Raw genomic sequence first — 57,671 nt, 5'->3', positions numbered from 1 at the left:
AGCATTGGTGATCGTTATCGCCTTGGGCATTTTTTACGCCTTAGGCAACATTTATTATCAACGCGATCGCCAAATTGATCGCATTATTGCCAGCTTGCAGCAACCAAGTCGAAATATTACTTCTTATGTTCAGGCATCAAATCCTGATATGGAAGTTACGGATGCTAAGTTGAAGCCATTGCAGCGATATTTTAGAGAAAATAAAAATGCAGCTAAAACTTTAGGGCGCAATTTGCGTAATGGCAAAGACAGCAGTCAAATTCAATTAATTGAAGATGGGCGCTATTTTTTGCTTTTTCCGAAATATCGGATTCGCGTAAGAGTTTATATTCCGCAAGTTGAGACTAATAATCCCAAGTCGACTTTATATGTGAACGGCAGAAACTTTGGACAAATGGAAGGTGCCGACCAAAACTTCTATCAAGATTTAGGTATGGTTTTCCCTGGTCGTTATCATTTAGCTGTTAACACTGAGGTTCAAGGTCGTAAGCTAAAGGCTAGCTCAGTTACCAACATTTGGTCGAATCGAACGGTCAATATGACGATTAAGACGGGAACTTTTCAGATTCGTAGCGTTCCTGATGGCATGGTTTATATTAATGATCGCCGGGTTAAGCGACTTGATAAAAATGGCCAGGCTGTCTTCAAGAATTATCCATTGTCAAAAGACATGGAATTATATATTGAAACTAAGTATAACGGCATCAAGATTCGTTCTTACAAAGTAAAAGATTTGTCGAGTTCGATTGAAACAGAATTTAGTAAGAGTGATGATGACGTTAGTGATTATGCCAACGCGCCAAGCTATAACGGCAATGAAGCCGATGATGTCTATCAAGATGTTGAAGGCGATTATATTGTTAATCCTTTGTGGCCGGGCTTGATCGATCAAGCTGAAGCAGAAAAGATCTTGACGCAATCTTATACGAAGACTGTTGATGATGCTTTTGAAAAAGGCAAGGATAATGCGGAGTACAAGGCATTGCAAAAGACGGTTAAAGAGTTTGCGAAGAGTAAGGCTCATCTGAAAATCCAAGCTGTGGTTACTAAGATTTTGCCAGCCGGTAAAAATTATAGTGAAGTAAGCTATCAGCTTGTGTATAAGTATCATCACAAGGGCAAAAAATATCGTAAAACGATTAATTATCAAAATGCGATTTTCCACAAAGTTGGAGATAAGCAGTTGATTCAAAAATTAGGTACAAAAGTAAGTTAAAGAAAAAGGGCTTAGAGTTTCTAAGCCCTTTTTTAGTGTTTGAAAAAATGTTTGAGACGGCTCTTGAAGCCGTATTTCTTTTTATGATTTAACACTTTGCGGGCGAGTTCCGCATTTTGATTAGTACCTTCTTGTTTAATAGTTTGTACTTTTTTATTGCGTTTGTGGAAACGATTATTTTTATTTTCAACGGCATCCATTGCCGTATCAGGTCGCATGTAATGCAGATTCTGATTTTCATAAGAATTGATAAGAAAGGCCAAAATATCGTTTATATCGCAAAGACAACGCCAAGCTTGATTTTTCGTAAAGTGATAATGCGGATCGTGTACGGCATCGTTACCCATGCGGCGAACTTCGTCCATTAAATCATAAATTGATAAAGGTAAATCTAAGTGTGATCGCAAATATTGCGTATCGTTGCGTAAATTGCGATATTCACCGGCTTTGATGGAATAGTATTTATCCAAATTTTCTAAATCAAAAATCCTTTTTACGCTTGTTTCTAAGAATAATCGGCAATTGGCTATAACATCCCGATAATCATCGATGGAATACAGCTTAACAAGGCGATTTGCGGCCTCATATTGGTCTTTAAAATATGTTGAATTTTTTAAATAGTCAAAGTTAATTTCTACCATAGTTTGATTCCTTTATTTTAATTTTATCAGATTTTTTTGTTGACAAAGTTTTAATATCATATTAGTGTATTATTTAAATAATACACCATGACAAAGAGAATAATGAATAGATGTTTGAATAGAGGAGAGATTATTATGACTGAGGTTTTAAAAGTAGAAGCTCTTACCAAAACTTATGGCAAGAAAAATGAAAAACAATATCAAGCTTTAAAAGGAATTGATTTTACTGTTGAACAAGGTGAATTTGTTGGCATTATGGGTGCTTCAGGTTCAGGTAAAACCACGCTTTTGAATATTTTATCTACGTTAGATAAACCGACAACAGGTAATGTCTTTGTAAATCATCAAGATATTACGCAATTGAAGAAGAATCAAATGGCAGATTTCCGTGGCAAGGAAATTGGATTTATTTTCCAAGATTTTAACTTGCTTGAAAATTTAACCAATCGTGAAAATATCGCCTTGCCTTTGTCACTTCAAAATGTGAAAGCGAGAGAAATTAACGATAAGGTAGAAGCAATTGCGGATAGATTAGGAATCATGCAAATTTTGGATAAATATCCAGCAGAAATTTCTGGTGGTCAAAAACAACGTGTGGCTTCAGCGCGTGCACTTGTTCATAATCCTGCGATTCTTTACGGGGATGAACCAACTGGAGCTTTGGATTCAAAGTCTGCGACTGAACTTCTTGAAACTATGGCTGAATTGAATAAAAATGATAAAGTTTCAATTTTAATGGTTACGCACGATCCTTATTCTGCTTCCTATGCGCAAAGAATCTTATTCATCAAAGACGGTAAGATCGGTAAGGAAATTAGAAAAGGTACTAAGACTAGCGAAGAATTTTACCAAGATATTATTACGGAACTTGGTCGCCGTTAATTAAGTGAAAGGAGGAAGAATTATGCTTTGGAAGCTTTCATTTACTGGATTAAAAAGCCGGTTTAAAGATTACGCGGTTTTGTTTTCAGGTTTAACTTTAGCAAGCGCAATTTTCTACATGTTTATGACAATTGCAATTAATCCGCAATTTTTAAAAGGTTCATTGACGATTGCCTTTTCAATTACGCAATTTGTTTTTGGCTTCGGAATTGCCCTTTTGGGTATTATCACCTTAGTTTATATAACTTATGCCAACAGCTTTTTATTAAGTATGCGGAAAAAAGATTACGGCACCTACATGATGCTAGGAGCCAGAAATAGCAAAATTGGTAAATTGATTTTCGCAGAGACAATTGTAGTTGGTTTGTTATCAACCCTTTTGGGAATTGGAATCGGAATCGGTTTGACCCAAGTTGTATCTAAGATGTTGATCAGCCAGTTAGGTCTGCATATCAATAAATTCTTTGGTTTCTATATGCCTGCAATTCTTTGGACTTTAATTTTCTTTATTGTCTTGTTTGTACTTGCAGCATTTTGGAACCGTCATAAGTTAGTTAAAACTAATGTGATTAACTTGCTTCATGAAGATCAAAAGCCCGTAAAAGTGCGTCAACATAAGATCTGGAAATTTATTGAAGCAATTTTAGGACTTTGCCTTTTGGCAACCGGTTATTGGGCAATGTCTGCTTATCAAACTTTGATGACAAATTCGATTACGATTGGTTTCTTCACTATTGTGATCGGTTCATACCTTATTTTTGACTCATTCTTTACCAGCGTAATTAACTTGCTCAGAAAGAATCGTAATTTTAAATATCGTAAGTTGCATTCTTTCACTTTGGGACAACTCAAATTTAGACTTGGTGATTACAACCGTATTTTATCAATTATTTCCTTATTGTTTGCCTTAGCATTAGGCGCAATTACTGTTGGATTAAACTTCAACAGCATGACCGATACTTCTATGGAAGCAACTTACTATGATGTTGTTTTGTACAAAAATAATGCAAAGGTTCAAAAGCAATTAAAGAAAGTTTCGGTTAGAAAAACTGATTCATTGAATTATAAGACCGTGCTTGTCGGCAAAGGCAAGAAGCAAAGCCACATTCTTTACGTAACTGATCAAGAACTTAATAAGAAGAAATTGAAATATCAACATTTTTATCAAAAAGACGGCCAACAGGCTTGGTCGACAAAAACTATTACAGCTAAAGGCGTGAAGGATAATCATTCAGAAGAAAATTATCAATTGGCAAGCTTGACGCCATACCAAAATGCTTTAGTGAAGGTTGTTTCTAAAAAGGAATTTAACAAGATCAACGCGCAGATTAATCATGTTGAATTCTTGCTTGTAAATAATTTTAGAAGCAACTTCAACAATATTGAAAAATTGCAGAAACTTGCTGTTAAATCAATGATGAGTAACGTTGAGGAATCAAGCCAGGGCGTATATGTTGATTTAAATAATTCAAAATCAGGACAATATCGTTTAGTTTCAAGCGTAGCTTCAGGATTTGAATTTATGGGCTTCTTCTTGGGATTGGCCTTCCTTGCAATGCTTGCTTCAACTTTAATGTTTAAAGTTTTAAGTGGCGCAAATAGTGATAAGCCAAGATACAACATGCTTTGGAAGATCGGCGCGCAGAAGAATTTGCTTAAGGCTTCAATTAGAAGTGAAATTGGTGTTCTATTCGCTTTGCCTGCTGTGCTTGGTGTCATTGATGTATTGTTTGGATTGCAGTTCTTCAAGAGCTTGTTAAAAGATCCATATGATAAAATTTGGATTCCATTTACAATTTTCTTGGTACTTTACCTTATTTACTACTTAGTTACGGTGAAGTTGTATGAAGGAATTGTTTTGAAAAATAAAGATTAATAATAACAAAAAAAGTTCTCCACATGTGGAGAACTTTTTTTGTTTCTATAAATGCATTTTATTCCAGGAAGGAATCTTAATTTCACCCTTATCACTCATTGTCATAATTGTGATTGAAGCATTCTTTGGACCTGGAACAAGCGGAATGTTATCGCCATAATGAGCCCAAATGCTGCGGATAGTGAAGCCGTGGGTAACAAGCAAAATGTTTTCGGCACCATCCATTTCACTAATCATCTTAAAGCCATTGTTAAGACGTGCCCAATATTCTTTGGCGTTTTCAGCTTCATGATAAGGATCGGCTTCTTTAATCCAATCCTTAATGGTATCAATACTTTCGTGCTTAAACATTTCTTGTCTTGTTTCGTAGCCATGGCTTCCGCCAATCATGCGCCAAGCCATTTCAGAATCTAAACCTTCGAAGTAGCCATAGAATTGTTCACGGAAAAATGGACTAGCAATATGTTGCAATTCGTCTTTGTTAATATTGTGTTTAATGATGATATCACAAGTATCGCTGGCTCTCTTTAAATCGCTGGAAAGAGCAATATCAAATGGAACATCGTGTAAAGCTTTTCCGGCTTCTACTGCGCCTTCAACGCCAGCCGTTGTTAATGGCGTGTCGCACCAACCTTGCATTTTGTTGTAACGGTTAATATAAGTTTGACCGTGACGAACGATATAAATTCTCTTCATAATTTTCTCCTAAATAAAAACAATCACTTTCATTCTAAACGAAAAAAGGTGATTGTTTAAAGAAAAATATTTAGCTTTCGTGATAAAGTCTCTTTACGTCAGTAATGTCGCGAGGCTGAATCGTATAAATTGATCCGGCCGGATACATAACGGAAACGCTATGAGTATGACTTAAGCCGATTGCATGACCTAATTCATGCTCAGCAGTATTTATAATTCTGTTTTGGCTATAGCATACCATGTATTTTGCAAATAATAGCGATTAAGCTGCACCTTTGCTCTAAGCAAATGTCCCGTAACAGGATTATAAGTTGTGGACGTTTGTCCTGCCGCGCTTGTATCGCTTCGATCCATTACACTAACGACAATGTTGGCTTTATTTTTGTTATTTGTTTGTTTAAATAAAAAAGCTCCCGTTCTATTCCAAGCGTTCATAGCGTCGATTGTTGCGCTGCGCAAAACTGGATTATTATCAATATCGATATAAACCGTTGCACTATTTTTAGACCAAATTTGTTTGTCAGTCTTTTTGCCGGAATCATCATTTTTTCCTTCAGAATCGGTTTGCTCAGTTGGTTCATTATCACCAATTTTTGGAGCCTTAAGCGATCCTGTTGAAATTAGCTGATTAATTCTCTGGCTGAGTGTGGCAAGCGAATCGTTGGTCGCCGTTTGAAAATTAGGATTTGTTTTATATGTCCAAATACCGAAAGCAATTATCCCTAAGAAAATTAAATTACGCAAGAAGTGAAAAAATCCTCGCATAATTGCATCAACTCCGATTTTTTTGAATATTCTTTCAAATTGTAAACTTTTTAATTGTTTTTGTGTATTAATATGGCCTGTAAGCTAAAAGTATTACCATTTCTTAATTCATGGTAGAATTAATAGACTAGGTTTTAAAAGTAGGTGAAATTATTTGTCTAAAGAAATTGACGATAAAAAATACGAACAAGAACATCTTGACCATGTCATGGGCATGATCAAAGATCGTGAAAAGAAATTAAGAAAATCAATTAAAACTGTTGAAGCGAAGCAGAGATCTTAATTCTCATTTCTTTGATGACGTTAAGCTTGACTATGATGGCTATTCAACATCAATGGAAACGGCTTTGTCCATTCACCAGCAACAACAACTTTTAACTGAACGTGAACATGATTGGCAACATTCTGCTAAGCAATTAGCCACAGTTGAAAGATTGGAAAAGAGTCCATATTTTGCCCGTGTTGATTTTAAAGAAAATGATGCTTCAGAACCAGAAACAATCTATATTGGTTTAGGTTCATTTGCGGATGAAAATGATCATTTCTTGATCTATGATTGGCGTGCACCAATTTCTTCTATTTACTACGATGGCAAGTTAGGCAAGGTTTCCTACAATTCGCCTGAAGGTGAAATTACCGTTGATATGACTAAGAAGCGTCAATTCATGATTAAAGACGGCAAGATCGTCAACATGTTTGACACTAACGAGTCAATCGGTGACCAGATGCTTCTGGAAGTTTTGTCAGAAAAATCCAGCACCCAAATGAAGTCAATTGTTACGACGATTCAACAAGAACAAAACAAGATCATTCGTAACACAAGCGCTGATCTTTTATTCGTTCAAGGGGCGGCCGGCTCAGGTAAGACAAGCGCGATTTTACAAAGAATTGCCTTTCTTTTGTACCGTTACCGCGGTAATTTGACTTCCAGCGACGTTATCATGTTTAGTCCTAACCAATTGTTCAATGACTACATTAAAAATGTTTTGCCTGAAATGGGTGAACAGAACATGGTTCAAATGACTTATTGGCAATTTGTTTCTCGCCGGCTTCCAGGGATGAACGTTGAAAACTTATTTAAACAATTTGAAGATAAAACTGCCAACAGCGATATCGGTGCTTTTAAGGATTCTGTAAACTTCTTCAATTTGGTAACGCGTTATGCTAAGCACCTTAACAAACGTGGCGTTGTCTTTAAGAACATTATGTTCCGTGATAAAAAGAAGCCATATTTTGATAAGGAAAAGATTCGTGAAATCTATTATTCATACAATCAAAATTACAAATTGGCCAACCGTATCGATGCTACGCGTGAAGAATTGATTAAGATGCTCAATCGCAAGATTGCGCCGGAAGTTCGCAAGAAGTGGGTTAGTCAAACTATCGAAAGCTTGAGCAAGGAACAGCTTAATGCTTTGTACGATCGTCCTGATCAAGAATTCGATTCCGAAGCCGATGAAGAAAAATTCTTAGGCAGAAAGATTGTTATAAAGGCGCTTCAACCTGTTTTCCAAAAGATTCGTCACAATCACTTTATCAACATGCGTGCGCAATACTTAAGCTTTTTGCGTGCTGTTCCTAAGATGACTGATTTATCTAAATGGAATATTTCTGAAGATGACTGGATGAAGCATGTCGAAGAAGTTAAAGATTCATTCAGAAAGCACGACATTCATATGAATGACGTTTCCGCATATCTTTACCTTTATGACTTGATCACTGGCCGTCGCACTGATTTTGAAATGCGTTACACTTTCATCGATGAGATCCAAGATTATACGCCATTCCAACTTGCGTATCTTAAGTACAACTTCCCAAGAGCTAAGTTCACAATGCTTGGTGATTTAAATCAAGCTATCTTTACCAAAGATGAAAGCAGAAGTTTGCTTAAACAAATTTCAGGCTTATTTGATCCTGAAAAGACCGATGTTGTTCAACTTACTAAGTCATATCGTTCAACTAAGCAAATTACTGACTTTACTAAGCAGATTTTGCGCCAAGGTGAAAAGATTGAATCCTTCAACCGTCAAGGTCCAAAGCCTGTTATTTGGGGAAGAAAGACTGATGAAGAAGCAATCGTTGCCTTGCAAGAAATTTTAAAGGCTAATGATGCTAAGCATTTTACAACGGCAATTATTACTAAGGATTTAGCGGGCGCGAAGTTTGTTCATGAACAATTAGCTAAGCATGGCCAAAAGGCAACATTGATCGCAACTGCCAACCAACGTCTTGTTCCTGGCGACTTAGTTGTTCCTTCATACTTAGCTAAAGGTTTGGAATTTGATGCAGTTGTAATGTGGGATGCATCTAAAGAAAATTATCACGCTCTTGATGAAACCCAATTAGTTTACACAATTACTTCAAGAGCAATGTATAAGCTCGATATTGTATATATTGGCGAGAAGTCCCCGCTTCTTGATATTGATCCTAAAACTTACGATGAAAAATAATTAAAAGCAAAATCGTTGACAAAAAATTAGCGATCGTATAATATTTAAGCAACATGTGATTAACAACTTGGAACAGAAATAGTAGTTCAAGAATAATTTATAGAGAGCCTTTGATGGTGGAAATAAGGCAATTGCTTGGATGAATCACATCTGTGAGTTGGCTCCTTGAAATGGTAGTAGAGAGGTCTGGGTTAGCCATTATAGCTAAAGGTTTATTAACGAACTTATTGAGACAGTTAATGCGAGTTAGCTGTGAATATGAGGTGGAACCGCGGATCGAGAAATTCGCCCTCTTAGGTCAATTGACCTAGAAGGGCGTTTTTTATTTATCGTGATAATTCTTTGTTAGTAAACCTAGTGAGGCAGTATGCGTGAGCATGTTGTGAAGCTGAGGTGGAATCACGATAATTCGTCCTCTTGAGATTTTTCTCAAGAGGACTTTTTGTTAGAAAAAAGCAGGTGGAAAAATGGAATATGTAATGCAAATTATGCCGGCTCTTATTGCTGGAACTTTAATGACGTTGAAGATCTTTTTCTGGACAATAATTTTGGCTTTGCCATTAGGAATATTGGTTGCTTTAGGTGAAATGAGCAAGATTAAACCAATCAAATGGTTAGTTGAATTTTATGTTTGGATTATGCGGGGAACGCCACTATTATTACAGTTAATTTTTGTGTTTTATGGTTTGCCGATTTTACATATTGTTTTTCCCCGTTATGAGGCCGCTCTTTTCGCTTTCGTCTTAAACTATGCGGCATATTTTGCGGAAATTTTCCGTGGAGGCTTGCAATCAATTCATAAAGGACAATTTGAAGCGGCTCAAGTTTTACGTCTTAACCGTTGGCAGACAATGACTAAAATTATAATTCCCCAGGTAATGAAAATTGTTTTGCCATCTATTTTCAACGAAGTTATCAATCTGGTGAAGGATTCATCTTTGGTTTATGTAATTGGCTTAGGCGATTTGCTTAGAGCTGGTAATGTGGCAATGGCGCGTGACGTAACTTTAGTTCCGCTAGTTTTGGTAGCTGCAATTTACCTAATTTTGATTAGTGTCTGTGCCTTTGCACAAAAGAGAATCGAAAAACACTTTAGTTATTACAAGTAATTAGGCAGGTGAAAAAGAATGTTAGAAGTTAAAAACTTATCTAAGGCATATAATGACCGTCAAATTTTAAAGGATATTTCTTTTACTTTGAATGATGGCGATATTTTAACCATTGTCGGTCCTTCTGGAGCTGGAAAAACGACCTTATTGCGCATTATTGCTGGACTTGAAACCAATGATGATGGTCAAATTCTAATTGATGGCAAAAAATATGATTCAGGAAAAGTAGGCGTGGTCTTTCAGGATTTTAATCTTTTCCCTAATTTAAATGTTTTAGAAAATATTACTTTAGCGCCTAAGCTTGTTTTAAAGAAGGAAAAACAAGAAGCTGAAGATGATGCAATGAGATTGTTGACGCAGCTGCAAATGGCAGGGCATGAAAAGCAGTATCCTTATCAATTATCTGGTGGTCAGAAGCAGCGGGTTGCCATTGCTAGAGCTTTGGCAATGCAGCCTAAAATTTTGTGTTATGACGAGCCGACCAGTGCGCTTGATCCTAATTTGCGGCAAGAAGTTGAAAAGATGATTTTAGGTTTAAAGAAAACTGGCTTAACCCAACTGATTATTACTCATGATTTGCAATTTGCAAAGAACGTTGCCGATCAAGTTTTGAAAGTTAAACCATTAAACGAGGGTTAGCTTATGAAGAAAAAAATATTATTGCTTCTTTCCTTGTTATTTGTTTTAGTAGGTTTAACGGGGTGTAAAAGTATCACGAAAAGTGCGAATAGCGAAGATACTTGGAATAAAATTTCCCGCAAAAAAGAAGTCGTGGTTGGCCTAGATGATTCCTTCGTGCCAATGGGATTTTCAAAGAAAAATGGGCAGCTCGCTGGTTACGATATTGATTTGGCGCGTGAAGTATTTAAACGTTATGGTATCAAAGTTAGCTTTCAAACAATCGATTGGTCGATGAACGCGACAGAATTGCGCAATGGTACAATTGATTTGATTTGGAATGGCTACAGTATTACGGATCAACGTAAGAAGAAAGTGGCTTTTAGTCGGCCATATTTGCGTAACGGTCAAGTTTTAGTCGTAAAAAAGAATAGCGGTATTCATGATTTTGCCCAGATGAAAGATAAGACTTTGGGGATGCAAACAGGATCGACTGCTGAACAATGGTATGAAAGCAAGCAAAAAGTTTTAAAGGCTAAGAGTACAGTTTTGTATGATCAAATTCCTAATTCATTTTTAGATTTAAATGCGGGCCGGATTCAGGGAATCTTGCTTGATGAGGTTTATGCTAACTATTATATTGCGCATATGGCTAAAAGCAGCGATTATCGCGTGATTGAAAATAAGGCGGTTCCTGCGGACTTGTTTGCTGTAGGGATACGTAAAGGTGATAAGACTTTACGTAAAAAGATTAATGCAAGTTTGTTGGCACTCCAAAAAGATGGTAAGCTTGAGCAATTAAATGAAAAATGGTTTAATCGGAAAAGCAATTATTTAGGGAAGTAATACACAAGTGGATGAAAAATTTTCTTTTAAAAAAGTTGATGAAATGAGCGGTCGAGAATTATTTTGCGTAGAAAGATTGCGTTCAGAAGTTTTTGTAGCTGAGCAAAAAATTACGTTACCAGAGCTTGATGATACTGATTTGGTAGCAACGCAAGTATTTTTATTAAATGAAAAAAATACCGATGCATTGGCCACTTGCCGTGTGTTTAAGGATGAAAAAATAGGTTGGATGTTCGGCAGAGTTGCTGTGGATAAAAATACTCGCGGCCAACATTTAGGCGCAAAAATGATGAAAGAAGTTCATGAATTTTTGCGTGAAAAAGGTGTTAAAAGGGTTGCGTGCCATGCGCAGATGTCAGCTAAGCCGTTTTATAAATACTTAGGTTATAAAACAGTCGGCGATGTCTTTGACGAAGGCGGCATTGAGCACGTTATGATGGTGCGTGATTTATGAAAATAAGAGACTAGGGAATTCCTAGTCTCTTATTTTGCTTTCAATTATTGGTGTAAGCGCATCAAGCAATAAATTGTTTCCTAAATCAGTGAGATGCAAACCATCATTTTGGTAGATTTTGTCCATGTCCTTTTGATTATTGGTTAATTTGGTCAAATCGATAAAAGGACAATGATATTTTATTGCTAGATTTTTTGCAGTTTGAATATTCGTTTTTAAAGTTTCTGGATTGAAGAAATTGCTTTGATCACTGTTTGGGTTGGGATGCCATGGACCGACTACGATTACTTTTTTGGTGTTAAAATAAGCGATCATCGTTTCTAAATTCTTAGCATAATTTGTACAACTGATGCCCCAAGCTGAAGAATCATTAGTCCCATATTCTATTAAAATTGCATCCGCATCTTGCGGAATTTGATCAATATAATCCAATGCTTCGACTGTTGTGGCGCCACTTTTAGAAAAGTTTTCCACTTGTGCATTACTTAATCTGTTTTCCAGACCCTTTGTGATTAAATTAGTGTTGCGACGATTGCGAAAACCATTAAAGAGTGAATCCCCAAAAAGAACAATTTTTTTCATATTTTGCCTACTTCCTCTATAATTAAAATAATACTAAAAGGATAGTTTAATGAAAATGAAAAATTATATTAGTTTTGATCGTAATGAATGGGCTAATTTAACCCCACATAATGAAAAAGTTGAGATTACTAAAGAAGAATTAGCTAAAGTTAAGTCTTTGGGTGACGTGATTGATTTAGCTGACGTTCATGAAATTTATACAAGCTTAATTTCATATTTACATTTAATGTTTGAATCTAAGCGTCATGTTCAAAATTCGGCGATGGATTTTTTGCATAAAAAAGTTCCAGCTTCACCCTTTATTATTGGAATTTCTGGTTCCGTCGCTGTTGGTAAATCAACTACAGCGCGTTTGCTTCAGCTTTTACTTAGTCGAACTTATCCTGAGTTGAAAATTCATTTAATGACCACCGATGGTTTTCTTTATAGCAATGCCGAATTGAAACGAAAGAATATTTTTTCTCGCAAGGGTTTTCCAGAAAGCTATAACATGCAGATGCTGAGTGATTTTTTGGCAGATGTTTTATCTGGGAAAGAAGATATTGTTTATCCGCTTTATTCTCAAGCTTTGAGCGACATTGTACCAGGCGAATATGGTCATGTTAAGCGTCCGGATATCTTGATCATGGAAGGAATTAATACTTTGCAGCTTCCGCAAAGCGGCCAAATTGTAACGAGTGATTTCTTTGATTTTTCAATTTATATTGATGCAGATGAAGATATGATCGAAAGCTGGTACATGCAAAGATTTAGAAAATTGCTTGATTTAAATAAAAACAACCCTGACAACTTTTACTATGAAATGGCTAACGGTCCAAGAACTGCGGCTTTAGGACTTGCCGAAGAAACTTGGCAAATGGTAAATTTGGTTAATTTACGTGAATACATCGCGCCAACTAAGAAGCGTGCGGATTTGATTTTACATAAAACTCACGATCATTTAATCGATCGAATTGACCTTAGACAGTTCTAATTTGGTATACTAAAGACGATGAAAAAGGAGAGTTTTAAATGCAAGCAATTAATTTGAAAAAGGGTATGGTCTTCAATCAAGAAGGTAAGTTAATCAGAGTTTTAAAAGCTAACCACCACAAGCCTGGTAAGGGCAACACTGTTATGCAAATGGATTTGCGCGACGTGAAGAGCGGTGCTGTTGTTCATAAGACAATGCGTCCAACTGAAAAGATTGACTTAGTTGAACTTACTAAGAAAACTGCTCAATATCTTTACGGCGAAGGCGATGTTTATACCTTCATGGATACTGATACCTACGAACAATACGAAGTTTCTAAGGATCAATTGGGCAATGATGTTCAATACTTAATTCCTAACATCAATGTAAGTTTGGAATTTACTGACGAAGGCAAGTTGATCGGTATTGAATTGCCATCAACTGTTGTTTTGACAGTTAAGGAAACCCAACCAGGAATTAAGGGTGCAACTGTTGCCGGCGGTGGTAAGCCAGCAACTATGGAAACTGGCTTGGTTGTACAAGTTCCAGATTTCATTAACGAAGGCGAAAAGCTTGTAATCGGAACAGACGAAGGAGATTACAAGGGTCGTGCTGATAACAACGCTAAGTTTAATTAAAAGTAAAAAATAAGCGATGAAGTTCATCGCTTATTTTTTGTTTAATCAATTATTTCTTTAGTTAAAGCATTAATTGTAATTTTGTAGATTTCGTTTTTATCAATAACTGTAACCATCCAAATTGGCTTATCTTTTTGAGTTTTTAAAAGCCATTCGCGAGCTTCGCCGCCACCAACTTTTTGAATAGCGATTTGGCTAGCCTCGTTGCGAGAAATTATTTTATTGAAATCCAATTTAACAGGATCAGTTTCGTTATATTCGTAATCATGACGTAAAGTAGACTGACCAATAATTAAATCATTGCTTGCATCAATTTGAATTGAACAATCTTTTTTCGCATCAAAGCCAGCAATATCGTAAATATAGTTTTCACCTTGAATTTTTAAGTTTACTTCACTGATATTTGCGGAAGAATAAAGGCGCGTAAATTTATTAATCGCTTGGTTTAATCCAACTCTGATTTTGGGGACATCTTCAGTGGCTGCTAGGGAGACGACGTTTTCATTAGTAGTTGTCGTTTCTTTTTTTATTTGGGTTACTTGATTGTTTTTATTGCTGAAATAAAAATAAGTTGCTGCTGTTCCAATGGCGATTCCAATGAGTAAGCTGGCAACAAATTTAAGAATTTTTTTCATCGCATCACCGTATTTCTAATTCCTGTCTTTTCTGATTTATATATATTATATTAGAAAAAATATATGCAAAATAGTGATACGATGTCACTTAATTCTTTCTTATGAATTAAATACTAAGCAAAATTAAGGCAATTAATGCAGGCAACATTTGTAAGACAAAAATCTTTTTAGTAGCAGTAAAACCACCAAAGATAGCAACAATAACGATCATCCCTAATAATAATTGCCACACTTTAATTAAGGTTGCTGCTGGAAAAATGAAGTAAACCACAATAAGCAATAAACCGAGAATTCCGTTGTAAATGCCTTGATTAGCCATGGAAATCCGAGCGGCCTTTTGTTTTGTGAATGATATATCCATGTCAAAAGCTTGGGCCTGTTTTTCAGGACTAGCAAAAATTTCTAATAAACAAATTCCGATATGTTCAATTCCGACTAAAATGGTAAGAATATAACCGATTGTAGTAATAATATGCATAATTTTCTCCCTTAAGAAATTGTCTCTTCATTATGACAGAAAATATTTTATATTTAAAATTATGTTGCATTTGCAACAAAACTACGTATAATATTTTTCAAGAGGTAAGCAAATGGAAGATGTATTGAGACAAATTGGCACAATTGCTCGCTCCCTTGATTCGATTGCAAATATTGAATTTAAAGAAATGAATTTGAATCGTGGTCAATATTTATATCTGGTTCGCATTAGTGAAAATCCAGGGATTATTTCTGATCGTTTGGCCGAAATGCTTAGTGTTGATCGAACTACTACAGCTCGCAGTATTCAAAAACTTGTGAAAAATAATTTAGTTTATAAAGAAAGCGATCAAGATAATAAAAAAATAAAGCATCTGTTTTTGACGGATGAGGGAAAAGAATTGGCCAAAGTTATTGAACGTGAGAATAGCTTTTCAAATCAGATGGCCTTAAATGGTTTAACTGAAAGTGAAAAAAGTGAATTAGCGCGATTACTTAAGACAGTGGAAAAAAATGCTAGTAATAACTGGCAATTTGTAAAAAAAGGCGGAAAGAGGAAATATTAATGACAGAGTACACGATTAAAAATGTAACAACAGATGATGTAAAGGAACTTCAAGCAATTTCACGCGAAACTTTTAAGAAAACCTTCGATGCATATACAGCTCCTGATGATATGGCTCGCTTTTTAAAAGAAGATTATGATACTACCAAGTTGATTAATGAAATTAACAATCCAAATAGTCGCTTTTTCTTTTTGATGGTTAAAGATGAAGTAGCAGGCTATTTAAAGGTTAATGTTGGGGATGCTCAAACAGAAGATTTGAAGCCAAATGCACTTGAAGTTGAACGAATTTACTTGCGTGAAAAGTTCCAACATCAAGGTTTAGGATTGGCTTTGATTAAATTAGCCGAAAAATTGGCGCGTGAAGAAAATAAAGATTACATGTGGCTTGGTGTATACGAAAAGAATATTGTTGCGCAAAAATTTTACGCCAAAGATGATTTTGAACGTGTCAGTCAACATGTCTTCCAAGTTGGTGACGATGCCCAAACAGATTATTTGTTAGCTAAAAAATTATAGAAAAAAGGATCTGAAATTTTTCAGATCCTTTTTGATTTTGAATTAAATATTTAATTAGTCATTGTCGTCATCATTGTCATGTTCAGTAGTAACGATTTGCTTAGTGTGAGCGTTGATCTTAACTTCAGTAAGCTTAGTACCATCGCTAACTTCAACATCCCAGTAAGCAGTATTGCCTTCTTGGTCAAGAGTCCATTCTTGGCTAGTGCCTTTAGCATGTTTTTCGGCAATCTTGCTTGCTTCGTTGCGGCTGATAACGTTACTTAAGTCTAAAGCTTTTTCATTGCGGTCATCAAGATCTAACTTTTCTGAATGAGCACGGCTTACTTGACCGGTTTCAGCGTTAATTTCTGCTGAGTATTCTTTAGTGTCGTCAAAAGCGTCGATTTCATAAACATATTGATTGCCTTCAAGCTTTAGATCAATGCTCTTAATCTTCTTGCCTTTAAATTGGCTGTCAAATTTGTTTAAAGCTTCTTGTTGGCTTAACTTGATTTTTTGAGTGTCTAATTTAACTTCATTTTCTTTAACAGCCTTAGTTGATTGCTTCTTTGAACTGCTTGCTTCAGAAGTTCTTGAACTTGTTGTGTCCTTAGTTTTCTTTGAAGTTTGGCTAGTTTTTTCTGCATCGTCATTATTACCATTTGAGCAGGCTACTGTTCCTGTAAGTAATGCTGCACCTAAGGCAAGTGAACTGGTTAATCTGATTAATTTTGCTTTATTCATGTATATGTATATCCTTTCTTAAATCAAAGTCTATCTTACTCTTTTTATATAAATTAGTCGCGTTCTACGCTGATAACTTTCTTAGTGAGAGCATTAATCTTAACTTCGCTCTTCTTGCCGTTCTTAGTTACAGTTACTTCCCAAACGCTTCTTGAACCTTCACGGTCTAAGTTCCATTCAATTGCCTTGCTTCCAGAAACTTTCTTTTGAGCAATTTTAGTTGCGGTTGAACGAGAAATTGTCTTCTTTAAGTTAAGAGCACTCTTCTTGTCGCCTCTGTCACGTCTTTCTGAGTGAGATGAAATTGTCTTGCCTGTAGAAGCATTGATCTTCATTTCGTATTCTTTAGTTGAAGTGAAGCCTTCGATTTCGTATACGTAACGGCCATGTTCCTTTTCTAAATTGATTGATTCAATTTTAGCCTTCTTGTACTTAGCTTGGAACTTCTTAACTGCTGATGACTGAGAAACTTTAATCTTGCTTGTTGCGGCTTGAACAATATTTGGTTGAGTTTGACTATTTACAACGCCGATAGTTGCTGTGCCTAAACCTACAAGAGCTGCACCTGCGATTGCGATTTTCTTTAAGTTGATTGTCTTCATAATAAAATTCTCCTCTAAATCTATTAATTAAGTTTTTGTTGTTTTGCTTTACTTGATACATATATCTTACTGGGAAAAGACGGTTCAAAAACTAAAATTTGATAGAGTTTAAATGAAGATTTCTTCATTTTTCTAAAGGAAGAGAAACGGTAAAAATGGTACCTTGTGGCTTGTTGTTTGATATGGAAATTTTGCCGTTATATTTGGTTATTTCAGCTTTAACAATTGCGAGGCCAAGGCCTGAACCGGCAATTTTACTTGAGTGGGAATTGTCTTCGCGATAAAAACGTTCAAAAACTTTATCATGATTTTCCCGGGAAATACCGATACCGTTGTCAGCAACTTTGAAAATAATTTGATTATTATTTTTGGTTAAATCAATATGAATATCACTGTCTGCAGGTGAATATTTAGCCGCATTTTCTATTAAGTTGTGAACAATATTACGAAAATCTGTTGCTTGAATGGGATATTCTAATTTATTTGGTAGAGAAGTGTAGATTTCTTGTGGATAAACGGTTTGAATTTCGGTAACCACTTCAGCGATTGTCTTAACTAAATCGGTAGAAGAAATTGCTTCATTATTACGGTCAATTCTGCCAAGTGTTAAAAGTTCGTTGATCAGTGTTTCCATTCGCTTAGATTCAGAATCAATATATTTTAATGAAGGTTCAATTACTTCAGGATTGCTTTTGCCACGCCGTTTAATTAGGTTAACATGCCCTCGAATAGCTGCGATTGGCGTTTTAAGTTCATGGGAAGCATCGCTAACGAATTGTTGCTCACGCTTTAAAGCTTTATTTTGAAAAGCAAGTAGATTGTTAAAAGAAATAGCGAGATTTTTAATTTCTAAAGGCTGATTAGGTACTGTGATGTAGCTCTCTTTTTGTTGTGCTTTTTGAATATCTTGAATCTCCGTGTCCATGGTTTGAATTGGCTGGCTCCATTTATGAGATAAACGGCGGATAAGTGGGATACTGATAAATATTGCAATTAGATTTAATCCTAAAATTATAATCCAGAGCCAAGTAATTAGTTCGAAAAGTTCATCAATATTAAGTGCAACCCGAATCGTAAAGCCGTGATGTGTTTCCTGATTCAAGAAATAGATATGCTTTTTAGAAAAGATCATGTTCTTATAATGCTTTTGATGATCTATTTTTTTGAAAGTTTCGTGAGCATCTTCAGAATAATAGGTAACTCCTTGTGGAGTTGTCAAAGTAATGGCATCATCGTCTTGCTTTGCTAAGTAAGCATCAAGCATCGCAGACCAATCATATTTGGGATCGAGGTTGTCTTTGACAGTGTCAATAACTTCTTCGCTTTGATCCTTAGCATGGTTATAAATATAGGCGGAAGAGATAAGTAAAAAGGCAATATTAACTAAAATCAAAATTGCTACGAAAAGGCTGACAAAAAGGTGAGTTAATTGTGAAGTGGTAGTTTTAACTTTATTTTTCTTCATTGTTAATCATTTCTTCTTAAACAATAGCCAAGACCGCGAACCGTTTTGATTAGTTTTTTATATGGATCGCCTAATTTATTGCGGATTGCTCTGATATAAACATCAACGGTATTAGTTTGTCCAACAAAATCATAACCCCACACAATATCGAGAAGCTCGTCACGACTTTTAACATTTTCAGGATCGCGCATAAGTTCTGCCATCAAAGCGAACTCTTTAGGTGTTAAGTAAATTTTTTCACCGTTACAGAAGAATTCGTGTTTAACTAAATCGATTTTTAATTTATCAAATTCAAAAGTTGAGTTTGGCGTATTTTCCTGCTCTTGCTTTTTCTTTAAACGGCGCAAAACAACGCGAATTCTGGCAAACAGTTCTTCAATTTCAAAAGGCTTAGTAATGTAATCATCTAATCCTTGATCTAAAGCCGAACTGATATCTGACGTTGAATTCTTAGCAGTAAGCATAATGATGGGGATGTCGCTTTGTTTGCGAATTCTTCTTAAAACAGTGATTCCGTCATAAATAGGAAGCATCCAATCTAATAAAATTAGTGTTGGTTTTTCGCTTTTGAAAAAATCCAAAGCTTCTTTTCCATCTTGTGCCCAAATGACTTGGTAGCCTTCAAATTCTAGTTCAGTTTTGACAAAGCTAGCGACGCTTTCTTCGTCTTCGACCAAAAGAATTTTGACATCTTCTTCATTCATAAAAACACCTCAAAAGAACATGAAAAAAGGCTGGAAAATTAATTCCAACCTTTTTATTGTTGATTAATTAATTTTGACCTTTAAAACTGCCATCTTCAACTTCACGAATAAAGTCAGCCAAATGCTTGTAGTAAACATCAGGATTATCAACCATGTGGTGGTGACCACCATCTGGAGTTGTAACTAAGCGTGAGTTAGGAATCTTAGATTGCATAATCTTAGCAGTTTCGATTGGCATAGTTTCGTTTTCACCAAAAGTAAGCAAAGTAGGAACTTTGATCTTAGGAAGTTGGTCACGGAAGTGCCAATCCTTAAGCTTTCCAGTAATAACGAATTCGTTGTCACCTTGGAAGGCATTGTAAACGGCGCTGCCGCCGATATCCTTTAAGTGGTAAAGCTTAGAAGGTTGTTTACGGTCAACAAAGTTGATGTTTAAGATTTGAACATCATCTTGGTAGCGTTGATTGTCGTAATCATTATTCTTTTCACATTCGTGCATAAAATCAATTTCAGTTTGTGGAAGAACTTCTTGACGACGACGGTTAACTGCCGCTACGTATTCATCAATTTCATCAACCATTGAAGAGATAATTGCACCCTTCAAGTGTTGACCATATTTAACGGCATATTCTTGAACTAAAAGTCCGCCCCAACTTTGGCCGATAAGGTAAAAATTGTCTAAACCTAATTTTTCACGAACTTCATCAACTTCGTCCAAGAAGTATTCATAAGTTAGATATTTTTTAGCAATTTCAGGATCAGAATAATCAGGTTGATCTGAGTAAAGAGAACCAAGTTGATCATACATAGTAACTTGTACGTTCAAGCCTTGCTTCTTCAATTGTTCTGCAGTGTCTTCCCAGTATTCATGGTTGCCGCCAGGACCGCCGTGAAGAGCTAATAAGTGAATGTCGCCTTCACCTTGAGTGTTAGTCCAAAGGTGATAACCGTTGTCTAAAGTAATAATTTTAGTTCCAGTTTTCATAGATTTTTCCCTTCTAAAATAATAATTATGTTAATTCTACCACGTTAGATGCGATGCGCCCATTTCAGATAAGTCTGCAAATGAATTGTATCTGAACTGATAAGGTCAATAGAGGCTAAATCTGAATAGGGGATTTGAACGGGATCACTAAAATCAAAATTAGCGATAGGTCGCAAAATAAAACCTTGTTCGTTAGAACTAATAACTGTTCCCCAATTAATACCATCAAATTCATAGTCATCAACTAAAAGCAAGTGATCTGGTCTGCTAGTCCTGATGATTTCTGCAAAAGTAGGAATTTGCGTAAATTGATGAGCAAAATCATCGAAATGATATGGATCAAGATTGCCGTGCTTTTGGTTATATTCACAGGCAAAGTTGATAAAGTTCAAATAATCAGAATCATTGGTGATATGGGCGATAGCACTTTTATTTACTAACGAAACACCCATGATTTGTCCAACATCATCAAGTCTTTCTACTAAAAGATAATGATCACTTTCTGATACGATCCAGCCTAGCATCATATCGTTGCCAAAGCGAAAATCGTCAGTATAACGGAAATAAATCTGAGCAAGCCCTAATTCATTACCAATTTCTCCTTCACTGCCAAGATAGGAGAAATATTCTGAGCTAAGCTTTAAATCGGCATCATTGAAAATGATTTCTACGATATCTTTTAACTTAATGGTAGTTTCGACTAAATTTTCAAAAACTTTATCATCATTATATGAAAATAGCCGAACTTCTTCGTTAGTTAGTTCTGTAATATAACCACCATAAGTTGCGCCATTTTTAAGATTCATCTTGAGCAATTTCTCGTTTTTTAGGGCATATTGCAAAATTTCATATAAATTTTGTAAATTGCTGGTGATAATTGTGCGATTATTGCCTGTTAATGTGAATGGATCGCTGAGTTGGTTGGTTTCAAGCAAACTCTTAACGAAGTTAAGGGCAGGGCTATTTTCATTGATCTCTGTAATATCGTTAGTTTTTAAGAAACGAATACCGCCTTGATTACCAGCTGGATCGATTGATAAAAAGGTTACCCACTCTGAACTTTCATTTAAAATGCAGCCGATTAAATAGTTAGGTTCACTGCTTTTTTGATGTAATTCAACAAGTTGCAATTTGTTTTTCACCTCACAAATTAAAATGCCATATATCTATTATACAAATTAAGTTGGTTCATCATAGCAGAATGGTTTGAGATTAACTATAGTTTTCGCGTATAATGTGGGCAATTAGAAGTATTTAGGGAGAGTATGATGACTTTAAAATATGCTAAAAGAAGTCATGTTATTTGTTTTGCGATTTTGGCTGCAATCAAAGCTTGCAATATTGTCTTTGTAGCTTATATGATTCAAATAATGTTAAACGTGGCTTCATCAGGTTCGCATGATTATTGGCATTTAGTGCGTTTGGCCGTTTTGACTGCTCTTGGTCAATTATGCTTTATGGCCAGCAATTTTGTTTATGAAACGGTAAAAATGGGTATTATTCGTGACGTAAACATGTTTTTTAAACGTGCTAACCTTGCTTATTTGGTTGATCAAGGCGAACCGGATATAAAAAATGGTTTGTCACTTATGACAAATGATTTAAAGCAAATCGAAACTAATCGTGTCAATGCCCAGCTTGATATGATTTTGCAGGCTTTATCATTTATTGGCGCAATTGGCTTTGCGTTTTATTCATCATGGCAAATGACGATTGTTTTTGTCGTGGCGATGATCGCGCCGGCTTTAGTGCAAATTGTTACGAGTCCAATTATTACGCGTAAATCAAAGACCTGGGCGGAGCGTAACGCCGTTTATACGCAAAATGTTTCCGATTCCTTAAACGGTGCGCAATCAGCTAAGCTTTACAACGTGCGTTCTAATGTCGTTACACGTGCTGCACGTGCTGCGCAAAATATGGAAAATGCTTTGCGAAATATGTCGCTTACGCAGGCTTGGGCACTTGAGCTTATTTATTCAACCGCGGAATTGTTCTGCTTTATTGTGCCATGTACGATTGGTGGAATTTTAATGATGCAGGGTCAGTTAAAAGTCGGTACCTTAGTAATGATGGTTGACTTAGCAATGAACTTTATCACGCCAGTTGTTACTTTGTTTAACGAATTTAATCAGGTTAAGTCAACAGTTCCTATGTGGGAAAAGACTGTTAAGGCTTTGAATTATAAGCCAGTCTATTGCAAGAAAAAAGTCGGCGACTTTGATGGAATGCAAATCAAAGATTTGTCCTATGTCACTCATTCTGATCATAAGAAAATTTTTGATCATGTTAGCTTGTCGGTAAAGCCTGGCGAAAAAGTTTTGCTTATGGCGCCGAGTGGCTGGGGCAAAACAACTTTGCTTAAATTAATGTTAGGTATTAAAAGACCAAAAGAAGGTCAGATTTTCTTGAATGATAAGGATGTAACAGGAGATTGGAATTCTGCGCATAATTATTATTCTTACGTAAATCAAAAGCCTTTTATGTTTGATGATACTTTGCGCTTCAATATTACTTTGGGGCGTGAAGTTACTGATGAAGAATTGAATTCAGCCATCCATGAAGCAGGTCTTGATGAATTGGTCAAAGAACATGGTTTGGACAGCAATGTTGGTGAAGATGGCAATAACTTATCTGGAGGGCAGATTCAGCGTGTAGAAATTGCTCGTGCGCTTTTGTCTGGTCGGCCAATTTTGCTTGCGGATGAAGCAACGAGTGCCTTAGATCCGCATTTGTCTTTGGCAATTCACGAGACTTTGCTTAAGAATCCGCGTGTTGCCGTGATTGAAGTTGCGCATAAGATTTCTCCAGAAGAAAAGAATATGTTTGACCAAATCATTCATTTAGATGAGCATCGTGTCGAAACAAGAATGTAGCTTTTTGTTGAAACCCTTTTTAATTGAGAGTATTTTATAGTTATAAGCATTATTCAAGAAAGGAAAGAGTTATTATGGCAGAACCAGAATGGCTTAAAAACATGAACCGTGACGACTATATGAAGGAAGATCTTGATGCCTCCGGCAAGTCAGAAGCGGGTACGACAATTGATGGCATTGACAAGAATGATCCTGATTGGCTTGATAAGGCTGCTAAAAAGGTTAATGCAGCTGAAGGCAACGACTACGTCAAGCTTGATTCAGGTCTTTTGACGGTAAATCAAATCAATTGGATGCTTCGTAATACGATTGGCGAAATGACTTTTGTTGACGATAATAACCAATTCTTGTGGTACAACCGTCCTACCGATCCAAATTACAAAATGAAGGCAAAGCGTGTACCTGAACAAGTTGGCGACACAATGAAGGCAGTTCACCCAGATGTGCGCGATGTAATTCCTGATGCTAAAAAAGTTGTTCATGCGCTTCGCACTAAACAAGATGGTCATGATGATGTCTATATGCCAGTACCAACAGGTAACTTGAAAGAACTAGTTTTACACTATTACAAGCGTGTTGAAGACGATAATGCAACTATGCCGGTATCTATGAATGGGTTCAAGACTTGTATCCATTAGTAAAATATTTCTGCGAAACAACTGGTCAAAAGTTGGTTGTTGATACAGATGCAACTAGCGGAGCAACTTATCGTCGCAATTCAGATCCAGATGCTTCAAGTGGCGCTTCAACTAAAGCAGAAGAAGTAAAAGAAGAAAAACATGAAGAACCTGATACGACGAGTGGTGCTTCACAACATTAATAATTACAGAATAAAAGGTATACGATACCTTTTATTTTTTTGCACAAAAATACAACATATAGATTTTTTCATGCTATTAACACAATATTTTGTGAGATACAATCTTGTATATAAAAGTTTTTTACATTAGGATATATATCGATGTCTTTCATAAAAGAAAGTCGGATAAGGCACAAGATCTTGTATGGGGATACAGATCCTGTGAACCTAATAGTTTTAAGGAGAGTTTATATGCAAACGGACAAGAATGAGAATTATTTTGTATGGTTATGGAATCAATTAAAGGGTTGGCCAATTCAAAACTATTGTCTTTGGTTCTTCGCTTTTGGTTTCCAATTGGCATTGCTTATTCAAGAAAAAGCAACGCCCGTAACAATTATTACTTTTATTGGTACATTACTCGGCACTTTATGTGTTCTTGCCATTAACGCAACTAAAGCAATTAATGGTTGGTTGGGTCTTATTTCTGCAGCCTGCTTTATTTATGCAGGACTTGAAGCCAAAAACTATTTGTCAATTTTTGAACAAATTGCTTATATTGCAACTTTGGACTTGCCAGTTATTCTTTCAGTAAAATCTTGGAATGATGATACCAAGAATCACTTGAGAAAATTTGGCACTAAGGAATGGATAATCGCAATTGTCGGAACTTTGCTTGTTTATATCATTAGTGGCTTCTTGATTGGCAAATTTACAAATGATCCTCGTCCTTGGATTGATGCGATCAGCTTTGCTATTTCTCTTACTGCCGGCATTATGTGTTTTATGCGTTACAACAATCAATATTTCTGGTGGACAGCCAGCGGAATTTTTCAATTGATTCTTTGGGGCGTAACTTATGCACAAGGGGATGCTACTTTGGCTATGGCAGTTAACTCACTTATTTATGTAATTAATGATGTTTTGGCCTTTACTGTTTCACCATGGTTTAATATGGGACGTCGCCGTGAAGGTTTGAAAGAAATTAAAAATTAGTTTTTAAGTTAAAATTTAATATCTATTGTGAAGCAAACGAGAATTGTTCTCGTTTGCTTTTTCTTTTCTATATAAATATTCATTTTTAAAAATAGGTATGAAAGTAATGATGTTAAGAATATTTAAAGGCAATATATAAAATATATCGTATATTGAATGGATATTATATACTATAAGTATCAAAGGTGACATGGTGTCACACCCCATATTAACAAATGTTTTTTAACAGAAAATGAGGTATGATTTTATGGTTTCAAGAAGAAATTTATTAGAAAAAATTCGAAAAATAGAAGAAAGACATGAACACCACTCAATTCGTAAGTTTACAATGGGAGCTGCATCCGTTTTAGTCGGATTAACTTTTATGGGAACAAATACTCGTCCCGTTAAAGCTTCAAAAACAAGAAAAGATGATGTGGTATTAGTAGAAACTCAAAGTACTGAAAATGAGGCAACAGAGCAAAGTATTCTTCAGCAATATACTACTGAAAATACCGATACTCAAATTCAAAGCAATGATGTTTCTGTTGAACAAACAACTGATACTTCTACTTCAGAAAGTGCTGATGCTCAGACTACAACAGATACTAAAAATACAGATTCAGTTACTCAGGAAAATGTATCATCACCAACTGATAATTCTAATCAAGAAGTTACAAATGAAACAGCTTCGCAAGCTGAAACAAAACAGCCTACTTACCAAGATTCTTTAGATAAGGTTAACGATATTAACAATAACGTTAACAATGATCTTAAAGATATCGTAGATGAAGCTTCTAAGACTGATGGTGTTACGGTTGAACCAAAAGATCCTAACAAGATTAATACGACTGTAGGAGACATCGACAAGAATGCTGATAAGATCAAAGAAGATAATGAAAAGCAGATTGCAGAAATTGAAAAGCAGTTGGCTGATTACAAGGTAAAGCTTGATCAATACAAGAATGACTTAGAAAAATACAATACTGAATTAGCTGAATACAATAGGCTTAGAGATGAATATATTGCTAAGTTAAAGGATTTAGGCCTTTGGAAAGAAGGCGATGTTGATCCAAGTGACATTTCTCAAGATTTGGTTTTGGACAAAGAAGAAAATACTAAAGTTGATGTGATTATTTCAAATAATCATACAGGAATTGTAACTAAAGGCAAAGGAACCATTTTGAAAGATGAAAAAGGCAATCCATTGCTGATGAATCATTATCTTGTTAAGGATAATATTTCAGGTGATTTCTTGACAGTTGTTTACACAAATTTCGAAACTTCAACTTATGCTGGTGAAAAGATTGGCAAGATTGAAGTTATTTACAGTGATTTTGTGATTAGCAATAATTCATATCAAGGCAATAGTTTACCTGGAATTTACTTTGGTAAAAGGCCAACAGATGGATTTTTCTACAAAAAAGCAAATGGCGTAACCATTGAATTAAAGATGTACGACAAAAATGGCAAGTTGATTAACCTTAAGGATAATACAGCTTACATAACTGTAGGTTCATTGAATAATGGATCGAGTAGTTCAGGTCATAAAGAATATGTTGAAAAAGCTGAAATTCTCAGTGGTGGTTCAGGTGTTGCTTTGCCAGAATCATCTGTAACTATTCATAAAGGCCCTAATGGCGACATTCTTTATGCTGATAAAGACAATGAATTACTTTATGACGGTAAAATTACTGATGCCGAAAAGGAATTAGCAATCAGTATCTGGGGTGAGGAAATTGTTAATAGATATCTTAACTGGGATGATTCCAAAGATAGAGGAAAAGAAATTTTCGGTGCGGGATTATTTAAGGTTTCAGGAAACAGTATCAAGATTAGATTTAGCAATGAGTTAGGTTCAGCTTGGGCAACATTTTCAACAACTGTTCCTCAATTGGCATTTAAAGGTGAAAAGCCAACAGAACCAATTAAGCCAGCAGGCATTACTATTAACTGGCAACCTGGCGAATTAGTTTTGAATGATAGTGGTAAAGTTTATGTTCACTATGTTGATGTTAATAAAGAATTCAATAGTGGAATAAAAGAATTTGATCCTTTAAACCTTAGCCATGGTTTTGAATTGCTTGATTATAAGCAAGGTATTGAACACTTAGCTGTTGATGACAACTACACAAATTCGCTTTGGGACTGGAGTAAAGAAAATTATATTTTAGCAACAACTCCAGAAAAGATTTCTGAAGGAGCTACAGCTGGAAAGATTGAATCAGGTGAAAAGCATTACTACATTTACTTGAGACATGCAACCACTGAAGATACTCGTAATAAAGAAGTTAACCAGACAATTCACTACGTTTACAAGGATAGCGGAAAAGAGGCAGCTCCAGATCACGTAAGCCAAACTCTTGTCTTTACTCAAACAGGAATTAAGGATTGGGTTACAGATAAGACAGACTGGAATGGCGATTGGACTTTGACTCAAACATTTGTGACAGTAACCAGCCCAACAATCAAGGGCTACCATACAGACCGTCCGGAAGTAGGCCCATACGACATCACAGTTGACAACAGTAACTTTGATCAAAACCTAGATAAAGAAGATACGGTTTACTATGTGGCTAACCCAACAGAAACTGTAAGCCGCGATAAAGAAGTTAACCAAACAATTCACTACGTTTACAAGGATAGCGGAAAAGAGGCGGCTCCGGATCACGTAAGCCAAACCCTTGTCTTCACTCAAACAGGGATCAAGGACTTGATTACAAATGAGACAGACTGGAATGGCGGTTGGACTTTAACTCAAACATTCGTGACAGTGACCAGCCCAACAATCAAGGGCTACCATACAGACCGTCCGGAAGTAGGCCCATACGACATCACAGTTGACAACAGTAACTTTGATCAAAACCTGGATAAAGAAGATACGGTTTACTATGTGGCTAACCCAACAGAAACTGTAAGCCGCGATAAAGAAGTTAACCAAACAATTCATTATGTATATGAAGATGGCACTACAGCAGCTCCAGATCACATAAGCCAAACCCTTGTCTTCACTCAAACAGGAATCAAGGATTTGATTACAAATGAGACAGACTGGAATGGCGATTGGACATTGACGCAAATATTTGAAACCGTAACAAGCCCAACAATTAAGGGTTACCATACAGATCGTCCGGAAGTAGGCCCATACGACATTACCGTTGATAACAGTAACTTCGATCAAAACTTGGATAAAGAGGATACAGTTATTTACAAGGCAAATCCTGCTCAACCAACCACTCCTCCAGATCAGCCAACAGATCCGACTAATCCAACGACTCCTCAACCAACAGTTCCGGAAACTCCGGATCCAGAACCAACTGTTCCAACTCAACCAACGGATCCTGAAGTTCCAACCGAAACTCCAGAAATTCCAGAGGAAAATGAAACAGTAACTCCTCATCCTGAAGAAACTCCTTCTGAGGAAGAAAAGAAGGAAACCGTAACGCCAAAATCACAAGAAACAAAGCGTGATGATGGTGAAACAACTACGGTTACTCCTAAGACTGAAAAAGCTGAAACAGTAATTAATACTAATGTTTCAACTACAAAAACTCGCAATGGGGAAAATGTTGAAAAAGCTGAAGAAAGTGAAGAAGCAACATTGCCACAAACGGGTTCTAAAGAAACTGATAAAGCTGGTGCTGCGGGCTTAATTGCAGCAACTGTAGGTTCATTAATTGGATTAGCAGGCGCAGAAAAGAAAAAGCGCAAGAAAAATAATTAATTTTTGTAAAAAGTCATTAGATTAAGATCTAATGGCTTTTTCATTTGGCGATTTTTAAGAAAATATAAAGATAAAAAAATAACTATTTCCAAAAGTGACGCAGTGTCATACTATTAATACATAACATATATGACACCGCGTCACTGCTAGAACGATTATAAAATTTAGAGGTATAAATTAATCATGGTTTCAAGAAAAAATATTCAAGAAAAGCTTCGTAAAATTGAAGAAAAGAGAGAACGTCATTCTATCCGTAAATTTACTGTTGGTGCAGCCTCAGTATTAATTGGTTTAACTTTTATGGGAATGGCAAGTCAACAAGTTAAAGCTTCTGAAATTACTCAAGATACAGTTGCTGTTGAAAATTCGACAATAGATAGTAATTCAGAAGCTAATAATGTAGCAACTGAAGAAGTGGCTGTAAATAATGATTCTGTGGGTAATTCAGAAGTAACAACAGAGCCAATTGAAAATGAAGTTTCAGAATCTTCAGCGTCAGTAACTGAAAATAATAATTCTTCATCTGCTGATAATTCAAGTGTGGTAACTGAATCAACTAAGAATGAATCTTCTTCAGTTGCAGGACCATCAACATCAGTAAGTGAAAATGAAAATTCATCACAAGTTGAAACATCTACACCTAATCAAGAAAATAATATTAATCAGGTACAGACAGAAAAAACTGAAGATGTTAAGAAACCTAGCTATGAAGACAGCAAAGCAGAAGTCGACAAAATTAATGGTGAAATAAATAAAGATCTTGAAGATGTTGTAAATAAGGCTGAAGAAATTGATGGAGTTACTGTTGACAAGAAAGATCCAAATAAAGTTACAACAGGTACAACAGATATTGATAAAAATAAAGCTGAAATAATTGCAAATAATAAAAAGCAAATTGAAGAAATTTTAAAAGCCTTAGAGGAACACAAAGCAGCTCTTAAAGACTATGAAGGTAAGCTTGACGAATACAACAAAAAGAGAGATGAATACATTCAACAATTAAAAGATTTGGGTCTTTGGGATGAAAATGAACATATTGATCCAGATAAATTATCTCAATTATTGATATTTGGAAAAGAAGAAAACGCTACAGTTACTGTTAAGCCATTGAATCCAAATGTAGTTCAAGGTACAGGCAGTATGCTAAACGGTTTACTCAATAATTTCTGGCAAGTTAATGACACAGTGCATGGTGACTTTTTACAAGTTACATATACTGATTTAAAAAATTCATTCTATGCAGGAGAGTTAATTAGTAAGATTGAAATTACATATAGTGATTTCATTATGAGTAATCATCCTTCTCAAAATAATCGCAAACCTGGAATTTACTTTGGCAAGAGTCCTACAGATGGTTTCTTTTATGTAAAAGCTGAAAGTGTAACAATGGGCTTAAAGATGTATGATGCTAACGGCAAATTGATTACTTTAGGTGAAAATACAGCTTACATTACTATTGGCTCATTAAATAGTAAAGGTGAAGGAAATGATTATGTTGAAAAAGCTGAAATTATAAATGGTAGTAGCCATAAAGGTGAAGGTGTAGCTCTTCCAGAATCATCTGTAACTATTCATAAAGGTCCTAATGGAGATATTCTTTATTCAGATAAAAATAATGAATTGCTCTACGATAAGAATATTACTGATGCAGAAAGAGAATTAGCAATTAAGATTTGGGGCAAAGATATTGTAGACAAATATCTTGGTTGGGATGATTCAAAAGATCGTAGTAAGGAAATATTTGGTTCAGGCTTGTTTAAAGTTTCCGGTGATGGAATTAAGATTAAGTTCAGCAACAAATTAGGTTCAGCATGGGCAACTTTTTCAACAACTATTCCTAAAATTACATTTGACGCAGAAAAGCCAGAAAAACCAACTACCACAATTACTTGGCAACCAGGTCAATTAGTATTAAATAAGAATTCGAGTGCTCATATTCACTATGTTGATGTTAATGGTGCAGTATTGAATGGTGTAACTAACTTTACCCCTGAACATGGTTTTGAATTATCTGATCAAAAGCAAAGTCATGAACACTTAGCAATTGGCGATAAGTATGACAATATACTTTGGAATTGGGAAGAAGCAGGTTATATTTTAGCTACTGACACGGTTCATCCAGGAGCCACAAATGGTGTAATTACTGATGATGTGCAACATATTTATGTTTACTTAAAGCATAAGACAGAAACGGTAAATCGTGATAAGGAAGTAAATCAAACAATTCATTATGTATATGAAGATGGAACTACGGCAGCTCCGGATCATGTAAGCATTAAGCTTGTTTTCACTCAAACAGGAGTTAAAAACTTAGTTACAGGTCAGATTGATTGGAACGGTGAATGGACTAAAACTCAAACTTTTGTAACAGTAGTAAGTCCAACAATTGATGGTTATACAACTGATCGTCCTGAAGTAGGTCCATATGATATTATTGTTGATAACAGTAACTTTAATGATAATTTAGATAAAGTGGATACGGTTGTTTACACTAAGAATCCAAGTCCAGATAAACCGGAAATTCCTGAAGATCCAACTACACCAGAAATTCCAGATAAGCCTGAAGTTCCAGAAAATCCAACAAATCCAGAGCAACCTACAATTCCTGAAGATCCAACCACACCAGATACACCTGAAGTTCCAGAAGACGACTCAACATCTCCAGGTCCGGAAATTTCAGATGATGTAGAAGAATCTGTTTCTCCTCTTCCAGAAAAGACTCCAAGTAATGAAGAAACAGTAACTCCAAAATCACAAGACACTTCTAAAGAAACAAGCAAAGTTGCAACGATTTCTTCTAAGAATGAAAAAAATGCAGTTTTGACTAATCTTTCAACAGGTGAAAAGTCAAGTGCAACAAAGACTGCAGAAAGTGATGAGGCAGCTTTGCCACAAACTGGTGAAAAAGATACAAATAAAGCTGGTATGTTTGGTGCTTTAATTGCTGTAATCGGTTCATTATTTGGATTAGCACAAATCAAAAAGCGCAAGAAAAATAATTAAACCAAATTAATATAATAAAAGCAACTGTAAATTTTTAATTTAATAAATCGAAAAGTCACTAGTTTAGAGCTAGTGGCTTTTTGCATGTTAAAATAAAAATTAAGTTAAAGAAAGGTGAGAAAATATGACAGATTACGATTTTGACTATATTAAAGAGAAATTTATTGATTATGCCAAAATGAATACGCGCTCAGATGAAAAAAGCGAAGCTGTTCCAACAACTCCTGGACAAGTTGTTCTTCTTAAAGAATTAGTAAATGAAATTAAAAGATTAGGTTTAATGGACGTTTCCTATTCAGACAAGGATGCTTATGTAGTTGGAAAGATCCCTGCCAATAGCGATAAAAAAGTTGCAGCTATTGGTTTTGTAGCCCACGTTGATACTGCTGATTTTAATGCAGAAAATATTAAGCCACAGATTCATGAAGATTATGATGGTCAAGATATTAAATTAGGTCACGGGGGAACCCTCTCAGCTGATGAATTTCCTTCATTAAAGAAAGTAATTGGTCAAACTTTGATCACAGCTTCTGGCGATACGCTTTTAGGCGCAGACGACAAGGCAGGAATCGCTGGGCTTCTTGGTATGGCGAAATATTTGCATGATAATCCTGATGTCAAACATGGCGATATTTGGCTGGCTTTTGGCCCTGATGAAGAAATTGGCAAAGGTGCGGCTCGTTTTGATGTTAGCCGTTTCCCAGTAGAATTCGCCTACACGCTTGATAATGGAAATCCGGGTGATATTGCTTATGAAACTTTTAACGCTGCTGCAGCAACGATTAAATTCAGAGGCACGGTTGTGCATCCAGGCGAAGCTTACGGTTTAATGGTTAATGCTTCGCTTATGGCAAATGAATTCATAAATGGCTTGCCAAAAGATTTTGTTCCAGAAAAAAGCAAAGATTATCAAGGCTACATTTTAGTTCTTTCTAACAATGGCAACGTTGATCATGCCGAGATTAATTTGATTATTCGTGATTTTGATACAGATCATTATCTTAAGATGAAAAAGTTAGTTAAAGATTTAGCCGAAAAGTTGAATGATAAATATGGCGATAATCGCGTAACGCTTGAAATGCACGATCAATATCGTTCACCTGGTGACTTGATTAAGAAAAATCCTTATGTTGTTAACTTGGTTCATTATGCTTATGAAAAAATGGACTTAAAAGTTCATCACATTCCTTTCCGTGGCGGAACGGACGGCGATTTTATTAGCGAAAAAGGTATTCCAACACCAAATCTTTTTAACGGCGGAGCCAATTTCCATGGCCGTTATGAGTACGTTACAGTTGAAAATATGGTTTTGCTTGCTAAAACTTTAACTGAAATTGTCACAACACATCTTGAGATGGATGATAATCGTGATGAAACGCCACTTAAGAGGTAAAAATGACTTTCTATACGTTAAAATACATTGAAAACAATAAAAATAGCAATAAAGCAATTTTATATATCTTGATGCTAGTTGCGGCGGTAGCAATGATTATTTTCGCAATTTTGTATTTACGTAATCGTTTTGCTACGCGCTATCGAGATTTAGGAATTATCGCGCTTCTTTTCTTGCTTTTATTTGCGGGAACGCAATATGAAAAATATCAGAAAATTACAACCCAGAAATCGCAAGCTACGCAAATCGTACCTTTCAAAAAATCTGTTGCTAAAGATGCTGGTGTGAAGGACTCAGATGTTATGGTGAATAACACAATTCTTGTCGATGGAATGATTGTGCGTATTGATTCAGAAAATAAAGATTATCAGCTTAACTTAAATGAAGATAATAATACTTATACGTTAACAGAAGCTCATGTAATTGATCATAAAGTTGAGGTGAAAAATTAGATGCAGTTAGATTACACACAATTGTTCATTAAATTTGTTTTGGGTATTTTAACTTTAATTATTCAAATCAACGTTTTTGGCAAAAGCAATTAAGCACTAACTACGGCGCTTGATCATTTGGACTTTGGTTGTCTTTATTTTAAAATTTGCACGTGATCACAATAATTGGTTGCGTAATATAATTGATGGCAAGCCTGTGCAGGTAATCAAAAACGGGCATGTTTTGGTTGAAAATTGTATGCGGGCCGGAATTTCGGCAAATGAATTAATGTTTAGATTACGCAGTCGTGGGATCTATTCAGTTGAAAAAGTTAAAAATTGTATTTTTGAACAAAATGGTCAATTAACAGTGATCGAAAATGATGAAGCCAATATTCGTTTTCCAATCATCAGTGATGGTCAAGCTAACGAGGACGTTTTAGATTTAATTCATAAAGATGAATCCTGGCTTGAGCAAGAAATTGAGAGAGCGGGTTATAATGGTATCGGCGATATCTTTTTAGGCGAATACATTAATGGTCAATTACGCTTTACTGGCTATTCGAAAAAGTAGAAAAGAGATTTAAATGGCAAATTTAACTGATGCAAAAAAATGGCTAAAAGATGCTGATGCGGTTATCGTAACTGCAGGTAATGGCATGGCCCGCGAAGAGGGCTTAGACATTTTAAGCGAAGAAAATTTTGATGATCAATTTGGCAAGATTGCTGACAAGTATGATGTTCATACGATTGGGGATGCTCTTGGCAAGAAGTTTGATTCTTGGGCTGAACAATGGGCTTTTTGGAGTCAATTGATTAATGAGTATTCTTTAGAGTATGAACCTAGCGAAACGATGCTTGCTTTAAAAGCTTTGCTTAAGGATAAACAATATTTTGTTGCAACGAGTACATTTGGTCACTTTTTTGAAGGTGCCGGTTTTAATGAAAATCGAATTTTTAATGCTTTTGGCGATTGGACAAAAATGCAATGTTCAAGTGGCATAAATCATGGTCAAAAGGATGATCGTGAAATTGTTCGTCAATTCGTTGAAGCTGAAAAAAATGGTCAAGTTACTGAGGAAATGGTGCCTAAATGTAATGTCTGCAATAGTGAAATGGAACTTCACATGCCACTTAATGCGCACTTTTTCCCAGATACGGATGCTAATACGCGTTTTCGTTGGTTCTTAACCGGCAATGAAGATAAAAACGTTGTTGTCTTGGAGCTTGGCGTTGACGAAACCAGCCCTCAGCTCCTTGATCCAATGGTTAAGCTTGTTGAGCAATTCCCTAACTGGAAATATATTGCAGCCGATCTTGAAGAAGACGATATGCCGGATGATTTGCAAAAGCGTAGTTATGCTTCTGACAGCAACTCTCACAAATTAATGGAAGAATTGAGTAAGTAAAATTATAGGTGATTTATGAGCATTGTAGTTAAAAATGGAGTTTTGCAAGTTCCTGGCGCTCAAGATAAATTGCGTCATAAAGGTGCAGAGCGCCCAGAATTTTTAGACGACTATACTTTAATCGATATTGAAACGACAGGTTTGAGCCCGTATCGCAATCGTGTTACCGAACTTGGCGGGATTAAGGTTCGCAATGGTGAAATCGTTGATCAATATAGCCATTTGGTTGCTTATGAAAAATCCAATAAGGTGCCGGCTTTTATTACTAAATTGAATGGAATCACCGAAGAAAAGATTATCAATGAAGGTGTTCCGGTTGACGAGGCCATCCACGATTTTCGCAACTTTATTGGTGATGATGTAATTATTGGCTATAACGTCAATTTTGATTTGAATTTTGTTTATGATTTGGCTAAAAAATACAAGTTGCCAGAGCTAAGCAATGATTATGTTGATGTGTTACGTTTGGCCAGAGCATATTATCCTCATGAACGTCATAATCGTTTAATTGACTGCATGCAGCGTGCCGGAATTGCGCAAGTTGAGCAACACCGCGGATTAGATGATTCAATTGATACTAAAAAGGTTTATGAAGATTTTCGTCAAAACTTTACAGATGATTTGTTGGCTAATGCGCAAAGCAAGGTTAAAAATCTCGATCTGACAGCTGGTCAGCTTGAAGCTTGGCAATTAGGGTTCCGTAATCCGGTTAATTCTAAAAATATTGCTTTTTCTGGTCATATTCATATGGATGAAAATGATGCTGCGAAGATGATCAACAACATGGGTGGCGACTATCAAGATAATGTAGAAGCCACAACCAATTATTTAATTATGGGCGATCATGATTTCTTTAGACGTAACAATCCTGATTGGAATGAAGCTAAAGATTTGAATAAAAATGGTGCCGAAATTAAGAGACTTTCTGAAAGTTTCTTTTTGAATATGCTTGATAATTGGGCACGCAGTTAAATTTAATAAAGAAAAAAGAATGCAATTTGCATTCTTTTTTTGTTGCAAACAAATGTTTGAGAAGGTAAACTTGTAAAGTACAAATTAAAGGGAGAATTTTTATGGCACGCAAATATCGCAAACGAAGCAAAGCTAAAACAGGCGGTTGGGCTTCGGTTTTAGTTGTAATTGTTTTAGTCATTTGGAATATGTTTTCTGGTGACAATTCTGAAAATGCCGGTAAAAAGTTAGTTGATAATTTAACAGGACAATCTGCAGTGACAAATACCATTAATAAGGCGTCAGTGGCTCAAAAAGCTTATGGTGGCTTGTCTAAATCAGATTATGATAAATTATCAAAGTTAAATTTTAAGAGTGGCGGACAAGCTTATATTGTTGTTAACCATGATAAGTCGACTTTGATTAAAAACGCTTGGAAGGTTAATCGCGTAATTTATTCCAATCTTGATAGCTTGAACAGAACATCTCGCTCTAATACTGGCTTTCTAGAAAAAAGAAACGTGGCCAATGATAGCTTGCGCGTTCGTCAATTCGTTGAACCAACGGCTTGGCATTACAACCGTCGTAACGGTACGCAAATTTATAATCGCGGCCATTTGATTGCTTATTCAGTTTCAGCGGGTATTGATCAAAACGGTAATTACAACCCTCATAATCAATCCGGTGATCAAAACAATCCTAAAAACTTGTTTACACAGTCAGCCTTTTCTAATCAGCGAATTCAAACTATTTTTGAAAGCAAAGTCAGAAAAGCTTTGCGTCAAAATAAAAAAGTAATTTATCAAGCAACGCCAATTTTTAGGGGCAATGAGCTAATGGCGCGCGGGATAAACTTACAAGCTATTTCCACAGATGGCGGCTTAGACTTCAATGTCTATCTGTTTAACGTACAACCAGGTTATGTTTTTAACTATAATAATGGCCGTGCAAGCATAGATCGCCAAATGCGTGTTAATGAATAGTAAAATAGAGTTAAAATGATTTTGTAAATTATTAAAAAGGAAGTACGTTTATGAAAAAAGATAATTGTACCGCGATGCTTGTTGGTAAAAATGCTTCAATCGATGGCTCAACCATGATTGCTCGTGACGAAGACGGTTACGGTGGTATTAACGAAAAATTATTTGTTGTTAATAAAGCTCGTCATTATGATGAAGATTACGTTTCCAAGTATAACGGCTTTAAGATGCATTTAACCGGCGATGGTTGTCGTTATACAGCAGCTCCAACAGCTGATGACAGCGAAGGCCGTTGGGATGAACAAGGAATCAACGAATATAACGTTGCTATGTCGGCAACTGAAACTGAAGCAACTAATGCGCGTTGTCTTGGTCATGATCCTTTGGTAGAAAATGGTATTGATGAAGATTCTATGCTTTACCTCGTTTTGCCATTCGTTAAGACTGCTCGTGAAGGTGTAAAGCGTCTTGGTGAATTGATTGAAAAGTATGGTACAGGCGAAACCAACGGAATTGCATTTTCTGATCATGATGAAGTTTGGTATTTTGAAACTGCTGCCGGCCACCAATGGGTTGCTGCACGTATTCCTGATGATTCATACGCAATTTGTCCCAATATTATGGTTATTCAAAATATTGATTTTGATGATCCTGATAACTTTATGTATGCTTCAACAATTCGTGATTTTGTTGAAAAGCATCATTTAAATCCTGCTCAAGATGGCAGCTTTAACTTCCGTGATATTTTTGGAACAAAGGACGAAGCTGACGCATTTTACAACACTCCACGTACTTGGTATGGTCAAAAATTGTTTAATCCAAGCATTGAACAAGATCCAACTAGTCAAGAAATGCCATTTACTCGTGTTCCTGAAAAGAAAATTGGCGTTGAAGATGTGCAAAAGTTTTTGACAAGTCACTACAACGGTACGCCATATGATCCAATGGATACTTTCTCATCAGGTGATGAAAAGGATCAAAAGAAGTTCCGTTCAATTGCTTTGGATAGAAATCAAGAATCAAGTATTTTGCAAATTAGAAATGATGTTCCAAAGGAAATGGCTGGTATTCAATGGGTAAACATGGGCTTTTACGCATATTCTCCATATGTTCCTTTCTACACTAATATTGAAGATACGCCAGAAAACTACAAGCTAGCTGAACACACTGTTGATCCTGATCACAGTGCTTACTGGATGTACAAGACTTTGCAAGTTTTGGTTGAACCACGTTATCACCAATACATTTACCAAGTAAATGCTTATCGTGATGATTGCCAAGCCTGTGGAATTGGTCATGTTGATGAAACTGATGCTAAGGCAAAGGATATGAAGGGCGAAGAATTGACTAAATTCTTGACTGAAGCCAATGAAAAGACCGCCGATGAAATTACTAAGAAGACTAAGGCTTTAATGAGCGATTTGGTTCGTCAAGCTCTCAATAGCTCTAAGTATCAATTCGAACGCGGTGACAACTTATAATATGAATAATATTTAGAGATTGTTCGGGAATTTTTCCTATAAAAAAACTTTAAAAGTTAAATGAAGTACAATATCTAGTATAAGCGAATTTATGGTTCATATTTGGCTATATTGTTAAGAAAATAACTAATAAATAAGAAAAAACTATTAAAAATTTTGATTAAGAATTCGAAAACTACGAATTTTTTACTCAGAATTATTTGTGATTTTTTCGTTAATATCATAGAATTAATAGAGAAAATTTAGAAATTTTATCAAGATATTGTGGTGTATAAATCTATGAATGACGAAAAGTTTGTCGAAGTTAAAAATTTAAAGAAGGTATATGACAATGGTCATGAAGCTATCAAGAATGTTAGCTTTTCCGTAAAAAAGGGTGACCTTGTCTGCTTACTCGGACCTTCAGGATGTGGAAAAACTACTATTTTAAACATGCTTGCTGGCTTGCTTAATCCAACAAGCGGCGACATTTTATTTGATGGCAAATCTGTGGTAAATACTGAACCTAAGGACCGTCAAATTGGTTACGTTTTCCAAAACTATGCATTGTATCCACATATGACGGTTTTGCAAAACGTAATGTTTCCATTGACTGTTGGAAAGCACAAGATTGCCAAGGATAAGGCGAAGGCGATTGCTGAAAAGTACATGAAGACTACGCAAATCATGGAATTGGCTGATCAAAAGCCAGGTCAATTATCTGGTGGTCAACAACAACGTGTAGCTATCGCTCGTGCTTTGGTTCAGCAACCTAAGATTTTGCTTATGGATGAACCATTAAGTAACTTGGATGCACGTCTTCGTTTAAAGATTCGTGAAGAAATCCGTTCATTGGTTAAAGAAGTGGGTATTACGACTTTATTTGTTACTCACGATCAAGAAGAAGCTTTATCAATCGGTGATAAGATTATCCTCTTCAATAATGGTGTGATTCAACAAGATGATCTTGGTCAAAACTTCTACCTTGAACCAAATAACTATTTTGTTGCCAACTTTGTCGGTAATCCGGTAATTGATAACTTTAAAGTTAAAGTTGCTGACGGCAAGATTAAGGCTTCAGACTTTGAAATTAGTGTTAGTGATTTGGACCAAAATCGTTTCAAGCGTGAATTAAAAGATGGCGAATATGTATTGTCTGTTCGTCCAGAAAATATTTTGCCAAATGAAGATGGACACGTTTCCGCTCACGTTGATGATGTGGAATTAATTGGTCGTGAAAGAATTTTGAAGTTTACCCATGATGGCGTTCAAGCTCGTTCATTGGTTAACTTAGAAACTCCAATTAAGCCTAATGATGATATTAAACTTAAGATGCGTCTTGATCGCGTATTTATCTTCACTCCGGAAGGAGAGCGTGTTTACTAATGAAGACTAATCAAAAGAAAGCCTGGCTCTTTTTAGCGCCAACCATTATCTTTGTTTCTTTCTTTAGTATTTGGCCAATTATTCGTGCCTTTATCATGAGTTTTCAAAGTGGTTCTTTGATTAATCTTTCATGGTCAGGTTTTAGCAACTATCAATATATATTTAAAGATCCAGAATTTTGGCTCGCTATTAGAAACACGATTTTGTATGCATTGATTTCAGTGCCTGTAGCATTAGCAATTTCAATCATGCTTGCGTGGTTTATTTTCAGTAAAGTTAAAAATAAAGCTTTATTTGAAACTACATTCTTTATGCCATACGTAACAAGTACGATTGCGATCGGTATCGTATTCCGTTATATCTTTAACGGTGAATACGGTATGCTTAATTTCATTTTAAGAGCAATGCATTTGCCTGCCCCTAACTGGATTGATGATCCAGCGATGTCACTTACAACAATTATTATCTTTGGGGTATGGACAAGCTTGGCATTTAACATTGTTATTTTGATGGGTGCGCTTAGAAATATCGATCCTAATTACTACACAATTGCTGATATGTACGGCGCTACAGGAACAGAAAAGTTTTGGCGAATCACTATGCCGCAACTTGTACCAACCATCGCTTTCTTGCTTACAATGAATATCATTGCTGCCTTCAAGATTTATACTTCTGTATATGCTTTGTTCAATGGTCAAGCCGGAGTCGGAAACTCTGCAACAACAGCAGTGTTCTACATTTATAACAAATTCCAAATTGTAGGAACTCCTGGTGTGGCTATGGCTGCGACAGTTGTATTGTTTATCATCATTTTGTTTGTAACTTTCTTGCAACGCAAGATGATGAAGAAGATTGGAGGACGGTAAAAAATGAAGAAAATTCGATGGGGCACATTAATTGCTTATGTAATCTTGGTGATTTTCGCAATTATTACCATCTTCCCATTCGTTTACATGATTTTGGGTGGACTTATGACTTTCCAAGAAACGACTAAGATCCCACCAACTTTAATTCCTAAAAATCCACAATGGGGCAACTTTTCAAGAGTCTTTGCACAAGCACCGTTTGCTCGGTACTTTTTAAACACATTTATCACTGCAAGCGTAACAACTATTGTTAGTTTGTTTAACGCGTTGCTTGGTGCGTTTGCAATGGTTAATTTAAAGTTTAAAGGCAAAGGAATTATTCAAGGAATTTTACTTTCATTGTTGATGGTTCCTGGTGAAGCAATTATCTTTACAAACTACAACACTATTGCTAGATTAGGTTTACTTAATACATACATTGGTTTGGTATTGCCTTTCTTAACTTCAATTTTCTACATGTACTATCTTCAAAGCTACTTTGGCTCAATTTCAGAAACAATTTATAAAGCAGCCAAAATTAATGGAGCTAGCGACTGGGAATATATTTGGCGTATTTTGGTACCAATGTCAAAAGGTGGATTATTCACTGTAGGACTTCTTAGCTTTATTTCTGGTTGGAATTCATTCTTATGGCCATTATTGGTAACCAACGAAGATAGCATGAGATTGTTGAACAATGGTTTGACAGCATTTGCATCTGATGCTGGTAGTGAAACAGAATTACAGCTTGCGGCTGCAACGTTGACTGTTTTACCAATTTTGATTTTGTACTTCATTTTTAGAAAACAAATTATTCGAGGAGTAGTTCGCAATGACCTTAAAGGATAAAACAACCGTAACTTTTTATAACGGCTTGACCACTATTGGCGGTCCGATGATTGAAGTAGCCTATAATAAGTCACATATTTTGTTTGACTTAGGTGAAGTTTATCGTCCAGAACTTGGTTTAAGCATGGATGATGAAGACTATGATACTTTAATCAAATATAAGTTGATTGGTGATGTTCCTAATTTTTATGATCCTAAAGTAACAGGAAAAGAAATTGATACTAAGCGCTGGGAACATGCCGCAGCCTTCATTTCCCACCTTCACTTGGATCACAGTAAGGCGTTGAACTTGCTTGCCCCAGAAATTCCGCTTTATGCGGGACCTATTACGGCACATTTGCTTCTTGCTTTAAATGAAAAAGGCGATTTTCTTCTTCCGGCCGCAGGTCACGAAAAAGGTTATACGCGTCCGATTATTTCTGCGGAATACAAAAAGCCGATCCAAGTTGGTGATATTACCATGGAAGTTTGGCCAAGCGATCATGATGCATATGGTGCTACAGGCTTGATCGTTAAAACGCCTGATAAGAAGATTTCTTTTACTGGGGATGTTCGTCTTCATGGTTATCATCCAGATTGGGTTCATGAATTCTTGGCAGCTGCTAAAGGCAGCGATATGTTTATCATTGAAGGGACAGGAGTTTCTTGGCCAGAACGCAAGAATGAAGAACAAAGCGAAGAGTTTACAGGAATTAAAAATGAAGTAGAATTGACAGAAGAGGTTGTGCGTTTGCAAAATGACAACCCTAAACGTCAAATTACTTTTAATACTTATCCAACGAATGTTGAACGTTTGCTCAGAATTATTTCTGATTCACCACGTAAAGTGGTTCTTCATGCTCAAAGAGCGCATTTAATTAAAGAGAGTTTGAATGAGGATTATCCTTACTATTACTTGCCAGGGGAAGGGAAGTTTGCGGATCTAAAGCCGGAGCTAGAAATCGCCTATAGTGACTTGCTTGATGATGATCACAAATACCTTTGGCAAACAGTCGGCGATTGTGATTCCTTACAAAAGGGCGGTTTATATATTCACTCTAATGCTGAACCATTAGGTGATTTTGATCCGGCATATAAGCCTTTTGTAGAAAATTTTGCTAAACATGATATTGAGTTTAAAGCATTGCGCTGTTCAGGACATGCCGATGAAAAAGAACTCAAGCAAATTATTTCAGAGGTTCAGCCAGCTATTTTAGTTCCGGTGCACACATTGCATCCTGAGTTGGAAGAGAACCCATATGGTGAGCGGATTTTACCTAAACGTGGTCAAGTTGTCACGCTTTAGTTGAATCAAAAAATTGTTATTTAGTTTTTATTTTTGGGAGGATATATCCAAATGAAGTTTACTAAGAAACTTGCTATGGCAGCTGTTGCTGGTTTAGCTTTGATTGGAACTGCAGCTTGTTCAAATGGCAGCAATTCTTCTTCAAGTTCTGAGAAGATTCCATCAAAGATTACCAAGAAAACTAATGTTGTTTTCTGGCATGGTATGGTTGGTGTGCAACAATCAACTTTGAAAGAATTGACTAAGGAATTCGAAAAAGAAAATCCTAAGATCACTGTTAAGCTTGAAAACCAAGGCGCATACAATGATTTGCAAGCTAAGATCAATTCTACTTTGCAATCACCAAATAACTTGCCTACTATTACGCAAGCTTACCCAGATTGGCTTTGGAATGCTGCACAAAACAAGATGCTTGTTAACTTGACACCATACATTAACAATAAGAATGTTGGTTGGGGCAGTGCTAAAGCTTCAGACCTTAGAACTGAATTGTTAGACGGTGCTAAGATTAAGGGAACTCAATATGGTATTCCATTTAACAAGTCAATCGAAACTCTTACTTACAACAAGGACATGTTTAAGAAATATGGTATTAAGAAAGTTCCTACTACCATGGATGAACTTAAGCAAGTTTCAGAAACTATTTACAAGAAGAGTAATCATAAGGTTGTTGGTGCCGGCTTTGATTCACTTCCAAACTACTACGTAATTGGTATGAAGAACAACGGCGTTGACTTTACTAACAAGATTAACTTTAGCGGTTCAACTTCAAAGAAAGTTATTAACTACTATGCAGACGGTATTAAGAAGGGTTACTTCAGAGTAGCTGGTTCAGAACACTACTTATCAGGCCCATTTGCTAACGAAAAAGTTGCTATGTTTATCGGAACTTCTGCAGGTGAAGGCTTTGTTAAGCAAGGTGTAGGCGATAAGTTTACTTACGATGTTGCTCCTCGTCCAGGCAAGTACACTATGGAACAAGGTACTGACATTTACATGTTCAATCATGCCACTGCAGAACAAAAGGCAGCAGCATTTAAGTACATTAAGTTCTTAGTATCTAAGTCAAGCCAAATTAAGTGGGCTAACGCTACTGGTTACATTCCTGTAAACAATGCTGCAATTGATTCAGAAGAATACAAGTCAAACAAGGACATTAAGCTTCCTGCTAAACTTGAAGATTCAATGAAGAACTTGTACAGTGTTCCAGTTGCTAAGAACTCAAACGCTGCATTTAGTCAATTGAGCAATATTATGCAAACTATCCTTGCAGCTGCACAAAAGAACCAAAATGTTAATAATGCAATTAATACTGGTAAATCTAAGTTTGATGCTGCTTGGAAGCAATAAAACTAAATATCAATTTAATTAAGCTTTAGAAAAACAGACCTATTAGGTCTGTTTTTTAATGTCCTGAAAATGATAAGATAGTAGAGTGAATATTGAAAATAATTGTGCAGAGGTGAGGCTAGTTGATTAGGCAACAAAATTTCCCCATTGAAACAAAATACAAATGGTATGATATCAGCAACTTAAGTGAACAGGACAGTAATAAATTACAGGATGAGTTTAACTTTACGCCGGATATTATTTCATATATTTCCGACCGTCACGAACGTCCGCACTACGATTATGACGTTCATACGCATAGTCACTTGTTGGTTTATGATGTGCCAATTTGGCCAACTAATTCAATTAAGCACTTTACATCCCACCCAATTACGCTTTTGGTGGTTGGAGAAAATGTTTTTACTTTCCATACAGAATCAACTAGTTATGTCTTTGATGAGTTTAATGATGAACAAATGCGCCATCGTCTTTCTGAGGCTAAAGATGTTACTGAACTTTTGATGATTTTTTTGCTTTATGCATCTCAATACTTCCAGCGGGCAGTAACGCAGCTTGATGTAGAAAGAAATAGTTTGGATCAAAAACTTTCTGATGATATTAACAACAAAGATTTAGTTGAACTTTCTAATATTGAAAAAAGTTTGGTTTATCTTTCTAGTTCTATTCAGACTGATTTAATCATGCTTCATAGTTTGGATCATTCTAAATTAGAATTTACTAAGACTGCGCGTGAACGCTTAGACGATGTTTTAATTGAATCAAACCAGTCTGCAGAAATGATTCAGATTTCTCAACAAGTTACAAAAACTTTGTCTGCTACATCGAACAATATGATGAATAATAACTTGAACGATACTATGCAATTCTTGACGGTTTGGTCATTAGTACTTACAGTTCCTACTATTATGACGGGATTTTATGGAATGAACGTGTCTTTGCCGATGTTGCATAGTTCGTTTGACTGGATTATGGTAACAATTATTACTGTAGCGCTAATGATTTGGCTAGTAATTTTGATGCGAAAGCACCATTTCTTCTAGATTGAGGCTATTATGAAAAATAAAATATTTATTCGTTCTCTTTTTGTAACGATCCTTGCTTTTGTACTTTATACATCTAACATGCACCGTGTTGAAAATTCTGAATTGAAGGTTGTTGAGCCTAAAACAAGTCAAAAGCAAAAGAAGGCACCTATTAAAGAACCTCAAGCTCCTAAAATCACTTCAACTGAATATGCTACAAATGTCACTGTGGAAAAAGGCAGCCAAAAGAAATTAGCTAAGAAGATTCAAAGTGTAATGGGCAAAGATAATACTTATCAGGTTGCCTTTCAAGATTTGAATAATTCATCTAAATATGTGCGTTTGGGCAACAGTAAACGAGTTCAGAATGCTAATGGTACGATGAAGCTTTACTTGCTTTTAGCACTTTATAAAAAAGCTCAAAGTGGGAAAATAGGACGCAAAACTGCAATCAAGATTAAAAAATCTGATCTTGTTAAGGGTGAGCAAATGCTCCAACTTAATATGGCTTATGGTATTGCATATTTGCGTCAAGCAATGATGCGCGGCAATAAAACTGCTGCAAATGCCTTACTTAGAAAAGTTGGTAAAAAATACGTAAATCAAGTTGCTCATGAGTTCGGTGCAGATCAAACTGAAATTGTCGGTAAGTTTTCATCTGATCCTGTTGGGCATACTACGGCCAATGATTTAGATGCCACGCTTAAAGGGCTGTATCAAGGTCGCGTCTTGAAGCGACAACATGCCTACACTGTTTTAGGTACAATGCATGGTCAAAAGAATAAATTGACTAGCAAAATTTCAGGTACTTCTTATGGTATTGGAGATGACAATTCAGCGTTTGCTATTGTTCAAAATCGAGGTCATTCATACTGTATGTCAGTTTGGTGCAATACCGATAAGAATTTTGCCAAGTTGGGTAAAACCATTGAAACATGGGTAAATAAACATTAATTAGGAAAATAAGATTATGTAAGCGCATAATCTTATTTTTTTGCATTTATTTTTGCTAATTTACACTTTGTAGATTGTAATCTTCATTCTGTAGTGATATATTATTATCATGCTATGAAAAGGGAGGGATGCAAATGGCACAAAAAAGAACTCTTGATTTAAACAAGGTAATCGATAAAGCCATTGAATTAATTAGTGAAAAAGGTTTGTCTGAAACAACAATGCCTAATTTGGCTAAAGCTTTAGGCGTTCGTTCACAATCGCTTTATCATTATGTTTCGGGTCGCAAGCAGCTTCTTTCTTTAGTTGGTGCAAGCCGGATCAAGGTTTTGCATGGCAAGTTGGTTGATAGTTTGATGGGGCTTTCCGGTCAGGATGCTTTATTGACCTTTGCAGATGTGACACGGAACTTTGTTTTAAATGATGCTACATTGTCCAGTATTCTTTATCACTTGAATGAATACACTAAAGATGATGCCATTAATCAAGAGATATCCAACATTTTTGCTTTGGGCGAAAAGTTGAATTTAAAGAAAAATGATGCCATTTCATCTCATGCCTTAGTAGGCGCTGTTTTAGGCTATGTTTTCTTAGATAAATCAACTGCTTTTGCATCAGAAAGCAAAAATGAAGCTAATGAAAATTATCATAAAATGATTTTGCGCTTAGTTAGACCAGTAGCTGTTCTGCAGTAAGAGTAAGGATTAGGAGGAAAGTTGAAGTGCAAAAGTTTTTAAAAAACCATGTTTTCTCACTGATCGCATGGATTTTAATTTTGCTCATCTCAGTTATTGCTTTACCGAATGTTAGCCAATTAACTAGTGAACACTCAACGATTTCACTACCAAGCAACGTCCAGAGTGAAGTTGCTCAAACGATCCAAAATGATTGGGGTAAAAAGAAAAAGAATACCTATGAAGTTGCGATCGTTTTTAATAAGGAACACGGTAAGTTAACTGATGCTGATAAGGCTGCGATTAATAACACAGTCGACAAATTCCAAAATAATAAGAGTAAATATGGAATTACTGATGTTTTGGCACCAGATTCCAATGTTGCAACGCGTAAGAAGCTTCAATCAAAAGATGGCACAACGTGGTTAATGCAATTAAACATTTCTAAGAAGGACGGAAATGAAGATCGTCGTATTGGGGATGTTGAAACGCAAATCCGTAATGCTGCTAAAACGCAAGGCGTTCGTACTTATGTAACTGGTGCGGATATTTTGCAAAATGCCTTCTCACAATCTATTCAAGAAGGTATTAAGAAGACAGAAGCAATTACTGTTGTCTTCATCTTTATTGTATTGATTATTGTGTTTAGATCACCAATTGTTCCACTTATTTCATTGCTTACAGTTGGTGTGTCATTCTTGACATCATTCTCAATCGTTACAAACTTAGTTCAACATGCGAACTTCCCATTCTCAAACTTTACTCAGGTATTTATGGTTATCGTTCTATTTGGTATCGGAACGGACTACAACATCCTGCTGTATGACAAGTTTAAAGAGAATCTGGGGAAAGGAATGGATAAATATAAGGCCATGCATGATGCATTGCGTAATGCTGGTAAGACCATTCTTTACTCAGGTTCATCAATCTTAATCGGATTTACTGCATTAAGTTTAGCTAAGTTCTCTGTTTACCAATCAGCCGTTGGTGTTGCTGTTGGTGTTGCCACCTTGTTAGTTGTTCTTTTGACTTTGAACCCATTCTTTATGGCTGTTCTTGGTAAGAAGATGTTTTGGCCAGTTAAGGAATTTAACGGCGAAAGCGAAAACAAGTTATGGCATGGTATTTCATCAAGTACTTTAAAGCATCCAATTATTTATTTGGTTGTTTTAGCAGTTGTAGTGATTCCATTCATGTTAATGTACAATGGAAAACTTAACTATGATGATACTGATGAAATTGCTGATAGCGTTCCAGCTAAACAAGGTCTTCTTGTGGTTCAAAAGCACTTCTCTGAAGGTATGGCTGAACCATCATACTTATACATTAAGAGTAATCACCGTTTAGATAACGAAAAGAATTTGAAGTTGATTGATCAATTAACCAAGCAACTTCAAGCATCTAAGGATGTTTCATTTGCTACTTCTGTAACTCAACCTTACGGTGAACCTATTGATCAACTTTACGTAAACAACCAATTAGGTACAGTTAACGATGGTGTTGATCAAGTTCGTTCAGGTTTAGGTAAATTGAGCAAGGGTAGTCAAAAGGCTACAACTGGTGCTCAACAATTGCAAAGTGGTGCTGAACAGCTTCAAGATGGAACTGGCAGATTGCAAAGCGGTGCTGACCAATTACAAAGCGGAACTGTAAGATTACAAGCTGGTGCGGGCCGTCTTCAAAGTGGTGCTCAACGTTTGCAAGCTGGTGCTAACCAACTTCAAAATGGTACAGGAACTTTGGTAAGTGGCGTTAACCGTCTTCAAACAGGTGCTGGTCGTTTAGAAAGTGGAACAAGCTCATTAGTAAGTGGAGCTAATAGATTGCAAAATGGTGCCGGAACTTTAAGAACTGGATCTCAAAGTTTAGCAACTGGTACTCAACAATTGGTTAACGGTTTGAACCAATTGAACAATCAATTGTCTACTCAAATGAGTGGTGCTAATAAAGCTCAACTTGCTCAACTTCAAACTGCTTTGCCACAAATTAATAGTGGTATTCAACAATTAAATCAACAAGTTAGTGGTATTGATGTAAATCAATACCAATCAATGCTTGCAAGTTTATCTAAACTTGAAGATAGTATTAAGCAGGCTCAACAATCATCCGCTTCAAAGGCGGCGGCAACATATAAATCAACTTTAGAATCTTCTTTAGCATCAAGTGGTTTATCAGCCGAAGATCAACAAAAGGCTGCCGCAGCAGCAACTAAAGCATTTGAATCTGCAATGGGTTCTGTATCGAACTCATCTTCAGCTTCCATGCCAAGTGTAGATACCAATGCATTACAATCATCTCTTGCACAAATTGGTCAATTAAAGACTGCTGTTAACCAATTAGCTACAGCTTCTAACCAAGCTTTGCCAGGTGCAGCAACTGCTCTTAACCAATTAAGTTCAGGTTTAACTCAAGTTCAATCTGCAGCTCAACAAGGTGTAGCAGGCGCTCAACGCTTGCAGAATGGAGCTAACAGACTTAGTTCAGGTGCTGGCCAACTTTACAATGGTTTAGGCACATTAAGCAACGGTGCAAGTAGCTTAGGCTCAGGTGCGGCTCAACTTAACTCAGGTCTTGGTACTTTAAGTAATGGTGTTGGCCGTCTTAACTCAGGTGCCGGCCAACTTAGCTCAGGCTTAGGTACATTGAGTAACGGTGCCGGTCAACTTAACAGCGGACTTGCTCAAGGCGCTTCAGGTGCAAGTCAATTGGCTAACGGTGTTGGCCAACTTAACTCAGGTGCTGGTCAACTTAGTTCAGGTGCCGGTCGTCTTGCTTCAAGCATGCCTAAGATCACAAATGGTTTAGATGAAGCTAACAACGGTTTAGGCCAAGGTGGAGCATACTTGCAAGGCTTGCAATCTTCAGCAGCTGCTAACACCTTCTACATTCCTAAGGAATTCATCAAGAATGAAATGTTCCAAAAGTCAATTGATGTTTACCTTAGCCCAGATAAGAAGTCAGCAATGTTGATCGTTGTCTTTGATTCAAACCCAAGTGCTACTGAAGCAACTAAGCGTTCACAAGAACTTAGCGCAATGGCTAAGAAGTCACTTCAAGGTACAGCCCTTAAGAATGCCACTGTAGCTATGGGCGGACAAAGTTCTAAGATTGAAGATACTAAGAATGTTGCCAGCGGCGACTTTGTAAGAACTGCTGCTATCATGTTAGTTGGTATCGGAATTGCCTTGATGTTCGTAACTCGTTCACTTCTTCAACCTGTTTACATCTTGGGTACTTTGCTCATTGCATACTTCTGCTCACTTTCAATTAACCAATGGATCGTTAAGGCTGTTCTTGGTAGAGATCTCTTAACTTGGAACACTCCTTTCTTCAGCTTCATCATGCTTATCGCATTAGGTGTTGACTACAGTATCTTCTTAATGACTAGATACAATGAACTTAAGGAAGAAGGACTTTCTACTCCAAGTGAAAGAATCTTAAAGGCATGTGGTATCATCGGTACGGTTGTTATTTCAGCCGCGGTCATCTTAGGTGGTACATTCGCAGCATTGATTCCATCAGGTATTCCAACATTGATCGAAGTTGCTTTGACAGTTATTGTTGGTTTGCTTATCTTAGTATTCATTATGCCGATTACTTTGACTGCAGCTGTTAAGTTAACATACGAAGGTGTTGACTTCAGTTGGGGAAAAAATAAAAAGCATAATTTAAAATAAGATCTTAAGTAATAAATACGAAAATCATGTAGTTTAGTGCTACATGATTTTTTGTTTTCGTAAAATGATATAATTTATTCATAAATAAGTAGAGGGGGGACGTTTATGAATACTTGTCCTAACTGCGGACATAAAGTTGCAGAGCAAGACACGGTCTGTCCAACTTGTGGTTTTAATTTAAAAAAAATATCAGGAAGATTTTTTTGTAAAAGAGGACGCCGATAGTAAGCCTGTGAGTCGCAAGGCTTATCGTAAAGAGAACAAGCAAAGTCAGCCAAGTAATCAAAATAATGTTGTTCAAAAAATGATCACTTGGATTCATACTAATTCAACAATTGTATTCTTATTGGGTGTTTTTCTTTTAATTGTGATGAGTTTTTCACGCTCATTAGGTTGGATTGCTTTCTTAGCATTGCTAGTTTGGCTGTTTATTGTATGTGACCGTGCGGATAAAATTGAGCGTTATACAGCCGATCAACGCTTAACTGAACAGATTAATCAAACAGGATCGCATTTGTTTAATTCGGTTGAGGAAAATAGTCAAAAGTTTCGTTCGCAAAGCAAAAAATTTCAAGAATCTCATCCCAAGGTGGAAGATCGTGTTGAAAAGGTTAAAGAAGTTAAAACACGCAGATTTAGCTATATTCAACTTTCGGTAGTCTTGACTGCTTTTATTAGTTTGGTTGTTTTGTTTTCTGGGTCGGGAGCGGCAGTTGCTGGTAGCTTTTATTCAGAAAAGATGTCAATCTCGAAGGTTTTATTAAGCCTAGCTGGTCGACTGATTTCATCTGGCCAAACGGTAGTATATGCATTGATATTTTATCTTGTTTGGCTTCTCTTAATCGTATTTCCAATTGTTATTATTTATAACGTCTTCAAGAATACTAAAAAGAGCCAGTGGATTTCATTTATTTTTTCATTAATTGAAACAATATTTTTAATTTATATTGTTTTCAAAATGTCCAGTACCGTTCGTGCGAATACAGGAATCTTTAAGCAATTAACCAGTCAGTTGATTACTTATGCAGTGTCAGTTGGTGCTTCAACATATTTCCTTATTTTAGCAAGCGTTATGACAACGGGGCTTTCAGGATATAATTTATTCAACAAGAATCATCGTTTTGATGAGAAGTAAAAAGAAAGAGATCATTATTTTGATCTCTTTCTTTTCATATATGTATATATTATTATTCATTATTTTTAGTAACGTCGATTACTAAATGCTGATTTACAAATGCCATGAGCCAAGTTGCTTAATTCACGGCCGTAGCCAGATTTCTTAACGCCACCAAATGGCAATTCACCAGAAGTAATCCAGCGACCATTGATAACAGTCATTCCCGTTTCAATTCGCGCAGCTACGTCTTGCGCATGTGTGATATCACTGCTAATTACAGATGAACCTAGGCCATAACTTGAATTATTAGCGAGTGCGATTGCTTCGTCTTCATCTTCAACACAGAATACTTCGGCAACAGGACCAAACATTTCGGTATCAAAAATAGGATTCTTTTCATCAATATCAGTTAAAATTGTAGGTCTAAAGAAGGCACCTTTTGAATCGATTTCTGGATATTGATAAAAGATCTTGGCTCCACCATCGACACCCTTTTGAACTTGTGCTTCTAACTTTTCTTTGGCTCTTTCTGAATTCATTGGAGGCAAGGTAGTGTCGGATTCAAGGGGATCGCCAGCTTTTAAATTTGAAAAAGTATTTTTAAGATCATCAAGAACTTCAGTATAGCGTGATTTAACAACAATAATTCGTTTAGATGAGGTACATACTTGACCGTCATTGTAAGTTCTTGCATCGTTTAAGACGTTGCGCAAAACTTGTGGATCGGCATCATCCAATACGATGAAAGCATCATTACCGCCAAGTTCCATGGTTGATTTCTTTAAATTCTTGCCAGCTTCTTCGGCGACAGCCATACCACCACGTTCAGAACCGGTTAAAGCAACGCCTTGAATGCGTGGATCTTGAATAATAGTAGCAAGTTGGTCGTAGCTTGGATAAAGATTGATTAAACTTCCTTCTGGTGCTCCAGATCTTCTGATAATTTTGTCAGCCAAGGCTGCAGATTCGGGAACATTATGAGCATGCTTTAAGATGATAGGGTTGCCAACGATGAAATTAGGAGCGAAGACGCGGATTACTTGATAAAGTGGAAAGTTCCAAGGCTCACATGCTAAAACAACTCCTGTAGCTTGTTTGAGGTAATATGCGTTGCCTAAATCTGATTCAAGAGGCTCAGGCTTTAATAACTCAGGTCCTTTTTCTGCATAATATTCACAGATGTTGGCACAAAGTTCAACTTCTTCTTTTGATTCTTTAAGTAATTTTCCCATTTCAAGGGTCATCATTTTTGCCATTTCATCTTCGTGCTTGCGGAAACCGTCAGCAATTTCGTGAAGTTGTTTGGCTCTAGATTCGGGCGTTTCGTGACGCCATTTTTTATAAAGCGTATGCGCTAAATTGATAGCTTCATCGATTTGTTCTTCAGTAGGATTGTCATAACTTGCGAATTCTTCGTTGTTATATGGATTAATTGATTGATATTTTGACATAATTAACCTCTTTTTTGTTTTTTAATAAATAAGTACTTACCTTTTAAAGAATTGGTCATATCTATTATAAAACGCTTACAAATAATTAGTCTAGCATTAGTCATTCATATTTCATGAAAATTGTAATAGTTATCATGATAGAATGAAGTGTCCAAAAATATATATTAAAAAATTTGGAGGAAAAATAAAAATGTCTACTCAAATTCCCACGGCTAGAATTTATTTAGGCTCACCTTTTTACAGTGATGCCGAGAGAAAACGTAGCGTTAAAGCAAAAGAATTGTTAGCTAAAAATCCTACAGTTGCAAATGTTTTCTTTCCCTTTGATCAAAGTTTTACTGATCCAGAAGAAAAGAATCCAGAAATTGGCGGTATTCGCAGCATGACTTGGCGTGTTGGTACATATCAAAATGATTTGAATGGTATTTCTTTGGCAACGTGCGGCGTCTTTTTGTACGATATGGATATGATTGATGATGGTTCCGCATTTGAAATCGGCTTTATGCGCGCTATGCATAAGCCTGTTGTTTTAGTGCCATTTACTGAAGATCCTAATAAAGAAAAGCAAATGAATTTAATGCTTGCTCAAGGTGTAACAACGATTATTGACGGCAATACCGACTTTGAAAAATTAGCAACGTATGATTTTACTCATATGCCTGCTAATCCCGTTGTTGGTTATAAAATTATTTAGAAAAGAAAAATCCTGAGAAAACTCAGGATTTTTGTTTATATTAATTATTTTTGTCTTTTAATAGTTTGGAATAAAAAGTCTAGAGATTCATCAAGATAATCTTTTCCATAATCCATCGCATGACCGTGACCTTTAATTACTAAAAGTTCGACTTCATGATCATTTTGAGCAAGATATTTAATGAAATCCATGACACTATCTAATGGAGTTAATTCATCAGCTGAATTAATCATCATTAAACTACCGAGATTATTTAACTCATAGTTTTTAGCGTCCATTTTTTTCAAAGTAGCAGGAATGTTGCCACCAGCATAAGTTAGAGCAAAGTACTTATAGAAAGAATTAGCGATTTGATGACTATCAGTATAGCCAAATTCATCAGCCGCTTTATATGATGGTTTTACATCTTCGTGATTTTTCATCCATTTAGAATAATCAATTGGAGCTGACCAGGTAACTGTTGGGAAGCCATATTTTCCAGCAACGTAGATTGCCATTGTACCGCCAACGCTAGCACCGATTTGGACGATGTTTTCTTCATCATTTTCATCAGTATAGTCAGAATCTAGAAGCCATTTTACAAAATTAACTGCATCTTCATGAGCATTAGGGAAAGTACGGTTAGGAGCCAAACTATATTCAGGAATGAAAGTCATGAATCCAGCATTGGCCAAGTTAATCCCTACTGCTTTAACACTTTCTTTGTTTCCACGGAACCAGCCACCACCGTGCCAAAAGATTAAGATTTTAGTATGAGATGAAGTGTCGTTAGGATAGTAAATGTCTGTTGCCAAGTTTTTGTCTTTGTCGTAGATAATATCTTTTTTAATGATTGCCATAGAATCAATCCCCTTTATTAAAGTTATTAACACTCCTATTATAAGTCAGAATAACTTTGCCTAAAGTTTAATTGTCTGTTTAGTTAACGAGTAGTTCTGCACAATGCAACTATTTTTTGTTAAAATTAGAATGCTAATAAAGGAGATGAAACAAACCATGCATTTGTCAGAAAAAACTAGTCGAAAATTGATTAATTATGCGACTATTATCAGTAGTATTATTATCATTTTGCTGGTTATTTACTGGTATCGATTAGGAATCTTTACTGATCAAGAAAAAATGAAGGCGTATTTGGCTAACAAACAAATTATCGGCCCAATAGTTTTTGTCTTGATTCAAATTGTACAAGTAGTAATTCCAATTATACCTGGTGGTGTTTCTCTTCTTGGAGGAGTAATATTCTTTGGTCCAGTTCCGGGATTTATTTATAACTATGTGGGAATTTGTATCGGGTCATTGATTAATTTTTTCCTAGCTCGTTATTATGGTCGAAGCTTTATCTTCCATATTATTTCCGAAGACACGCTTAACAAATATATGAAGTGGACGAAAAATCAAAAGAAATTTAATTGGTTTTTCGCAATTTGTATTTTGGCTCCAGCCGCACCAGATGATGTATTATGCTTATTGGCAGGATTAACAGAAATGAAATTCTGGACTTACTTTTGGATTATCATTTTGTGTAAACCATGGACTATTGCGGCATATAGTTTAGGATTGGTTTATGGATCAAGATGGCTTTTTAACTTAATAGGAAAATAATGCTTACAGGGAAAAGAATATTTTTACGGCGCTTCCGCACTGAGGATGCGCCTATTTTATTAAAATGGGGAAAGAATCCGCGTTATCACAAAATGGCGGGATTTGAACAGCTTACAAATATTGAAGATGCAAAGAGAGCAGCAGGTCAATATGTCCTAAGAAAAGGAAGCTTTGTCATTTGTTTAAAAGAAAATGAACAAGTGATAGGTCTGGTTGAACTTTATGAACGCGGAATGGACGAGCGTAGTGGTCTTCTTAAGACAAAAGAAATTGGCTTTTTGCTGGATCAAGACTTTGAAGGCAATGGTTATATGACTGAAGCTCTAAATTTGATTATTAAGGATGCTTTTGAAAATGAAGAGCAAGTAGAGATTTGGGCAGGAACGTTTGAAAATAATGAACGTTCACAAAAACTGCTTAGCAGATTAGGCTTTAGATATGTATATAATGTTGATTATGGTCAGGTTACCAATCTTTTTTCATTTAAAGAAAAATATTATTTGCTCAAAAAAGAAGAATGGCTTAAAATAGTTTCAAACACGAAATCCTAAGACTACTTCAGAGAGTTCACGGTTGGTGTGAGTGAACGGATGTCGCTTCCAGATTTCAAGAATGTGGGCAATTAATAGTTGCACGGTTTGACGCCGTTATCGTCTATCAATGAGAGCAGCTTTGTAAGCTGAAGATGGGTGGTACCGCGAAACCGTGTAGAGCCGATTCGTCCCAATCGTAGGATGAGTCGGCTCTTTTTGTATGGAGGTTTTATTCGATGCTAGATATTAAAGTGATTCGTGAGAATCTTGATTGGGCTAAAGATAAACTCGCTACTCGTGGGATTAAGCCTGAACAATTAGATGAATTAGTAGAAATTGATGCTAAACGTCGTGAAGCTTTGAATCAAAGTGAACAACTTAAGGCTGAACGTAACGATGTATCAAAGAAGATTGGTGAAGCTAAGCGTAATAAAGAAGATGCTAGCGAAGCCATTAAGTCAATGCGTGAAGTTAGTGCTAAGATCAAGGATTTAGATGGTGAAATTAGAGACTTGACTGAAAAGCAAGAATACATTTTGCTTCGTTTGCCTAACTTCCCTGCAGATTCTGATCCAATTGGTCCAGATGATAGTTATAACGAAGAAGTTCGTAAGTGGAATGAACCAACTAAGTTTGACTTTAAGCCAAAAGCCCACTGGGACATTGGTACTGATCTTGATATCTTGGATTGGGATCGCGCATCTAAAGTTTCAGCTGCACGTTTTGTTTACTACAAGGGTGCAGGTGCGCTTTTAGAACGTGCGGTATTTAACTTCTTCTTAGATGAAAATACTAAAGAAGGCTATACCGAAATTATTCCACCATATTTGGTAAACGACGCTTCAATGCAAGGCACAGGTCAATTCCCTAAGTTCCACGAAGACGTTTATACTATTGTTGATAATGACGATCCAGATAAGCCTCGTGATTTGACTTTGATTCCAACTGCCGAAGTTCCTTTGGTAAACTACTTCCGTGATGAAATTATTCACGGCGACAAGTTGCCAATCAATGTAACTGCTATGTCACCAGCATTTAGAAGTGAAGCTGGTTCTGCTGGTCGTGATACTCGTGGTTTGATCAGAATGCACGAATTTAGAAAAGTCGAAATGGTTAAGGTATGTAAGCCTGAAGATTCATGGGATCAACTTGAAAAGTTAACTCATAATGCTGAACATTTGCTTCAAAAGTTAGGTTTGCCATACCATGTCGTTGCACTTTCAACTGGGGATGCCAGCTTTACTAGTGCTAAGACTTATGACCTTGAAGTTTGGATGCCAGCTCAAGATAAGTATCGTGAAATCTCAAGTTGTTCAAACTGTACTGATTTCCAAGCTCGTCGTGCTCAAATTCGTTACCGTGATGAAAACGGCAAGCTTCATTTAGCACACACATTGAATGGTTCAGGTTTAGCTGTGGGTCGTTGTGTAGCTGCAATTTTGGAAAACTACCAAAACGAAGATGGCTCAGTAACTGTTCCTGATGCTTTAGTACCATACATGAACGGTATGAAGAAGATTACTAAGCAACCAAGCTTAATTTAAGGTAAAATTTAATTGATAGGATTTACTCTAGGGTAGTGAGTAGATCCTATTTTTTTGCTTAAAAATAAGGCTTTTGAAATAAATAAAATTTTTCAAAAAAGTTTTTAGGCGTAAAGTTCGTGTATAACGAATTATAGAAGTGCTTTATTTTAATATACTTAATAAAACGTACTGTTTTATAGAGCATATTGCTTGACAAAATAGAAATAAGGGATGAAAAAACGAACAAAAAGCAGATTTGACGAAATAAGGAAGTGCGAGTAATATATTTAACTGTCGTCGGGTGG

At 36.1% G+C, this 57,671-nt stretch carries 46 protein-coding genes, 6 pseudogenes and 1 other annotated feature (1 of these 53 running past the window's edge); of the genes and pseudogenes, 38 read left to right on the top strand and 14 right to left on the bottom strand.

Going from position 1 to position 57,671, the window contains the following annotated elements:
• Positions 1-1,216 carry the 3' portion of a TcaA 3rd/4th domain-containing protein gene (locus tag JCM6256_RS02385; RefSeq protein ID WP_025080232.1) on the top strand. It extends 47 nt beyond the left edge of the window, so 1,216 of the gene's 1,263 nt are visible here — the last part of the coding sequence; its start codon lies off the left edge, out of view; the stop codon is at positions 1,214-1,216.
• A gap of 32 nt (positions 1,217-1,248) precedes the next feature.
• Here the strand turns inward: JCM6256_RS02385 and JCM6256_RS02380 are convergent, their stop codons facing one another.
• Entirely contained in the window at positions 1,249-1,857 is a 609-nt protein-coding gene (locus JCM6256_RS02380) for a DUF4145 domain-containing protein (RefSeq protein WP_025080231.1), read from the bottom strand.
• A 135-nt stretch (positions 1,858-1,992) separates the two neighbouring features.
• On the opposite strand from JCM6256_RS02380, the gene JCM6256_RS02375 reads away from it, so the two are divergent.
• Together JCM6256_RS02375 and JCM6256_RS02370 are read left to right on the top strand one after the other, a co-directional pair.
• Positions 1,993-2,739: an ABC transporter ATP-binding protein gene (locus JCM6256_RS02375; protein ID WP_025080230.1), complete on the top strand. Its 747-nt coding sequence runs from the start codon at positions 1,993-1,995 to the stop codon at positions 2,737-2,739.
• 22 nt (positions 2,740-2,761) lie between these two features.
• Complete coding sequence (locus JCM6256_RS02370; RefSeq protein WP_025080229.1) at positions 2,762-4,615, top strand: FtsX-like permease family protein; 1,854 nt, start codon at positions 2,762-2,764, stop codon at positions 4,613-4,615.
• Positions 4,616-4,660: 45 nt separating this feature from the next.
• Here the strand turns inward: JCM6256_RS02370 and JCM6256_RS02365 are convergent, their stop codons facing one another.
• On the bottom strand, positions 4,661-5,311 hold the full coding sequence (locus tag JCM6256_RS02365) for a histidine phosphatase family protein (RefSeq protein WP_025080228.1): 651 nt from the start codon (positions 5,309-5,311) through the stop codon (positions 4,661-4,663).
• 70 nt (positions 5,312-5,381) lie between these two features.
• Positions 5,382-6,076 (bottom strand): annotated as a pseudogene (locus JCM6256_RS09475) (matrixin family metalloprotease).
• Between the two features lie 208 nt (positions 6,077-6,284).
• Here JCM6256_RS09475 and helD point away from each other — a divergent pair.
• From helD to JCM6256_RS02335, 5 genes and pseudogenes are all read left to right on the top strand, one after another.
• Positions 6,285-8,526 (top strand): annotated as a pseudogene (gene helD / locus JCM6256_RS09470) (RNA polymerase recycling motor HelD).
• A gap of 59 nt (positions 8,527-8,585) precedes the next feature.
• Positions 8,586-8,822, top strand: a binding site (T-box leader).
• Between the two features lie 171 nt (positions 8,823-8,993).
• Positions 8,994-9,635 carry an amino acid ABC transporter permease gene (locus tag JCM6256_RS02350; RefSeq protein ID WP_025080227.1) on the top strand — a complete coding sequence of 214 codons (642 nt, stop codon included), beginning with the start codon at positions 8,994-8,996 and terminating at the stop codon, positions 9,633-9,635.
• 18 nt (positions 9,636-9,653) lie between these two features.
• Positions 9,654-10,274, top strand: coding sequence for an amino acid ABC transporter ATP-binding protein (locus JCM6256_RS02345; protein ID WP_025080226.1), 621 nt, complete (start codon positions 9,654-9,656; stop codon positions 10,272-10,274).
• A 3-nt stretch (positions 10,275-10,277) separates the two neighbouring features.
• Complete coding sequence (locus JCM6256_RS02340) at positions 10,278-11,099, top strand: amino acid ABC transporter substrate-binding protein (protein ID WP_025080225.1); 822 nt, start codon at positions 10,278-10,280, stop codon at positions 11,097-11,099.
• A gap of 43 nt (positions 11,100-11,142) precedes the next feature.
• Positions 11,143-11,553, top strand: coding sequence for a GNAT family N-acetyltransferase (locus JCM6256_RS02335; protein ID WP_051545866.1), 411 nt, complete (start codon positions 11,143-11,145; stop codon positions 11,551-11,553).
• Between the two features lie 21 nt (positions 11,554-11,574).
• Here JCM6256_RS02335 and JCM6256_RS02330 read toward each other — a convergent pair whose 3' ends face one another.
• Positions 11,575-12,135 (bottom strand): SGNH/GDSL hydrolase family protein, encoded by a 561-nt coding sequence (locus JCM6256_RS02330; protein WP_025080223.1) that lies wholly within the window; start codon positions 12,133-12,135, stop codon positions 11,575-11,577.
• A 55-nt stretch (positions 12,136-12,190) separates the two neighbouring features.
• Here JCM6256_RS02330 and coaA point away from each other — a divergent pair, with 55 nt between their 5' ends.
• Positions 12,191-13,108, top strand: a complete 918-nt coding sequence (gene coaA / locus JCM6256_RS02325) for a type I pantothenate kinase (RefSeq protein ID WP_025080222.1) — start codon at positions 12,191-12,193, stop codon at positions 13,106-13,108.
• 38 nt (positions 13,109-13,146) lie between these two features.
• Complete coding sequence (gene efp / locus JCM6256_RS02320; protein ID WP_025080221.1) at positions 13,147-13,725, top strand: elongation factor P; 579 nt, start codon at positions 13,147-13,149, stop codon at positions 13,723-13,725.
• Between the two features lie 41 nt (positions 13,726-13,766).
• Here the strand turns inward: efp and JCM6256_RS09465 are convergent, their stop codons facing one another.
• Both JCM6256_RS09465 and JCM6256_RS02310 read right to left on the bottom strand, forming a co-directional pair.
• A complete protein-coding gene (locus JCM6256_RS09465; RefSeq protein WP_025080220.1) occupies positions 13,767-14,360 on the bottom strand; it encodes a PepSY domain-containing protein in 594 nt (197 codons plus the stop codon).
• A gap of 106 nt (positions 14,361-14,466) precedes the next feature.
• Positions 14,467-14,838: a DUF1304 domain-containing protein gene (locus tag JCM6256_RS02310; protein WP_025080219.1), complete on the bottom strand. Its 372-nt coding sequence runs from the start codon at positions 14,836-14,838 to the stop codon at positions 14,467-14,469.
• A 112-nt stretch (positions 14,839-14,950) separates the two neighbouring features.
• Here JCM6256_RS02310 and JCM6256_RS02305 point away from each other — a divergent pair, with 112 nt between their 5' ends.
• Both JCM6256_RS02305 and JCM6256_RS02300 read left to right on the top strand, forming a co-directional pair.
• Positions 14,951-15,403 (top strand): MarR family winged helix-turn-helix transcriptional regulator, encoded by a 453-nt coding sequence (locus JCM6256_RS02305; protein WP_025080218.1) that lies wholly within the window; start codon positions 14,951-14,953, stop codon positions 15,401-15,403.
• Positions 15,403-15,921, top strand: coding sequence for a GNAT family N-acetyltransferase (locus JCM6256_RS02300; RefSeq protein WP_025080217.1), 519 nt, complete (start codon positions 15,403-15,405; stop codon positions 15,919-15,921). The genes JCM6256_RS02305 and JCM6256_RS02300 overlap by 1 nt, the downstream gene beginning before the upstream one ends.
• A 54-nt stretch (positions 15,922-15,975) precedes the next feature.
• Here JCM6256_RS02300 and JCM6256_RS02295 read toward each other — a convergent pair whose 3' ends face one another.
• The 6 genes from JCM6256_RS02295 to JCM6256_RS02270 form a co-directional block, all read right to left on the bottom strand.
• Positions 15,976-16,647, bottom strand: coding sequence for a PepSY domain-containing protein (locus JCM6256_RS02295; RefSeq protein ID WP_025080216.1), 672 nt, complete (start codon positions 16,645-16,647; stop codon positions 15,976-15,978).
• Between the two features lie 53 nt (positions 16,648-16,700).
• Positions 16,701-17,249, bottom strand: coding sequence for a PepSY domain-containing protein (locus JCM6256_RS02290; protein WP_025080215.1), 549 nt, complete (start codon positions 17,247-17,249; stop codon positions 16,701-16,703).
• A 124-nt stretch (positions 17,250-17,373) separates the two neighbouring features.
• On the bottom strand, positions 17,374-18,714 hold the full coding sequence (locus tag JCM6256_RS02285; protein ID WP_025080214.1) for a sensor histidine kinase: 1,341 nt from the start codon (positions 18,712-18,714) through the stop codon (positions 17,374-17,376).
• Between the two features lie 2 nt (positions 18,715-18,716).
• Entirely contained in the window at positions 18,717-19,418 is a 702-nt protein-coding gene (locus JCM6256_RS02280) for a response regulator transcription factor (protein WP_025080213.1), read from the bottom strand.
• Positions 19,419-19,485: 67 nt separating this feature from the next.
• Entirely contained in the window at positions 19,486-20,403 is a 918-nt protein-coding gene (locus tag JCM6256_RS02275; protein WP_025080212.1) for a prolyl aminopeptidase, read from the bottom strand.
• A 44-nt stretch (positions 20,404-20,447) separates the two neighbouring features.
• Positions 20,448-21,533, bottom strand: coding sequence for a hypothetical protein (locus JCM6256_RS02270; RefSeq protein WP_025080211.1), 1,086 nt, complete (start codon positions 21,531-21,533; stop codon positions 20,448-20,450).
• Positions 21,534-21,671: 138 nt separating this feature from the next.
• Here JCM6256_RS02270 and JCM6256_RS02265 point away from each other — a divergent pair, with 138 nt between their 5' ends.
• From JCM6256_RS02265 to JCM6256_RS09450, 22 genes and pseudogenes are all read left to right on the top strand, one after another.
• Entirely contained in the window at positions 21,672-23,276 is a 1,605-nt protein-coding gene (locus JCM6256_RS02265; RefSeq protein ID WP_025080210.1) for an ABC transporter ATP-binding protein, read from the top strand.
• 74 nt (positions 23,277-23,350) lie between these two features.
• A pseudogene (locus JCM6256_RS09460) lies at positions 23,351-24,096 on the top strand (PAS domain-containing protein).
• A gap of 231 nt (positions 24,097-24,327) precedes the next feature.
• Complete coding sequence (pnuC, locus tag JCM6256_RS02255) at positions 24,328-25,071, top strand: nicotinamide riboside transporter PnuC (RefSeq protein WP_025080209.1); 744 nt, start codon at positions 24,328-24,330, stop codon at positions 25,069-25,071.
• Positions 25,072-25,318: 247 nt separating this feature from the next.
• A complete protein-coding gene (locus tag JCM6256_RS02250; protein WP_025080208.1) occupies positions 25,319-28,774 on the top strand; it encodes a mucin-binding protein in 3,456 nt (1,151 codons plus the stop codon).
• 183 nt (positions 28,775-28,957) lie between these two features.
• A complete protein-coding gene (locus JCM6256_RS02245; protein ID WP_025080207.1) occupies positions 28,958-31,777 on the top strand; it encodes a GbpC/Spa domain-containing protein in 2,820 nt (939 codons plus the stop codon).
• Positions 31,778-31,901: 124 nt separating this feature from the next.
• A complete protein-coding gene (gene pepT / locus JCM6256_RS02240; RefSeq protein WP_025080206.1) occupies positions 31,902-33,170 on the top strand; it encodes a peptidase T in 1,269 nt (422 codons plus the stop codon).
• Between the two features lie 2 nt (positions 33,171-33,172).
• Positions 33,173-33,622 carry a DUF3290 domain-containing protein gene (locus tag JCM6256_RS02235; RefSeq protein WP_025080205.1) on the top strand — a complete coding sequence of 150 codons (450 nt, stop codon included), beginning with the start codon at positions 33,173-33,175 and terminating at the stop codon, positions 33,620-33,622.
• Positions 33,623-34,175, top strand: a pseudogene (locus tag JCM6256_RS09455) (DUF421 domain-containing protein).
• A 13-nt stretch (positions 34,176-34,188) separates the two neighbouring features.
• Complete coding sequence (locus JCM6256_RS02225; protein ID WP_025080204.1) at positions 34,189-35,010, top strand: hypothetical protein; 822 nt, start codon at positions 34,189-34,191, stop codon at positions 35,008-35,010.
• 15 nt (positions 35,011-35,025) lie between these two features.
• Positions 35,026-35,982, top strand: a complete 957-nt coding sequence (locus JCM6256_RS02220) for an exonuclease domain-containing protein (RefSeq protein WP_025080203.1) — start codon at positions 35,026-35,028, stop codon at positions 35,980-35,982.
• A gap of 101 nt (positions 35,983-36,083) precedes the next feature.
• Entirely contained in the window at positions 36,084-36,944 is an 861-nt protein-coding gene (locus JCM6256_RS02215; protein WP_025080202.1) for a DNA/RNA non-specific endonuclease, read from the top strand.
• A 50-nt stretch (positions 36,945-36,994) separates the two neighbouring features.
• Complete coding sequence (locus JCM6256_RS02210; protein WP_025080201.1) at positions 36,995-38,422, top strand: C69 family dipeptidase; 1,428 nt, start codon at positions 36,995-36,997, stop codon at positions 38,420-38,422.
• Between the two features lie 279 nt (positions 38,423-38,701).
• A complete protein-coding gene (locus JCM6256_RS02205; RefSeq protein ID WP_025080200.1) occupies positions 38,702-39,787 on the top strand; it encodes an ABC transporter ATP-binding protein in 1,086 nt (361 codons plus the stop codon).
• Positions 39,787-40,653 (top strand): carbohydrate ABC transporter permease, encoded by an 867-nt coding sequence (locus JCM6256_RS02200; RefSeq protein ID WP_025080199.1) that lies wholly within the window; start codon positions 39,787-39,789, stop codon positions 40,651-40,653. The genes JCM6256_RS02205 and JCM6256_RS02200 overlap by 1 nt, the downstream gene beginning before the upstream one ends.
• 3 nt (positions 40,654-40,656) lie before the next feature.
• Positions 40,657-41,481 carry a carbohydrate ABC transporter permease gene (locus tag JCM6256_RS02195; protein ID WP_025080198.1) on the top strand — a complete coding sequence of 275 codons (825 nt, stop codon included), beginning with the start codon at positions 40,657-40,659 and terminating at the stop codon, positions 41,479-41,481.
• On the top strand, positions 41,465-42,766 hold the full coding sequence (locus tag JCM6256_RS02190; protein ID WP_025080197.1) for an MBL fold metallo-hydrolase: 1,302 nt from the start codon (positions 41,465-41,467) through the stop codon (positions 42,764-42,766). The genes JCM6256_RS02195 and JCM6256_RS02190 overlap by 17 nt, the downstream gene beginning before the upstream one ends.
• Before the next feature lie 51 nt (positions 42,767-42,817).
• Positions 42,818-44,116, top strand: coding sequence for an extracellular solute-binding protein (locus tag JCM6256_RS02185; RefSeq protein ID WP_025080196.1), 1,299 nt, complete (start codon positions 42,818-42,820; stop codon positions 44,114-44,116).
• A 122-nt stretch (positions 44,117-44,238) separates the two neighbouring features.
• Complete coding sequence (locus tag JCM6256_RS02180) at positions 44,239-45,156, top strand: magnesium transporter CorA family protein (RefSeq protein ID WP_025080195.1); 918 nt, start codon at positions 44,239-44,241, stop codon at positions 45,154-45,156.
• A 12-nt stretch (positions 45,157-45,168) separates the two neighbouring features.
• Positions 45,169-46,092, top strand: coding sequence for a serine hydrolase (locus JCM6256_RS02175; protein WP_025080194.1), 924 nt, complete (start codon positions 45,169-45,171; stop codon positions 46,090-46,092).
• A gap of 134 nt (positions 46,093-46,226) precedes the next feature.
• Positions 46,227-46,787, top strand: coding sequence for a TetR/AcrR family transcriptional regulator (locus JCM6256_RS02170; RefSeq protein WP_025080193.1), 561 nt, complete (start codon positions 46,227-46,229; stop codon positions 46,785-46,787).
• A 26-nt stretch (positions 46,788-46,813) separates the two neighbouring features.
• Positions 46,814-50,443 carry an MMPL family transporter gene (locus tag JCM6256_RS02165; protein WP_025080192.1) on the top strand — a complete coding sequence of 1,210 codons (3,630 nt, stop codon included), beginning with the start codon at positions 46,814-46,816 and terminating at the stop codon, positions 50,441-50,443.
• Positions 50,444-50,548: 105 nt separating this feature from the next.
• Positions 50,549-51,578, top strand: a pseudogene (locus JCM6256_RS09450) (zinc ribbon domain-containing protein).
• 52 nt (positions 51,579-51,630) lie between these two features.
• On the opposite strand, the pseudogene JCM6256_RS09445 reads toward JCM6256_RS09450, so the two are convergent.
• Positions 51,631-53,011, bottom strand: a pseudogene (locus JCM6256_RS09445) (NAD-dependent succinate-semialdehyde dehydrogenase).
• A gap of 190 nt (positions 53,012-53,201) precedes the next feature.
• Here JCM6256_RS09445 and JCM6256_RS02150 point away from each other — a divergent pair.
• Entirely contained in the window at positions 53,202-53,705 is a 504-nt protein-coding gene (locus tag JCM6256_RS02150; protein ID WP_025080191.1) for a nucleoside 2-deoxyribosyltransferase, read from the top strand.
• A 44-nt stretch (positions 53,706-53,749) separates the two neighbouring features.
• Here JCM6256_RS02150 and JCM6256_RS02145 read toward each other — a convergent pair whose 3' ends face one another.
• A complete protein-coding gene (locus JCM6256_RS02145; RefSeq protein ID WP_025080190.1) occupies positions 53,750-54,544 on the bottom strand; it encodes an alpha/beta hydrolase in 795 nt (264 codons plus the stop codon).
• Positions 54,545-54,701: 157 nt separating this feature from the next.
• On the opposite strand from JCM6256_RS02145, the gene JCM6256_RS02140 reads away from it, so the two are divergent.
• The 3 genes from JCM6256_RS02140 to serS all read left to right on the top strand — a co-directional run bounded on the left by JCM6256_RS02140 (position 54,702) and on the right by serS (position 57,384).
• Positions 54,702-55,307, top strand: a complete 606-nt coding sequence (locus tag JCM6256_RS02140; RefSeq protein WP_025080189.1) for a TVP38/TMEM64 family protein — start codon at positions 54,702-54,704, stop codon at positions 55,305-55,307.
• Positions 55,307-55,858 carry a GNAT family N-acetyltransferase gene (locus JCM6256_RS02135; protein ID WP_025080188.1) on the top strand — a complete coding sequence of 184 codons (552 nt, stop codon included), beginning with the start codon at positions 55,307-55,309 and terminating at the stop codon, positions 55,856-55,858. The genes JCM6256_RS02140 and JCM6256_RS02135 overlap by 1 nt, the downstream gene beginning before the upstream one ends.
• A gap of 218 nt (positions 55,859-56,076) precedes the next feature.
• Positions 56,077-57,384 carry a serine--tRNA ligase gene (gene serS, locus JCM6256_RS02130; protein WP_025080187.1) on the top strand — a complete coding sequence of 436 codons (1,308 nt, stop codon included), beginning with the start codon at positions 56,077-56,079 and terminating at the stop codon, positions 57,382-57,384.
• Positions 57,385-57,671 lie beyond the last annotated feature (287 nt).

This window comes from Lactobacillus hamsteri DSM 5661 = JCM 6256 (assembly GCF_000615445.1).
Classification (GTDB): domain Bacteria; phylum Bacillota; class Bacilli; order Lactobacillales; family Lactobacillaceae; genus Lactobacillus; species Lactobacillus hamsteri.
Note: the sequence above shows the minus strand (reverse complement) of the source record. Positions and strands in the feature narration are given on the sequence as shown.

Coding starts and splice junctions, on each gene's coding strand:
- JCM6256_RS02140 (WP_025080189.1), top strand. CDS start 54,702: ATGCATTTGTCAGAAAAAACTAGTCGAAAATTGATTAATTATGCGACT.
- JCM6256_RS02305 (WP_025080218.1), top strand. CDS start 14,951: ATGGAAGATGTATTGAGACAAATTGGCACAATTGCTCGCTCCCTTGAT.
- serS (WP_025080187.1), top strand. CDS start 56,077: ATGCTAGATATTAAAGTGATTCGTGAGAATCTTGATTGGGCTAAAGAT.
- pepT (WP_025080206.1), top strand. CDS start 31,902: ATGACAGATTACGATTTTGACTATATTAAAGAGAAATTTATTGATTAT.
- JCM6256_RS02295 (WP_025080216.1), bottom strand. CDS start 16,647: ATGAATAAAGCAAAATTAATCAGATTAACCAGTTCACTTGCCTTAGGT.
- JCM6256_RS02235 (WP_025080205.1), top strand. CDS start 33,173: ATGACTTTCTATACGTTAAAATACATTGAAAACAATAAAAATAGCAAT.
- JCM6256_RS02135 (WP_025080188.1), top strand. CDS start 55,307: ATGCTTACAGGGAAAAGAATATTTTTACGGCGCTTCCGCACTGAGGAT.
- JCM6256_RS02350 (WP_025080227.1), top strand. CDS start 8,994: ATGGAATATGTAATGCAAATTATGCCGGCTCTTATTGCTGGAACTTTA.
- JCM6256_RS02275 (WP_025080212.1), bottom strand. CDS start 20,403: ATGAAAACTGGAACTAAAATTATTACTTTAGACAACGGTTATCACCTT.
- JCM6256_RS02245 (WP_025080207.1), top strand. CDS start 28,958: ATGGTTTCAAGAAAAAATATTCAAGAAAAGCTTCGTAAAATTGAAGAA.
- JCM6256_RS02335 (WP_051545866.1), top strand. CDS start 11,143: ATGAGCGGTCGAGAATTATTTTGCGTAGAAAGATTGCGTTCAGAAGTT.
- JCM6256_RS02265 (WP_025080210.1), top strand. CDS start 21,672: ATGACTTTAAAATATGCTAAAAGAAGTCATGTTATTTGTTTTGCGATT.
- JCM6256_RS02185 (WP_025080196.1), top strand. CDS start 42,818: ATGAAGTTTACTAAGAAACTTGCTATGGCAGCTGTTGCTGGTTTAGCT.
- JCM6256_RS02300 (WP_025080217.1), top strand. CDS start 15,403: ATGACAGAGTACACGATTAAAAATGTAACAACAGATGATGTAAAGGAA.
- JCM6256_RS02365 (WP_025080228.1), bottom strand. CDS start 5,311: ATGAAGAGAATTTATATCGTTCGTCACGGTCAAACTTATATTAACCGT.
- JCM6256_RS02345 (WP_025080226.1), top strand. CDS start 9,654: ATGTTAGAAGTTAAAAACTTATCTAAGGCATATAATGACCGTCAAATT.
- JCM6256_RS02195 (WP_025080198.1), top strand. CDS start 40,657: ATGAAGAAAATTCGATGGGGCACATTAATTGCTTATGTAATCTTGGTG.
- JCM6256_RS02290 (WP_025080215.1), bottom strand. CDS start 17,249: ATGAAGACAATCAACTTAAAGAAAATCGCAATCGCAGGTGCAGCTCTT.
- JCM6256_RS02225 (WP_025080204.1), top strand. CDS start 34,189: ATGGCAAATTTAACTGATGCAAAAAAATGGCTAAAAGATGCTGATGCG.
- JCM6256_RS02200 (WP_025080199.1), top strand. CDS start 39,787: ATGAAGACTAATCAAAAGAAAGCCTGGCTCTTTTTAGCGCCAACCATT.
- pnuC (WP_025080209.1), top strand. CDS start 24,328: ATGCAAACGGACAAGAATGAGAATTATTTTGTATGGTTATGGAATCAA.
- JCM6256_RS02210 (WP_025080201.1), top strand. CDS start 36,995: ATGAAAAAAGATAATTGTACCGCGATGCTTGTTGGTAAAAATGCTTCA.
- JCM6256_RS02145 (WP_025080190.1), bottom strand. CDS start 54,544: ATGGCAATCATTAAAAAAGATATTATCTACGACAAAGACAAAAACTTG.
- JCM6256_RS09465 (WP_025080220.1), bottom strand. CDS start 14,360: ATGAAAAAAATTCTTAAATTTGTTGCCAGCTTACTCATTGGAATCGCC.
- JCM6256_RS02285 (WP_025080214.1), bottom strand. CDS start 18,714: ATGAAGAAAAATAAAGTTAAAACTACCACTTCACAATTAACTCACCTT.
- JCM6256_RS02190 (WP_025080197.1), top strand. CDS start 41,465: ATGACCTTAAAGGATAAAACAACCGTAACTTTTTATAACGGCTTGACC.
- JCM6256_RS02380 (WP_025080231.1), bottom strand. CDS start 1,857: ATGGTAGAAATTAACTTTGACTATTTAAAAAATTCAACATATTTTAAA.
- JCM6256_RS02170 (WP_025080193.1), top strand. CDS start 46,227: ATGGCACAAAAAAGAACTCTTGATTTAAACAAGGTAATCGATAAAGCC.
- JCM6256_RS02150 (WP_025080191.1), top strand. CDS start 53,202: ATGTCTACTCAAATTCCCACGGCTAGAATTTATTTAGGCTCACCTTTT.
- JCM6256_RS02220 (WP_025080203.1), top strand. CDS start 35,026: ATGAGCATTGTAGTTAAAAATGGAGTTTTGCAAGTTCCTGGCGCTCAA.
- JCM6256_RS02250 (WP_025080208.1), top strand. CDS start 25,319: ATGGTTTCAAGAAGAAATTTATTAGAAAAAATTCGAAAAATAGAAGAA.
- JCM6256_RS02375 (WP_025080230.1), top strand. CDS start 1,993: ATGACTGAGGTTTTAAAAGTAGAAGCTCTTACCAAAACTTATGGCAAG.
- efp (WP_025080221.1), top strand. CDS start 13,147: ATGCAAGCAATTAATTTGAAAAAGGGTATGGTCTTCAATCAAGAAGGT.
- JCM6256_RS02175 (WP_025080194.1), top strand. CDS start 45,169: ATGAAAAATAAAATATTTATTCGTTCTCTTTTTGTAACGATCCTTGCT.
- JCM6256_RS02280 (WP_025080213.1), bottom strand. CDS start 19,418: ATGAATGAAGAAGATGTCAAAATTCTTTTGGTCGAAGACGAAGAAAGC.
- JCM6256_RS02330 (WP_025080223.1), bottom strand. CDS start 12,135: ATGAAAAAAATTGTTCTTTTTGGGGATTCACTCTTTAATGGTTTTCGC.
- JCM6256_RS02370 (WP_025080229.1), top strand. CDS start 2,762: ATGCTTTGGAAGCTTTCATTTACTGGATTAAAAAGCCGGTTTAAAGAT.
- coaA (WP_025080222.1), top strand. CDS start 12,191: ATGAAAAATTATATTAGTTTTGATCGTAATGAATGGGCTAATTTAACC.
- JCM6256_RS02215 (WP_025080202.1), top strand. CDS start 36,084: ATGGCACGCAAATATCGCAAACGAAGCAAAGCTAAAACAGGCGGTTGG.
- JCM6256_RS02340 (WP_025080225.1), top strand. CDS start 10,278: ATGAAGAAAAAAATATTATTGCTTCTTTCCTTGTTATTTGTTTTAGTA.
- JCM6256_RS02205 (WP_025080200.1), top strand. CDS start 38,702: ATGAATGACGAAAAGTTTGTCGAAGTTAAAAATTTAAAGAAGGTATAT.
- JCM6256_RS02310 (WP_025080219.1), bottom strand. CDS start 14,838: ATGCATATTATTACTACAATCGGTTATATTCTTACCATTTTAGTCGGA.